Here is a 57,671-nt window from a genome sequence, read left to right as displayed (position 1 = left end):
CATCTGTTTGCCAGCCGCTGGAACGAGGCGGATGGGTTTGAGAAGGTAAACGGAGAAGGGGGCTGGAGTGGCTCCCTGGCCGTGGAGGCGGTCAGCGACTGCCTGTACGGCCCCTATAACCAGAGGGAGCGGGTGCTCTGGCCGGACAGCCAGGGAGGACTGGGGCACAATGTGTACGTCTTCCGGCTGCGGGAGGACGATCCGGCAGGGAAATACGCAGCGATTGTCAGCGACACCCGGCCGGGAGATATTTTTACCACGGACAGCCTGGACGGGGGAAGATGGGTGTACCGGGGGCCGGTGAAGCTGGACCGGGGATATTTCTTCCGGGCCAACATCTGCATCATCCTGCGGCCGGACGGGGCCTACGAGCTGCTGAACAGAGATGGACTCATCGCCCTGTGCCGGGGCAGTATCCTGGACACCTTCCAGCTGGAGCAGGAAAATCTCTGGCCTCAGGTGGAGGGCCTGCCCACGGTGAACATGGAGGATCCGGTGCTCTGGTACAGCGGCGGCCTGTATCACTGTGTGGTGAACCAGTGGAGCACCAGAAAGGCCTTTTACATCATTTCCGAGAATGGACTGGACAGCTGGAAGCTGGCGGACGGGATTGCCTACTCGCCCACTGTGGATTTCCTGAGATATGAAAATTCTGATGTGGTCAACAGGTGGGATAAGATCGAGCGGCCCGGTGTATACATGGAGTACGGGATCGTGAAGGCCATGACCTTCGCTGTCCTGGATCTGCCCAAGGAGGAGGACAAGGGAAACGACGGCCACGCCAGCAAAGTGATCGTGGTTCCCTTTGACGGCGAGGCCCTCAACCGGTTCGCGAGAGAACAGTATTATGGGAAGCAGACAGAGCTCTGAAAAATTTCTCCTGAAAATTTCTAAATCTTTTCATTGACGAATGGGTTTCAGTTTGCTATAATATGAGTGTTCCGCAAAAACGGGACACTGTGGCGCAGTAGCCAAGTGGTAAGGCACAGGTCTGCAACACCTCGATTCACCGGTTCAAATCCGGTCTGCGCCTCTTATAGAGAAGTGAGAGAAATATCAGCCAAGAGCTGGTATTTTTCTTTTTCATATACAAATATTTACTTAAAGGCTCATGCTGCGAAACAAAGAAGAGCTTCTGTGGTACTTCCTTGGCCGGGCCGCGGAGTATCTCTACAGCAGGACGGGAAAAGGCAGAAGGCTTATATTTAAATTATATTTAAATATGTAAGGAACTGGATTAAGGAAAAGCACAGACAAAGCATGCTCCAAAAAACACAGACAAAGCATGCCCCAAAAAACAGGCTTGACTTCCAACGCTATACTATGGTATATTATTGTGGCGATGGAAGCAGGTCTTTTTTTTATGCCTAAATTTAAGGCGCCCGGTTCAAGACCGCCGGGGCAACACGTCAACATTAAGAAAATGAAGCGAGGTGGAAGTTGTGCGTACAAGAATTACATTAGAGTGTACAGAGTGCAAGCATCGTAACTACAACATGACGAAGGATAAGAAAACTCATCCGGAGCGCATGGAAACAAAGAAATACTGCAGATTCTGTAAATCACACACATTGCACAAAGAAACAAAATAGTCGCTGGCAAAAGGAGTGAATGTCGTGAGTAAGGAAAAAACTCAGAAGAAAAGCTGGTTCAAGGGTCTTAGCTCAGAATTCAAAAAGATCATCTGGCCAGACAAGGTGACACTTGCTAAACAGACAGCAGCGGTTGTTTCCGTATCCGTCGTGCTGGGGATCATCATCGCGATCATCGATTTCCTTGCGCAGAACGGAGTAGATTTTTTAGTAGGACTGTAAGACTGTAAGCAAGAAAGGTGATTATATGTCAGAGGCAAAATGGTACGTTGTTCATACCTATTCCGGGTATGAGAACAAAGTGAAGGCCAACATTGACAAGACAGTGGAGAACAGACATCTGGAGGCGCAGATCCTGGAGGTGCGGGTTCCACTGGAGGATGTTGTGGAGACGAAGAACGGGGTGCAGAAGGTAACACAGAAAAAGATGTTCCCCGGCTATGTGCTCATTCACATGATCATGAATGACGACACATGGTATGTGGTCCGCAACACAAGAGGTGTGACAGGGTTTGTGGGACCTGGCTCCAAGCCGGTACCCCTGACAGACGAGGAGATGGCGCCCCTTGGCATCCGGCGCGAGAATTACGTGGTGGATTACGAGGTGGGCGACAGCGTCAAGGTCATCGCCGGTGCATGGGCGGATACAGTGGGTGTTGTGCAGTCCATCAATGCCGCTAAGCAGAGCCTGACCATCAATGTTGAGCTGTTTGGCCGCGAAACGCCAGTAGAAATAAGTTTCGCTGAAGTGAAAAAATTGTAGTCAGTAGTGGGAGGGACGTCCGTCCCGACAATACCACAAGGAGGTAATGAAAATGGCAAAAAAAGTAGAAGGTTATATCAAATTACAGATTCCTGCCGGCAAGGCAACTCCGGCTCCTCCGGTCGGACCTGCACTTGGACAGCACGGAGTTAACATTGTTGAGTTCACAAAGCAGTTCAACGCAAAGACAGCTGACCAGGGAGATCTGATTATCCCTGTAGTAATCACCGTTTACAACGACAGAAGCTTCAGCTTCGTTACAAAGACACCTCCGGCAGCAGTCCTGATCAAGAAGGCCTGCAATCTGAAATCCGGTTCCGGTGTGCCGAACAAACAGAAAGTTGCAAAGATCACAAAGGCTCAGCTTCAGGAGATCGCTGAGACAAAGATGCCTGACCTGAACGCAGCAAGCCTTGAGGCAGCTATGAGCATGATCGCAGGTACATGCAGGAGCATGGGTGTTACAGTAGAAGAGTAAGAGCGATTTGAGTCAACAGGAACAGTAAGTGGGAGGGTTATCCCGACATTACCACAAGGAGGTATTTTTTAAAATGAAAAGAGGAAAGAAATATACAGAAGCTGCAAAAGCTATCGAGAGAGGAACACTCTACGACAAAGAAGAGGCAATTTCTTTAGTAAAGAAGACAGCAGTGGCAAAATTCGATGAGACTATTGAGGCTCACATCAGAACAGGCTGTGACGGACGTCACGCTGATCAGCAGATCCGCGGCGCCGTTGTACTGCCCCACGGAACTGGTAAGAAGGTGCGCATCCTCGTGTTTGCGAAAGACGCAAAGGCTGAGGAGGCAAAGGCAGCAGGCGCTGACTACGTAGGCGGCGATGAGCTGATCCCGAAGATCCAGAACGAGAACTGGTTTGAGTTCGACGTAGTAGTTGCTACACCAGACATGATGGGCGTTGTTGGACGTCTCGGACGTGTACTTGGACCCAAGGGCCTGATGCCGAACCCGAAGGCTGGAACAGTAACCATGGATGTTACAAAGGCAATCCAGGACATCAAAGCTGGTAAGATCGAATACAGACTTGACAAGACAAACATTATCCACGTGCCGATCGGTAAGGCTTCCTTTACCGAGGAGCAGCTTGCAGACAACTTCCAGACGCTTATTGATGCGATCAACAAGGCCAGACCGGCAGCTGTAAAGGGTCAGTTCTTAAAGAGCGTGACACTTACATCTACAATGGGACCTGGCGTGAAGCTTAATCCGGTTAAGCTGGCTTAATCAGAGAGCAGAGATTGACGCATATACACACCCCGGAGACATTGTTTTGAGAACAGTGCCCGGGGTGTTTTTCTGTTGCACTGCCAGAGAGTGTGGTGGCAGGAGCTGTGGCGGTCTGCGCGGCAGTCAGAAGCAGGCGCAGAAAAACCGAGTAATACCCGGTGTAGAGCTATAAAAAACCGGAAAAAGTTGAAAAATACATTGACAAGTATAAACAAGTGTGCTAAATTACAGTAGTAACTGCCGAAGACAGCAGGTGCTGAAAAGCGTAAGTATGAAAACGCCTGCCGAGGAAGAATAGATTTAGTACGTTGTGTATGAATTTCTACCCCTCTGTGTCTTTGGGCGCAGAGGGGATTTTTATTCAGCCATCAATCTGTCGGCGGTGCAAGAACCAAAATCTAACAAGGAGGTGCACCATTCGTGGCAAAAGTTGAGTTAAAACAGCCTATCGTTCAGGCGATTGTTGATGACATCACAGGCGCTGAGTCAGTCGTGCTGGTTGACTACCGCGGATTAACTGTTGCTCAGGACACAGAGCTCCGTAAGCAGTTAAGAGAAGCTGGTATCATCTACAAAGTCTGCAAGAACACAATGATGAAGAGAGCTTTTGAGGGAACAGAGTTCGCTGCTCTGGAAGAGCATCTGGAAGGCCCCAGCGCTATCGCCATCTCTAAGGATGACGCTACAGCTCCGGCAAGGATCCTGTGCAAATTCGCTAAGGATGCAAAGGCTCTTGAGTTAAAGGGCGGTGTTGTCGAAGGAACAGTTTACGACGTTGCTGGACTGACTGAACTGGCTAAGATCCCGTCAAGAGAAGAGCTTCTCTCCAGACTGCTTGGAAGCATGCAGTCACCGATCACAAACTTTGCTCGCGTTATCAAGCAGATCGCAGAGCAGGGTGGAGAGGCCGCTCCTGCAGAGGAGAGCGCAGAGGCTCCGGCTGAGGAAGCTCCCGCAGCAGAGGCAGCAGAGACACCGGCTGAGTAATCAGCGGTTTGAGTCTGACAGGAAAAGCAGACGACTGGCAGCTGCCTGACAGCAGCCAGCAGAGACACCAAACAGGGTTTGGAAGATTAAAAAATCAAAAAGAAATTAATGGAGGACAATGAAATGGCTAAGTTAACAACAGCTGAAATGATCGATGCGATCAAAGAGTTATCAGTATTAGAATTAAACGAGTTAGTTAAAGCATGCGAAGAAGAGTTCGGCGTATCTGCAGCAGCAGGCGTTGTAGTTGCGGCAGCAGCCGGAGACGGAGCTGCAGCAGCAGAGGAGAAGGACGAGTTTGATGTAGAGCTTGTAGCAGCAGGCGCTTCCAAGGTTAAGGTTATCAAGGTTGTTCGTGAGATCACAGGTCTTGGCCTGAAAGAGGCTAAAGAGCTTGTTGACGGCGCACCGAAGGTTGTTAAAGAGGGCGCTTCCAAGGCTGAGGCTGAGGAGATCAAGGCTAAACTCGAGGCTGAGGGCGCAGAGGTTAACCTTAAATAATTCAAGTGTTCAGAGCAAAGCATATAAATTTGAACATGACAAATTGTTTATAAAAAACAGAGAGGACCGCTTGAGGGTTTTACAACAGAAGACCCGCAAGCGGCCTTTTTTCGCGCTTTTGTTGGAAGCGGAAATGCGGCGGGATCGGGAATTGTGTCTGTTGGGACACAATTCCCCGGGGATACATGCACAACGATACACCGGTTGACTTAATTTCAGACGTAATACTTTTCAAAAGTATTACGTCTGAAATTAAAAAAGTCCTTGACACCCCTCCAGGGCTTGTTGTATTATATAGGGTGCATCATTATGAAAAACTGTGTCATTATCGATGGCACAATGTGCGAGAGTGTAATAAAAACAGGGGGTTTGCTCGGTTAAACCTCACAAAAAATAAACGAGGAGTGAAACGTCATATGGAGAAAAACAGAATTCGTCCTATTAAAAGTGGAAAAAATTCCCGCATGAGCTATTCCAGGCAAAAAGAAGTGCTTCAGATGCCCAACCTGATCGAAGTCCAGAAAGACTCCTATCAGTGGTTCCTTGACGAGGGATTAAAAGAAGTATTTGATGACATTTCTCCGATCACAGACTACAGCGGCAAGCTCAGCCTGGAGTTTGTGGATTTCACCTTGTGCGAGAAAGACGTAAAGTACTCGATCGAGGAGTGTAAGGAGCGCGATGCCACCTATGCGGCCCCGCTGAAGGTGCGCGTAAGGCTTCACAACAAGGAGACAGACGAGATCAATGAGCATGAGATCTTCATGGGAGACCTGCCGCTGATGACAGCGACGGGAACTTTTGTGATCAATGGTGCAGAGCGAGTTATCGTAAGCCAGCTCGTGCGTTCGCCCGGTATCTACTACGGCATCGCGCATGACAAGCTGGGTAAAAGACTGTTTTCCTCCACTGTCATTCCAAACCGGGGAGCATGGCTGGAATATGAGACAGATTCAAATGACGTTTTCTATGTGCGTGTAGACAGAACAAGGAAGGTGCCGATCACTGTGCTGATCCGCGCCCTCGGCATTGGGACCAATCCCGAGATCATTGACCTGTTCGGCGAGGAGCCCAAGATCCTGGCCAGCTTTGAGAAGGATGCTGCTACAAACTACCAGGAAGGTCTTCTCGAGCTGTACAAGAAGATCCGTCCCGGCGAGCCGCTCGCGGTGGACAGCGCGGAGAGCCTGATCACAAGCATGTTCTTTGATCCGAGACGCTACGACCTTGCCAAAGTCGGACGCTATAAATTCAACAAGAAGCTGATGCTGAGAAACCGCATCGCAGGTCACGTGCTGGCCGAGGACGCGGTGAGCCCCATCACCGGAGAGGTGATTGCCGAGGCGGGCACCAAGCTGACAAGAGAGATGGCGGACGACATCCAGAACGCGGCCATTCCCTACGTGTGGATCGACAGGCCGGAGGAGGAGAGAAAGGTAAAAGTCCTCTCCAACATGATGGTGGACCTGCAGTCCATCGTGGACATTGATCCCAAGGAAGTGGGCGTGACAGAGCTGGTATACTATCCTGTGCTGTCCGGGCTTCTGGAGGAGACGGCAGGGGATATCGACGAGCTCAAGAGCGCCATCAAGCGGGATATCCACGACCTGATCCCGAAGCATATTACAAAGGAAGATATTCTTGCTTCCATTAACTATAATATCCATCTGGAGTACGGCCTTGGAAATGACGATGACATCGACCACCTGGGCAACCGTCGTATCCGCGCCGTGGGCGAGCTGCTCCAGAACCAGTACAGGATCGGTCTGTCCCGTCTGGAGAGAGTGGTTCGAGAGAGGATGACCACACAGGATCTGGAGGGCATTTCACCCCAGTCCCTGATCAATATCAAGCCTGTGACCGCTGCTGTGAAGGAGTTCTTCGGATCCTCCCAGCTGTCCCAGTTCATGGATCAGAACAACCCTCTGGGCGAGCTGACTCACAAGAGACGTCTGTCCGCCCTCGGACCTGGCGGTCTGTCCAGAGACCGTGCCGGATTTGAGGTCCGCGACGTACATTATTCCCACTACGGAAGAATGTGCCCCATCGAGACGCCTGAGGGACCCAACATCGGTCTGATCAACTCCCTCGCATGCTACGCGAGGATCAACCAGTACGGATTTGTTGAGGCTCCGTACAGAAAAATAGATAAATCTGACCCGAAAAATCCGAGAGTCACAGACGAAGTTGTCTACATGACAGCAGATGAAGAGGACAACTATCATGTGGCGCAGGCGAACACGCCTCTGGATGAGGAAGGTCATTTCGTACACAAAAATGTGTCCGGTCGTTACCGGGAGGAGACACAGGAGTATGAGCGCTCCATGTTCGACTACATGGACGTGTCCCCGAAGATGGTGTTCTCCGTGGCGACAGCCCTGATCCCCTTCCTGCAGAACGACGACGCCAACCGTGCGCTGATGGGATCCAACATGCAGCGCCAGGCAGTGCCGCTTCTCATGACCGAGGCCCCTGTGGTTGGTACAGGTATGGAGGAGAAGGCAGCTGTTGACTCCGGCGTGTGCGTGCTGGCAGAGGAGGGCGGCGTTGTAGAGCGCTCCACCTCTAATGAGATCACCATCCGTCAGGATGACGGCATGCTTAAGAAATACAAGCTGACCAAGTTCCAGCGAAGCAACCAGAGCAACTGCTACAACCAGAGACCTATCGTCTTCAAGGGCGACCGGGTGGAGAAGGGTGAAGTCATCGCGGACGGACCTTCCACATCCAACGGCGAGATGGCCCTTGGAAAGAACCCCCTCATCGGCTTCATGACATGGGAGGGCTACAACTACGAGGACGCGGTTCTCTTAAGCGAGAGGCTGGTACAGGACGACGTTTACACATCCATTCATATAGAAGAGTACGAGGCGGAGGCCCGCGACACCAAGCTGGGACCTGAGGAGATCACAAGGGACATCCCCGGCGTGGGTGATGACGCCCTGAAGAACCTGGATGAGAGAGGAATCATCCGCATCGGCGCTGAGGTCCGCGCAGGCGATATCCTTGTCGGAAAAGTAACTCCCAAGGGAGAGACAGAGCTGACAGCGGAGGAGAGACTTCTGCGCGCCATCTTTGGCGAGAAGGCCAGAGAGGTGAGAGACACCTCCCTGAAGGTACCCCACGGCGAGTACGGTATCGTGGTGGATGCCAAAGTGTTTACAAGGGAGAACGGCGACGAGCTGTCACCCGGCGTGAACCAGGCGGTCCGCATCTACATTGCCCAGAAGAGAAAGATCTCCGTGGGTGACAAGATGGCCGGACGTCACGGAAACAAGGGTGTCGTTTCCCGTGTGCTTCCCGTGGAGGATATGCCCTTCCTGCCAAACGGACGTCCTCTGGACATCGTGCTGAACCCGCTGGGCGTGCCTTCCCGTATGAACATCGGACAGGTGCTGGAGATCCATCTGTCGCTGGCTGCCAAGGCCCTGGGCTTCAACATTGCCACACCGGTATTTGACGGAGCTGACGAGAACGATATCATGGACACTCTGGATCTGGCCAACGACTACGTGAACTTGAGCTGGGAAGAGTTTGAGGCAAAACACAAAGAGGAGCTGCTCCCGGAGGTACTCCAGTATCTCTCTGACAACAGAGACCACAGAGAGCTGTGGAAGGGGGTTCCCATCTCCAGAGACGGTAAGGTGCGTCTGCGGGACGGCCGTACCGGCGAGTTCTTCGACAGCCCGGTTACCATCGGGCACATGCACTATCTGAAGCTGCACCACCTGGTAGACGACAAGATCCATGCCCGCTCTACCGGCCCCTACTCACTGGTAACACAGCAGCCTCTGGGAGGAAAAGCCCAGTTCGGCGGACAGCGTTTCGGAGAGATGGAGGTTTGGGCTCTGGAGGCCTACGGTGCATCCTACACACTGCAGGAGATCCTGACAGTGAAATCCGACGATGTGGTGGGGCGTGTGAAGACATACGAGGCCATCATCAAAGGGGAGAACATTCCGGAGCCAGGTATTCCCGAGGCCTTCAAGGTACTGCTCAAGGAGCTGCAGTCACTGGCGCTGGATGTCCGCGTGCTGCAGGGCGGCGAAGAGGTGGAGATCCTGGAGACCGTGGATATGGGAGAGACAGATTTCCGCTCACTGATGAACGAGGACAGAAAATACCACAGTGACGACGAGAACCTGGGAGACCACGGCTACACTGCGCAGGAATTCCAGGGCGAGGAGCTTGTGGACGTGGAAGAGCCTGACAGCGATGCCGAGGACGACGATCTGGGTATCGAGTTTAACGAAATATCAGACGATGAATTTTAGGAAGGGGTGCCAGTATGCCGGAAACAAAAAAGGAACAAACCTATCAGACAATGACCTTTGACGCCATCAAGATCGGGTTGGCGTCACCGGAGAAGATCCTTGAGTGGTCCAGAGGCGAGGTCACAAAGCCGGAGACCATCAACTACAGGACGCTGAAGCCGGAAAAGGACGGCCTGTTCTGTGAGCGCATCTTCGGACCCAGCAAGGACTGGGAGTGTCATTGTGGTAAATATAAAAAGATCCGTTACAAAGGCGTTGTCTGCGACCGCTGCGGCGTCGAAGTGACGAAATCCAGCGTGCGCCGCGAGCGTATGGGCCATATCGCCCTGGCCGCTCCGGTGTCACATATCTGGTACTTTAAGGGGATCCCGAGCCGCATGGGACTGATCCTGGATCTGTCCCCCAGGACTCTGGAGAAGGTGCTCTACTTTGCCTCCTACATCGTGCTGGACAAGGGCGAGACAGACCTGATGTACAAACAGGTGCTGTCTGAGCAGGAGTACCAGGAAGCGAGAGAGAAATGGGGCAGCGCCTTCCGTGTGGGAATGGGTGCTGAGGCCATCAAGGAGCTTCTGGAGACCATCGACCTGGACAAAGAGTACGAGGAGCTGACAGCCGGCCTGGAAGGGGCCAGCGGCCAGAAGAGGGCAAGGATCGTGAAGCGCCTGGAGGTAGTGGAAGCCTTCCGGGAGTCCGGAAACAAGCCGGAGTGGATGATCCTGACAGCCATCCCGGTGATCCCGCCGGATCTCCGTCCTATGGTACAGCTGGACGGCGGACGTTTCGCCACCAGCGACTTAAATGACCTTTACAGAAGGATCATCAACAGAAACAACCGTCTGAAACGCCTGCTCGAGCTGGGCGCGCCGGACATTATCGTTAGAAACGAGAAGAGAATGCTCCAGGAGGCGGTGGACGCCCTTATCGACAACGGAAGAAGGGGCCGTCCGGTCACAGGACCCGGAAACCGCGCCCTGAAGTCACTCTCTGATATGATGAAAGGAAAATCCGGACGTTTCCGTCAGAACCTTCTTGGAAAGCGTGTAGACTACTCCGGACGTTCCGTTATCGTCGTGGGACCTGAGCTGAAGATCTACCAGTGCGGCCTCCCCAAGGAGATGGCCATCGAGCTGTTCAAGCCCTTCGTTATGAAAGAGCTGGTACAGAACGGCACAGCCCACAACATCAAGAACGCAAAGAAGATGGTGGAAAGGCTCCAGCCCGAGGTATGGGATGTGCTGGAGGATGTCATCAAGGAGCACCCGGTCATGCTGAACCGTGCTCCTACGCTGCACAGGCTTGGTATCCAGGCATTTGAACCTATCCTGGTAGAGGGTAAAGCCATCAAGCTTCATCCCCTTGTATGTACCGCCTACAACGCGGACTTCGACGGAGACCAGATGGCTGTCCATCTGCCCCTGTCCGTTGAGGCCCAGGCAGAGTGCCGTTTCCTTCTGCTCTCACCGAACAACCTTCTGAAGCCTTCAGACGGCGGACCGGTGGCCGTTCCCTCACAGGATATGGTCCTCGGTATCTACTATCTGACACAGGAGAGACCGGGAGCGCTGGGAGAGGGCAAGTTCTTCAAGAGCGTAAACGAGGCTATCCTGGCCTACGAGAACCAGGCGCTGACACTCCACTCCAAGATCAGGGTGCGTGTGTCCAGGACTATGCCTGACGGAACCGTGAAGACAGGTACCATCGCCTCCACTCTTGGAAGGATGCTCTTCAACGAGATCATCCCCCAGGACCTTGGCTTTGTAGACCGCGAGGTGGAGGGAAATGAGCTCCTTCCGGAGATCGACTTCCATGTGGGCAAGAAGCAGCTCAAGCAGATCCTGGAGAAGGTCATCAACACCCACGGCGCCACAGCCACCGCAGAGGTGCTGGACAATGTAAAGGCCATCGGCTACAAATACTCCACAAGAGCGGCCATGACCGTGTCTATTTCCGACATGACCGTGCCGCCGCAGAAGCCGGAGATGATCGAGCAGGCGCAGGAGACTGTGGACCGGATCACAAAGAACTTTAAGCGTGGTCTGATCACAGAGGAGGAGCGATACAAAGAAGTCGTAGAGACATGGAAGGCAACTGACGACGCCCTGACAGAGGCGCTGCTTTCCGGTCTGGATAAATACAACAACATCTTCATGATGGCTGACTCAGGAGCCCGTGGTTCTGACAAGCAGATCAAACAGCTTGCCGGCATGCGTGGACTGATGGCAGATACGACAGGACGTACCATCGAGCTGCCTATCAAGTCCAACTTCCGTGAGGGTCTGGACGTACTGGAGTACTTCATGTCAGCCCACGGAGCGCGTAAGGGTCTGTCCGATACAGCTCTTCGAACAGCCGACTCCGGTTACCTGACAAGACGTCTGGTAGACGTCTCTCAGGAGCTCATCATCCGTGAGGTGGACTGCCGCCAGGAGGGCGAGGAGATCCCAGGCATGTATGTCCATGCATTTATGGAGGGCAACGAGGAGATCGAGAGCCTGCAGGAGCGTATCACAGGGCGCTACCTGTGCGAGAGCATCAAAGATAAAGACGGCAATGTGCTCGTGAAGGCCAACCATATGGTGACGCCGAAGAGGGCAGAGCTGATCATGAAGAAGGGCGTGGACGAGAACGGTGAGACTCCCAAGAAGATCAAGATCCGCACCATCCTGACCTGCCGCTGCCACAACGGCGTGTGCGCGAAGTGCTACGGCGCCAACATGGCAACAGGCGAGCCTGTGCAGGTAGGTGAGGCAGTCGGCATCATCGCGGCTCAGTCCATCGGCGAGCCGGGTACACAGCTGACCATGCGTACCTTCCACACCGGCGGTGTGGCCGGAGACGACATCACACAGGGTCTTCCCCGTGTAGAGGAGCTTTTCGAGGCCAGAAAGCCGAAGGGTCTTGCCATCATCACAGAGTTTGCAGGAAAAGCAACGATCAACGATACAAAGAAAAAGCGCGAGGTCATCGTTACCAACGACGAGACAGGCGAGTCCAAGGCCTACCTTATCCCCTACGGATCACGCATCAAGATCCAGGACGGACAGGTGCTGGAGGCCGGCGACGAGCTCACTGAAGGTAGCGTGAACCCCCACGATATCCTGAAGATCAAGGGACTTCGGGCTGTGCAGGATTACATGATCCAGGAGGTACAGCGCGTATACCGCCTCCAGGGTGTTGATATCAACGACAAGCACATCGAGGTCATCGTGCGTCAGATGCTGAAGAAGATCCGCGTGGAAGAGAGCGGGGACACAGGCTATCTGCCGGGCACTATGGTGGATGCGCTGGAGTTCGAGGACAAGAACAAAGAGCTCATGGCAGAGGGCAAGGAGCCGGCCACAGGCGAGCAGATCATGCTGGGTATCACCAAGGCCTCCCTCGCAACCAACTCTTTCCTGTCAGCAGCCTCCTTCCAGGAGACAACCAAGGTGCTGACAGAGGCGGCTATCAAGGGCAAGGTTGACCCGCTGGTAGGTCTGAAGGAGAACGTCATCATCGGTAAGCACATTCCGGCCGGTACAGGTATGAGAAAGTACCGGGATGTCAAGCTCAGCACAGATCTGGCCGTGGAGGAAGAGGACGATGAGATCCTGGCGGATGACATGGTATCCGCCGATGAGCTGCCGGATGCTCAGCTGACAGAGAAGACAGACAACTCCGCGCCGGAGGAGCAGGAGACAGCGGAGGGAGAAGCAGAGACAGAGGCTGCGGCTGACGAATCAGACATCATCCTTCAGTAGAATGCTTAAACAAAATAAAAAAGCAGACAATCATAAATGCAATGGGGCGGAAGATGCGCAGGCATCTTCCGCTCTTTGCCATTTCTCCGCGGATATGTTAAGATAGAACCCAGGGAAAATTTATATAGAAAATCTATAAAGAAAAATCTATACAAGGAGGAAGCGACAATGAATAGAGAGCAGGCACACGATATTCTGATGAAATACATGAAGGGAGAAAACTACATCACCCACTCCTACGCGGTGGAGGCCATCATGAAGGGCCTGGCCAAGCGTCTGGCGCCGGAGCAGGTGGAGTACTGGGGGATCGTGGGACTTCTCCACGACCTGGACGAGGAGCAGTGCGACTGGGAGCACGACATGAGCGTCCACGGTCCCACATCTGTCGAGATACTGAAAAAGGAGGGCATCGACGACCCGGTGCTCTTTGACGCCATCAAGGCACACAATCCGAAATGCGGCATGAAGGCAAAGACCAACCTCCAGTACGCTGTCCTGGCGGCAGACCCCATGAGCGGATTTATCAAGGCTGTAGCCCAGATCTATCCTGACAAAAAGATTGCCAGTGTAAAGCACAAGTCCGTACTGAAGCGCTTTAACGAGGCACGCTTTGCCAAGGGAGCCAACAGGGACTACATGGAGATGATCGAATTTACCGGTCTTTCTCTGGACGATCTGATCGACATTGCCCTGGAGGAGATGGGCGCCATCGCGGATGTGCTGGGGTTGTAATGTAGCATATGATTTTCCGAAAGATGTGACATACGGTGATATCATGTCCGGAAAAGTATGACGTCCGGAAAATGATGCATACTATCAGAAGAAATAACACAAAGGAGATTTGAGTAATGAGATACAACCGCGGATACCACGAGCCCTACAGGAGGGACAGGCTAGTTAACAAAAAAGAGAAAAAGAGAGTGCATTCTGTGGGCATTGCCATTGCCGGAATTCAGTTGATAATCTCGGTCCTTTTCCTTGCCCTTCTCTGGAGGGGCGGGCTGATCCCGGCTGCCTATATAGTGGCCCTGGGACTAGTCCTCCTGGTGTTGGAGGCCGTGACAATGGGCCTTCAGTTTGTAAAAGGCAGGATCCATCTGGCAGGAATCGTCTTGTCCCTGCTGATCAGCGCCGTCCTGGTGTTCGGCGCGGTCTACCTGTACAAGGCAGACCGCCTGCTGGCGGACGTGGGGGGAGCGGACTACAAGACGGACAATATGGTGGTCGTGGTCAAAAAGGATGACCCGGCCCAGCTCCTGGCGGACGCGAGAAATTACCGCTTTGGGACCCAGAGCGCGCTGGATCAGGAAAATACGTCCACAATGGTGGAGGATGTGAAGGACAATATCGGAAGAGAGCCTAATGTGACGGAGTATGGCTCAGTTTTGGAGATGGCCCAGGCCCTTCTGGACGGAAATGTCAACGCGCTGATCTACAACCAGGCCTTTGACGCGGTAATCGGGGAGAGCATCGAGGACTACTCAGACCAGGTGAGGGTGCTCTACCAGTACGGCATCAACACCCCCATTGAAAATGAGGAGGCGGATGTGAGGGAGCCCTTTAACATTTACATCAGCGGCATTGATGTGTCCGGCGACATCTCCACAAACAGTCGGAGCGATGTGAACATCATCATGACTGTCAACCCGGAGACAAAGAAGATCCTTCTCACCACAACTCCCAGGGACTACTACCTCCAGCTGCCGGGCGTCTCGGGGGAGGCCCGGGACAAGCTGACCCACGCGGGCATTTATGGGGTGGACGTCTCCATGGCTACCCTGGAGAGCCTCTACGGGATAGACATCACCTACTATGCCAGGGTGAATTTTACCTCCCTCATCACCATCGTGGACGCCCTGGGAGGCATAGACGTGCAGTCAGAGTACGCCTTTGAGGCGAGGGGGTACCAGTTTGTCCAGGGGAGTAACCACCTGAACGGAGAGCAGGCCCTTGCCTTCTCCAGAGAGCGCTACAGCTTTGAGGACGGGGACAACCAGAGGGGCAGGAACCAGGAGGCAGTGCTGACAGCCATTCTCCAGAAGGCCATGTCGCCGGCTATCTTGCGGAATGCGGATCAGATCCTGGCGGGTGTGAGCCAGTCCGTGCAGACCAACATGACCCGGGAGGAGATGGCGGAGTTTATTCGTATGCAGATCGCAGACCCCTCCGGCTGGAGCATTGAGTCCGCTGCGGTCACAGGTACCGGGGACACACAGAGCTGTTTCTCATCGGGCAGTCAGCTCCTCTATGTCATGCAGCCGGATATGGCCTCAGTCAGCGCTATCGCGGAAAAAATGCAGCAGGTGCTGGCAGGACAGTAGGATCGGAGAACATATGAAGAAAAATATATGGACGCTGGCAGTGCTCCTGTGGATGTGCCTTACCTTTTGGTTCTCTGCAAAGACAGCCGATGAGTCTGCACACATGAGTCGGTCCGTGGGATATCTGGCGGGCGAGCTGTTTGTAGAGGACTTCCGGGAGTGGACGCCGCAGCAGCAGGACGCCTTTGCGGAGCGGATAGACCATTTTGTGCGAAAGAGCGCCCACGCCACGGAGTACGCAGTGCTGGGAATCCTCTTTGGAGGCATGTACGCCTCCTGGGGACTGTGGGGAAGAAAACATTTTCTCCTGGCAGCAGGCAGCGGAATTCTCTACGCGGCCACGGACGAGTTCCATCAGCTCTTTGTCCCGGGACGCAGCGGCCAGCTGTCGGATGTGCTGCTGGACAGCTGCGGAGTTCTGGCGGGGGCAGTTCTTTACATAGGTGCTGTGTGGCTTGTCAGGAGATGGAAAATCAGAAGGAAAAAAGAAAATATAATTTAACGGAAGGGCAGACTACCCTTCGGATGCCGTGTCTATGGACGCGGCATTTTTTTGCCCGCAATTCTCACGAAAAATCTTACATTTTGTTTCTATGTTTTTTACAAAAATACTGTTGACATCATAGTGTATTCGTATATAATATATTGTTAGTTCCCGAATTGTTAGTAACCGAACAACATAATATTTAATTAGGAAAGGATGGAGTCATGGGGGAAGATGCAGGAAAGTGGATCAACCGTGTTTCCCATCAACTGAAGAGACAGATGTCCTGCGAGGATCAGCAGCCCGGCCAGGACGATCTCACCAACATGCAGAAACACATTCTGCATTTTATTTTGCTTGAAACCATGCACAGGGATCTTTTCCAGAGAGATCTGGAAAAGGAGTTCAAGGTCCGCAGGTCCACGGCTACGGGAACCCTTCAGCTTCTGGAAAAAAAGGGCTATCTCTACCGGGAGCCGGTGAAGAAGGATGCCAGACTGAAGAGGATCGTGCCCACGGAGAAGGCCCTGAAGCTGCGGGGAAAGCTGCTGGCAAATATCCGCAGGAGAGAGGCGCAGATCAGAAAAGGCATTTCGGAGGAAGACATGAAGGTGTTTGTGCGCGTGCTGAAGCAGATATCCTCCAATCTGACCTGCGGAGAAAAGCAGAAGGAAACGGAACTAAGTATGGAAAGAAAGGGAGAGTCAGATGAATAGGAAACTACTGAAATCTGTGCGGGAGTACAAGAAGCAGGCGTTCCTGGCACCTGTTCTGGTGACGCTGGAGGTGCTGCTGGAAGTGCTGATCCCGCTTCTGATGGCAAACATCATTGACATCGGAATTATGGAAGGAGACATGGATTACATTATAAAGATGGGCATCGTCCTTGTCATCATGGCTATGCTGTCGCTGGCCTTTGGCGCCAAGGCGGGGCAGGTGGCTGCCGTCGCGGCTGCCGGATATGCCAAGAACCTGCGGCATGACATCTTTTATAAGATCCAGGAATTTTCATTTGGAAATATTGATCATTTTTCAACGTCCAGCCTTGTGACCAGGCTGACGACAGATATCACCAACGTGCAGATGGCATTCATGTTCACTATCCGTATGCTGGCAAGAGCGCCTATCATGGTGGTTCTGTCCTGGATCATGACCGCCACCATCAGCCTGAAGATCGCGTTCCTCATGCTGGTCACAATCCCTATCCTGGGCGGCGTTCTGATGCTGATCGCCAAAAAGGCACATCCGCATTTCATCCAGGTGTTCGACGAGTACGATGTGCTGAACAATACTGTGCAGGAGAACGTGAACGCGGCCAGGGTGGTGAAGGCCTACGTCCGTGAGGACCACGAGAATGGCAAATTCCACAAGATATCACAGAAGGTATTTGAGCTGTTTACCAAGGCGGAGATGCTGGTGGCCTGGAACTCACCGGTCATGAACTTTGTCATGTACACGGTGGTTCTCCTCATCGTCCTCATCGGCGGAAAAGATATTGTCCTCGGGACTATGATGACTGGCGAGCTGACAAGTATCATGGTATACGCCATGCAGATCCTCATGTCCCTCATGATGGTATCCTTTGTCTTTGTCATGATCATGATCGCTGAGGCGTCCTCTGACCGTATCAAGGAGGTGCTGGAGGAAGTGCCGGAGATGGTGGACGGGGAGGATGCCCTGACAGAGGTGGCAAACGGAGATATCGACTTTGAACACGTGGATTTCAGCTACGCAGGCGAGGACGGCAACCTGTCTCTGAAGGATGTGAACCTTCATATTAAGAGCGGACAGATCGTGGGCATCATCGGCGGGACCGGAAGCGCCAAGTCCACGCTGGTGCAGCTCATCCCCCGTCTCTACGACGTAACCCGGGGCTGTGTGAAGGTGGGCGGCCAGGATGTGCGCAAGTATAATCTGGAGAAGCTCCGTGACCAGGTGTCCATGGTGCTCCAGAAAAATGTCCTCTTTACAGGAAGCATTTACGAAAATATCCGCTGGGGCGATGAGAAGGCCTCCAATGAAGAGGTGAGAAGAGTGTGCCGTCTGGCCCAGGCGGACGGATTTATCAGCGAGTTCCCGGCAGGCTACAACACCATGATCGTGGAGGGCGGAAACAACGTGTCCGGCGGACAGAAGCAGAGACTGTGTATCGCCAGAGCCCTCCTCAAGAAGCCCAAGATCCTGATCCTGGACGATTCCACAAGCGCTGTGGACACAAGGACAGACGCCCTGATCCGCAAGGCCTTCCGGGAGGAGATCCCGGACACGACGAAGATCATTATCGCCCAGAGGATTTCCTCCGTGGAGGATGCGGATGTGATCATCGTTATGGACAACGGTCAGATCAACGGCATCGGAACATCCGAGGAGCTTCTGAAGACAAACGAAATTTACCGCGAGGTATACGAATCACAGGTGAAAGGAGGAACGGAAAATGAGTAACAGCGCAAACACCAACGCGGGCAGCGGCGCCGGAAACGGAAGAGGCGGTAAGCCCACAGTTACAAAGAATACACTGAAGACAGCAAAGAGACTCCTGGGCTATGTGACGAGCACCTACAAGGTTCAGTTTGTGCTGGTGCTGTTCTGCATTTTGATCAGCTCCATTGCCAGCATCTCAGTCTCCTTGTCTCTGCGCTATCTGCTGGATGACTTTATCATCCCGCTGATCGGCCACAAGGATCCGGATTTCTCTGAGCTCTATATGGCCCTCACTGTGCTGGCCTGCATTTTTGCACTGGGCGTGGTGGCTACCTTCCTCTACACGAGGACGATGGTGGTCATTGGACAGGGCGTGCTCAAGAGAGTCAGGGATGAGATGTTTGAGCATATGCAGACTCTGCCGATCCGCTATTTTGACCAGAATACAAACGGCTCGATCATGAGCCTTTACACGAACGACACGGACACTCTGAGGCAGATGATCAACCAGTCTATCCCTCAGGTGCTCATGTCAGCGCTGATGCTCATTGTCACCTTTATCGCCATGCTGGTGCTGAGCCCCATTCTGACGCTGCTGGCCATTGTGGTCATCCTTCTGATGATCGCCGTGTCCCGCTTCATCGGCGGCAACAGCGGCAAATATTTTGTCCGGCAGCAGCTGGACCTGGCAAACATCACCGGCTTTGTGGAGGAGCGGATGAACGGCCAGAGAGTGGTCAAGGTGTTCAACCACGAAAGGAAATCCGAGGAGGAGTTTGACGCACTGAACGAGAAGCTCTTCGAGAGCGCGTCAAACGCCCACACCTTTGCCAGTATCATGGGCCCCATCATCGGAAACATCGGCAATCTCCAGTTCGTGCTGACGGCAGTTCTGGGCGGCTTCCTCTCCGTCATGGGCATCGGCAACATCACCCTGGGCGTCATGGCTTCTTACCTGCAGTTCACAAAGAGCTTTACCCAGCCCTTCATGCAGGTGGCCCAGCAGTTCAACTCCATCATCATGGCTCTGGCAGGAGCGGAGCGTATCTTCAACATGATGGATGAGGCACCGGAGGTGGACGAAGGCTACGTGACCCTGGTCAATGCCAGAAAGAAGGCGGACGGCACTATTGAGGAGTGCAGGGAGCGCACCGGCATGTGGGCGTGGAAGCATCCCCACCAGGCGGACGGCACTGTCACCTACACGGAGCTGAAGGGAGACGTGCGGTTCTTTGATATGTCCTTTGGCTACGAGCCGGACCATATGGTGCTCCATGACCTGACCCTCTACGCGAAGCCGGGACAGAAGCTGGCCTTTGTGGGATCCACAGGAGCCGGAAAGACCACCATCACCAACCTGATCAACCGGTTCTACGACGTGCAGGACGGCAAGATCCGTTACGACGGCATCAACATCAACAAGATCAAAAAGGCGGACCTGCGCCACTCCCTCGGCATTGTGCTCCAGGATACCCACCTGTTCACAGGCACCATCATGGACAACATCCGTTATGGAAAGCTGGACGCCACAGATGAGGAAGTATATAACGCGGCGAAGCTGGCCCATGCGGACGGATTTATCCGCATGCTGCCTCACGGCTATGACACCATGCTCACCAGCGACGGGGAGGAGCTTTCCCAGGGACAGCGGCAGCTCCTTGCCATTGCCCGGGCAGCCGTGGCTGACCCGCCGGTGCTGATCCTGGATGAGGCGACCTCCAGCATCGACACAAGAACTGAGAGTATCGTGCAGAAGGGTATGGATAACTTGATGAAGGGGCGCACCGTGTTTGTCATTGCCCACAGGCTCTCCACCATCCGCAACAGCGATGCTATCATGGTGCTGGAGCACGGCCGCATCATCGAGCGGGGTACCCACGAGGACCTGCTGGCCCAGAAGGGTACTTACTATCAGCTGTATACAGGGAAGCTGGAGCTGTCGTAGGGAAAGAGAAATTTTATAAAAAGAAAAAGCTTATGGAAACTGCCAGAAATATGTGCTACTATATATGCAAAGTATTATATTTCTGGCAGTTTTTTTCTTTTGCGGCGTCTGCCGTGTCTGTAAGTCTGATAAGAAGATCTAAAAGAAACTACCATGCTGTTCAGCGACAAGAAGGAGCTGCTGGGACTCTATAATGCGGTAAGCGGGAAACAGTATAAGGATCCCGGGGCGCTGAACGTCAACACGCTGGAGAACGCGATCTATATGGCCATCAAGAATGACCTGTCCTTTGTGATCGACTCCCGGCTCTCCCTGTACGAGCACCAGTCCACCTACAGCCCCAAGCTTCCGCTGCGGATGCTTCTGTATCTGGCAGATCTGTATGCGGATCTGACGAAAAACGAAAATCTGTACGGAAGAAAAAAGATGATGCTGAACATCAACGCAGGCCATAATCCGGAGCTTATGAGGGCGTGCAAGACCCTGGCAGATTATGCCCAGTATACGGCCCGCATAAGAAGGTATGCCGCGGAGATGCCCATAGAAGAGGCGGTAGGGCGAACGATCACGGAATGTATCCGGGAGGGGATCCTTGAGGATTTTTTGAGGAAATATCGAGCGGAGGCAAAGAGGATGAGTGTATATGAGTATGATCAGGCAAGACATATAAGGCAGGAGAGAGAAGAGGCCTGGGAAGAGGGAAGACAAGAAGGTAGAGAGGAGGGAATACAGAAGGAAAGGCAGGAAGAAAAGCGGGCTATAGCTCTCAATCTTGTGAAAATGGGCATGACAGCGGAACAGATTGCTCAGGCAGTGGAAGAAGAGCCTGCTGTGGTCGAGGAGTGGCTGAGGGTATGACGGTAAGCTCAGAAAAGCTGCCGGGAGCAGTCTGGCGGCGAGCAGCAGTCCTGGAAAGGGGTGAATGGTATGAAAATCGCACAGATACAGTCACACGTGTACAGTGACAAAATGAAGAACCTGGAACAGCTGGACAGACAGATGGAGGAGCTGGCCTGGCGGAAGCCGGACCTGGTCATGCTGGGGGAAATGTTTTGCTGTCCCTATGAGACAAAGCTGTTCCCCGTCTACGCGGAGCCGGAGGGCGGCCCTGTCTGGAGGGAGCTGAGCCGACTGGCCAAGGGATACGGCGTCTGCCTGGCGGCCGGGTCTGTGCCGGAGCGGGACGGAGAAGGCAGAGTCTACAACACAGCCTATGTGTTTGACCGGGCGGGCAGACAGATCGGAAAGCACCGGAAGGTCCACATGTTTGACATCCAGGTGGAGGGAGGACAGCATTTTAAAGAGTCGGAGACGCTGACGCCGGGGGATAAGTGCACGGTATTTGACACAGAGTTCGGGAAGGTGGGGCTGTGCATCTGCTTTGACTTCCGGTTTCCGGAGCTTGCAAGGAAAATGGTCCTCGATGGAGCAAGGCTGATCCTTGTGCCGGCGGCCTTCAATATGACCACAGGTCTGGCGCACTGGGAGCTGATGTTCCGGAGCCGGGCGGTGGACAACCAGTGCTTTGTGGCCGGAACCTCCTGTGCCCGGGACCGGGAGGCGGGCTACGTGGCCTGGGGGCATACACTCCTCGTCTCCCCCTGGGGCGATGTGATAGAGGAGATGGATGAGCGGGAGGGTGTGATGGTCCATGACATTGACCTCTCCTATGCGGACAAGGTGCGCGCAGAGCTGCCCCTTCTGTCCGCCAGGCGGGAGGAAGTATACCGCTGAACAGGGTAGATGACATCAAACAGGAGTCAGTGAACGGGAGCAGTGAGCAGATAGTAACGGACAGATGACGAGGGAGCCTGAGAGAGGGCTCCCTTTTTCTCCGTGTAGAAATAAATTTCATTATTTGATTAAAAATGAAAATTAACTTACATTTTACGGTGCCGTGATCTTATATTTAACCTACTCTTGATATGATACACAGCGTAGAAGATGAGAAACAGTGATCATCAAAAAGAACGTTATCAGGAGGTAAGAAAAAATGGCAAAGCGAGAGAATGCGACGCAGTCACAGAAGCTTATGGTGTTTGTGCTCACAATGTCCCTTTACGGACTGGCAACTTTATTTACAGAACTCATCCCATCTATCCAGGTGGGCATCGTGGAATTTTCAGTGGAGTATTTCCTGTTCATCCCCCTGGTGCTGGCCATGCTGTTTGATCCTATGTCAGCAGCCCTTGGCGCAGCTACCGGCGAGCTTGTCTTCAGCGAGATCATGCTGGGACAGTTCGGAGGACTGGGAGAGCTGGAGAAATTCATCACAGTGACCATCGGCGTGTACATTGCGGGGAGAATGGTGAGAGACCCCAGAAACCGGAAAATGGTGGGCATCGCGGCCATCAGCGGCGTCATCATCCAGCAGGTGCTGGGCATGATCGTGGACATCCTGAAGGTACAGTTTGCGGTGCAGGATTTTGAGGCGGTTCCGGGACTTCCTCAGAGCGTGTTCGCCACAGAGGGATTTGCCTGTCTCAACGACGTGGTCTTCTCAGGCATCCTGTTCTGCATGCTCCCGACGCTGTTCCTTGTGCCCAGGCTTTACGGGAAGATCGAGCCTCTGATCGGCATGAGGCCCAGGACAAAGGAGACGGCCCTGGGCGCAGTAAACGCGAAGGTAGTCCTCGGTTCGCTGGTGGCATTTGCCGTGGCTGTCTGTGCGGAGATGCTGGCAGAGAGCGGCATGTCCCTCATCGACTGGGAGGCGGACTGGGCCGGAAGCGGCACAGCGCTGGCAGCAGGCATGATCGTGGCGGCAGTGATAGCAATCGTTGTTCTGGCTGTCATGAAGAAAAGGGCAGAGTCCTCCAAAGCCACGCAGGGAGTGTAGGGGCATGAATGTCATTGAGATCAAAGACCTGAAATTTTCTTATCCAGGGGCCAAGGCCCCTGTTTTAAAAGGCGTGGACCTGGAGATAGAGAAGGGAGATTTTGTGGCCATCATCGGAAATAACGGCTGCGGGAAGTCTACTCTCTGCAAGGTCATGAACGGCCTGATCCCCCACTTTATCACAGGAGATTTCGAGGGAAGCGTGCAGGCGGCCGGCGTGGAGACGAGGGAGTCAGACATCGGGACCCTGGCCCGGAAGGTGGGCTATGTGTACCAGGATTTTGAAAACCAGATCGTCCGTCCCACCGTGTTGGACGACGCCTCCTACGCCTGCATGAACTATGCGATGAAGGACTACAGGGAGAGAGGAATGGAGGCCCTGGAAAAATGCGGTCTCTCCGGAAAGGAACAGGACTATATCTGGCAGCTCTCCGGCGGTCAGACCCATCTTCTGGCTCTGGCGGGTGCCCTGTCCCTGAGCCCTGAGGTGCTGATCCTGGATGAGCCCATCGCCCAGCTAGACCCGCACCATGCGGATACCATCTATGAGATATTAAAAGAGCTGAATGAGCAGCACGGCAAGACCATTATTGTGATCGAGCATCACACAGAATATATCGGGAACTACTGCAGGCACGCAGTGCTCATGAAGGATGGGAAAATTAAGTGGAAACTGCCCGTCGGGGAGGCCCTCCAGAGAGTGGAGGAGCTGGAGGAGAGCGATATTTTTCCGCCCCAGGTGACCCGGGCTGCCTACAGGCTGAGAACAGAGGGCCGGCTGGCAGAGGGAGGAAAGCTGCCTTCCACTGTGGAAGAGGGCAGGAAGACATTTGCCGATTTCATTTATACCGGCAGAAAAGAGAACTGTGGGGAGCCTTCCCCCGCCGGAGAGAAGGAGGAGACTGTTTCCTGCGAAAACGTGTCTGTCTCCTACCGCTCCGTGAAGGGGGAGCCGAAGCAGATCTTCAGCGGCCTTGACCTGAAGCTGTACAAGGGCGAGAAGATCGCCCTCATCGGCTCCAACGGCGCGGGAAAATCCACTCTGATGAAGCTGATGGTGGGACTCTTAAAGCCCTCGGATGGAAAGGTCATGCTGAAGGGACAGAGCGTGGGAGACACCAGGCCGGAGAAGCTCTCCCGGTATGTCTCCTTAGTCTACCAGAACCCGGAGGACATGTTTATCAAGGACTCCATAGAGGCGGACATAGCCTACGCCATGAAGGTGAGAAATGAGGAGGGCTGGCAGGAGCGGACCGAAGAACTCCTTCGGCGGTTCCGCCTGACAGAGCTGAAGGACAGGGACGGGCGTCTCCTCTCAGGGGGCCAGATGCGCCGGGCCAGCCTTGCCATCGGCGTGGCGCTGCAGCCGGAGATCCTGCTCCTGGACGAGCCCACGGCCAATCTGGACATTGCGACGAGAAAAGAGATCATGAGGACACTCAGAGACATGAAGGAGATCACGGACACGGTCATGATCGCCACCCACGATATGCAGCTTGTCTGCGAGTGGGCCGAGCGGATCATCGTCCTTAGCGGCGGCAGAGTCCTTGCGGACGGCGCCAGGGACGAGGTCTTCGGGAACCGGGACGTGGTGGAACGGGTGGGCATCCGCCCGCCGGAGATCTTCCAGATGGGGAAGGCGCTGGACGAGAGGGCTTTCTGCTACACCATTGATGAGTTTGTGCAGGGATTTGAAAGGGTGAAGTAAAATGCAAAGTATAAAGAAGAAACTGTCGGAAAACATACTGGACAAGCTGTCCATGGATTTTCTCAGGAACCAGGTGCTGAAAAATGCCTACGGCAATGATGATACATTTATCGCAAAGAGAGACCCCAGGATCCTCCTTGTGTGGTATGTGTTCTTTGCCCTGGCGCCCTGGTTTGTGGACGACCTGCCCTTTCTGCTGGGCTGCTTCGTCCTTGTGGCAGTTACCACAGTCATGGCAAAGGTGGCGCCCCTGGTGCTGGTCCTGTTCTGTCTGGGAGTATTTTCCCAGACCGGCTACCTTTTTGTGGTGTCCCTCCTCTTTGGGGGAAACGCACAGACCGTGGTGCCCCTTCTGGTGCTGACGCTGAAGGTGGCCAGCGTGTCCCTGGCGTCCATCACCGTGTTCTCAGGGCTGGATCCGGACCGGCTCTCCAACGGCCTGATGTGGTTCGGGTGCCCGGAGAAATTGTCCTTTTCCATCTCCTACGCATACCGGATGCTGCCCATGCTGATGGAGGAATTCCAGAATGTGCTCCTGTCCTACCGCCTGCGGGGAAACGCGCCGGAGCATGACACCCTTGCGGGAAAGGTGCGGTATCTGATCTACCAGATACAAGTGATCATCCACTCCTTTTACCCCCTCATGCTGAACACGGCAAAGCGCTCCCGGACTACGGTGGAGGCGCTGGAGATCAAGGGCTACCGGTATGCGGCGGTGAATAAAGAGGTGAAGAAAATGAAGCTGGCCACCCTGAAGGTCACCTACGATGACCTGCTATTCCTGGCAGTGTCATTTCTCTGGATGGCTGTCGTCATCTTTGCGGGCACCCTCGTATAGGCCTGTATGGACCTGCATGAATGAAAGCGGAAGAAAGAAGGAAGAAAGATGTATATAGATTTTCACACCCACGGGAAACTGGCAAAAAAGCTGCCGTTTTCCACTGTTTACACAGACTGGCTCTTTGGGGAGGCCCGCAGGGCAGGGCTTGACGCCCTCTGCCTCACCGAACATTTTAACACGCTGCAGTTTGACGAGCTCTACGGCTACCTGATGTCTGTCTGTGACCGGCAGGGAGATACCCTGGTGACCGGGGACGGGCTGCGCATCTTCGCTGGCATGGAGACGGACATTGCGGAGGGCGGACATGTACTGTCCATCGGAAAGCCGGAGGATATCCTGGAGCTGAACCGGCGGCTGGAGCCCTACAAGGAGAAGGGGCGCTTCCTTCCCTTTGCAAAGCTGCGGGATCTCTTTGACGAGTACCCGGTGATCGTGGGGGCAGGGCACCCCTTCCGGGAGGGAGGGCATATACCGGAGCTCCCTGCTGAGCAGCTTCGCCGCTTTGACTTCCTGGACCTCAACGGGAAGGACATTGCCCAGGACGAGGAAGGCACCAGGAGGAAGACAGGAGCCCTGGCGGGGGAGCTGGGCATCCCCATGGTGGGCGGCAGCGACACCCACCAGGCAGTGCAGTACGGCTGTATCCGAACAGGATTTGAAAAAGAAGTCCGGACGGTGTATGATCTCTATGAGGAGATGAAGGCGGGCAGGTACGAGATCAGCGTCTCGGACTACGCGGCCTTCCAGGTGAGGACGGCAGGGCTGCTGAAGAAGGCCCTGAAGGAGATACACGCCATCGGCGGCAACTATGTGTCCGTGCTGGTGGATGAGCCCTGCGCGGTGTAAGACCGGCAGGCTGTATGAGGCAGAAAACGGAGGGAAGACAGATGGAATTCCACAGAGAGGCCCTGGAGATCGTGCTGGCAGCGGGAAGAGAGCTGACCGGCCGCAGGGGCGCGGACCATATAAAAGAAAAAGGGCACACCGACTATGTGACGGAGGTGGATGTGCGGGTGCAGCAGTTCGTTTTCCGGGAGCTCTCAAAGATAGACCCGGGCGCCCAGTTCCTGGGGGAGGAGAAGGATAACAGCGGTGTGGACATGAATGGCCGGGTGTGGATCCTGGACCCGGTGGACGGCACCACTAATTTCATCCACGATTTCCAGCACAGTGTCGTCTCCCTGGCCTGCTCGGAGCGGGGAAGGATCACCTCCGGCATTGTCTATGACCCCTACAGAAGGGAATGCTTTGAGGCACAGGAGGGGCGGGGTGCCTTTCTCAATAAGAGGCCTGTCTCTGTGAGCAAAGCGGCGGAGCTCTCCCAGTGCCTGATCGCCATGGGAACCTCCCCGGGGCACAGGGAGAGGGCGGACGAGAGCTTTCGGAAAATGCGTGCTGTGTATGACCGGTGCCAGGATATCCGGCGGGTGGGCTCCGCGGCGCTGGAGCTGTGCTACGTGGCCTGCGGCAGGCTGGACGGGTTCTTTGAGGAGAGGCTGAAGCTCTGGGACTACGGGGCGGCCGGCCTGATCCTCCGGGAGGCAGGCGGCTGGATACAGGCGGATGAGCGGCAGGTGGCAGCAGGCACGCCCGGCATCCGGGAGGAGCTCCTGGGGCTTGTCTGGGATGAGACGGATAAAAAGCTGTACAGTAGTGACAGGGAAGGGATGTAATATGGGATCTTCAGCGCAGGAAGCGGAAGGAAAATATACGAAATCAGACCGGAGGATCATGGATTTTGTGGAGGACTACACAGATGAGTTCCTCTTTATGAGCATCGGGCAGCTGGCGGGCCGGCTGGGCATGTCCGAGGCCACGGTGTCCAGGTGCGCCAGACATCTGGGATACCGGGATTTCAAGGAGATGAAAAATGACCTGATCCAGAAAAAAGCCGGCAAGGGCGCAGCCGGAAAGCTGGCAGGCACTCTGATGAAGGATCAGGGATTTGACGTGGAGAACTGGTTTGACTTTCAGCGGGAGTGTCTCGAGAGGACGAGAGAGAACCTGGACATGGGGCAGTTCCAGGAGGCGGTGCAGTGCATTGGCAGCGCCCGGAATATCTATATCCATGCAAAGAACGCCTCCCTGGCGGCGGCCAGGCTCCTCTTTTTCCGGCTGCGGCGCCTGGGCTTCCAGGCATCCCTCATCCCCTCCGGCGGTTCCGAGGTGCTGGAGGGCATCGCCCATGCGGGGGAGGGGGACCTGGCTATCCTCTTCAGCTTTTCCAAGGTGTCGGAGGAAGGGCGGATGATCCTGGACTATGCCCGGGAGGCGGGCTGCTCCACCCTGGCCTTTACGAGCCGTCTCTACGCTCCCCAGGAGCAGAGAGCGGATGTGAACCTGTATGTATACCGGGGGGAGAAGGAGGAGTTCCACACCATGTCCTCCGCGGTGGCGGTCATAGACGCCCTTGTGCTGGCCCTTTCGGACAGCATGCAGCCCAAGGCCGCGGAGAAGCTGATGCGGCTGCAGAAGCTGAAGAAAAAGTACGGCAGGAGGCTGTACGGAAAAGAAGACGGAAAATCCGGGCAGGAGTAGTCCTGCCCCTTTTCTTTTTGCGCACAGATATGCTATACTTTATACTTAGCTGCTGTGCCGTATCTGCCTGCCAGGCCTGCGGCGGACAGCGGCGAAACAGACGAGGTGAGATAGACATGCAGATCGTAGATAAATACATTGATCACGTAAGGGGGGAGGCCATCCGGCGCCCGGAGAAGAGCTGGGACAAGATCCTCCTCGGCTTTAAGGCCAACAAGTGGAGGATGAAGCTCCTCCCCAACAAAAATATATCCGAGGGTTACCACCGGCTGGAGTCCATGATGATGAGCCTGGTGGCGGACTCGCTGTGCAGGGAGGGAAGCTACGTGTGGGGCAATATCTTCGCCCCCTGCGAGCTGATGCAGTGCTTCGGCCTGAACACCCTGTCCATCGAGTGTCTCTCCTGCTATATGAGCGGATATCATCTGGAGGACTATTTTATCGACTACGCCCAGAACATGGGCATCGCCCCCACGCTGTGCTCCTACCACAAGACCTTTGCGGGGGGCGTGGAGAGCGGCGTGGTGCAAAGGCCCGAGTACGCGGTGACCACCTCCCTCTCCTGCGACGGCAACCTGAATACCTTCCGCTATCTGGAGAAGAAGGCAAAGGTGCCTTTTACCTTCCTGGACGTACCCTACGCCGCTGACGAGGAGTCTGTACAATACCTGGCGGACCAGCTGCGGGAATTTGCCCGGGAGCTGGAGTCCCGGACAGGCCGCAGGTTTGACGAGGAGGAACTGAAAGACATCCTGCGCACGGAGAACGAGACGAGGAAAGAACTGAAGCGTTTCTTTGGCTATCAGAAGATCTACTATTATCCGGGAGAGCTGATCAGCCATCTTTACATGATGATGGGCATGCATCTGCTCATCGGCACGAAGGAGTTCCTGGAGCTGCTGCGATTCATGAACGAGGAGATACAAAAAGGGCCGGTGTTCCAGGGGAAAAAGATCCTGTGGATCCACCTCCTGCCCTTTTACCAGGAGAGCCTGAAGGAGTATTTCAACAGCAGTCAGGAGTATCAGATCATTGCCAGCGACATCATCCTGGACTACATGGATGAGCTGGATGCGGAACACCCCTTTGAGGCCCTCGCGGGTAAGATCATCAGGAACCTGTACAACGGCTCCTACGCCCACAAGGCGGAGATGATCGGCCAGCTGGCGGACGAACTCCATCCTGACGCGGTCATCCACTTCTGTCACTGGGGCTGCAAGCAGGCATCGGGCGGGAGCATCCTTCTGAAGGAGAAGATGCAGGAGAAGGGGATCCCCATGCTGATCCTTGACGGGGACGGCATAGACAAGCGGAACAGTCACGACGGCCAGATCAAGACAAGGCTGGAGGCGTTTCTGGAGATGATCGGGACAGGAGGAAGAGAGGCATGTTAGGATATATCTGTAAATACGCGCCTATAGAGGTGTTCCGGTCTATGGGCGTGGAGATGAAGCGGATTGAGCCGGAGGTGACGAATTTCACCCAGGCGGACATGAAGATGCACCCCAATATATGCAGCTTCGCCAAGGGCGTGCTGGAGGATGTGCTGGCGGGGGACTACGAGGGCGTCATCCTGACCACCTGCTGCGACAGCATCCGCAGGCTCTACGATGTGCTGACAGAGGAGCTGCCGGACAAATTTATCTACATCCTGGACACCCCCAGGATCACAAAGGACGCCGGGGTCACGCTCTATGAGAAGCGGATATGGAAGATGATCCGGGCGTACGAGGCATTTTCGGGGAAACATTTTGAGGAGGAGAAGCTGGCGGAGCTTTTAAAGACCAGACAGAAAGAGCAGGCCATCTCTCTGAAAGAGCATGCGCTCAATATCGGTATCGTGGGGGCCAGGGCCAATGAAAATATCGCCCGTATCCTGGAGGAGAAGGGGGCGAACGTGGCCTTTGATATCACCTGCACAGGACTTCGGAGAAAATACCTCCTGGAGCCGGACCAGGTGCTGACAGGCTACACGAGAGGGCTTTTAAGCCAGTTCCCCTGCATGCGCATGGAGGCGGCAGCGGGAAGGGATGAGCTGATCGAGAAATATGCCCGGAGCGTGGACGGCATCATCTACCATACAGTCCAGTTCTGTGACAATTACTCCTACGAGTACGCCTGGCTGAAAAAGGTGCTGGACGCGCCCATGCTCCAGCTTGAGACAGACTATACAAAACAGAGCTACGGCCAGGTGCTGACAAGGATCGAGGCTTTTCTGGAGTCGCTGGATTCCGGAAAGGAAAAGAGGCGTCCGGCCCCCAAAGGAGAGAAGAAAGACATGTATGTAATGGGAATAGACAGCGGTTCCACGTCCACCAACGCGGTGATCATGGACGGGGAGAGAAACATTGTGGCGTCATCGGTGGTGCGCACAGGCGCCAAGTCAGGCGAGAGCGCCCAGAGGATTTTGGGCGAGATACTGGAGAAGGCAGGGCTTAAAAGGGAGGACATCTCCTGGATCGTGTCCACGGGATACGGCCGGGTCAGCATTGATTTCGCTGATGAGAATGTGACAGAGATCAGCTGTCACGGCCGGGGCGCCCACTATTTCAACCCCAGCGTGCGCACTATCCTGGACATCGGCGGCCAGGACAGCAAGGCCATTCATTTGAACGAGGCCGGGGAGGTGACGGACTTTGTCATGAACGACAAGTGCGCTGCCGGCACCGGGCGTTTCCTGGAGATGATCGCCCGCACCCTGGAGATCGATGTGGACGAGCTGGGACCTGAGGCCCTCCGGTCCACGGAGGACATCGAGATCACCAGCATGTGCTCTGTGTTTGCCGAGTCAGAGGTCATCTCCCTCATCGCCAACAACAAGGAGAAGGCGGACATCGCGAACGGCGTCTGCCGCGCCATCGCCGGCAAGGCCTACTCCCTCCTGAAGCGGGTGGGCATGGAGGAGACCTTCATGATGACCGGCGGCGTGGCCAAGAACCCGGGCGTGGTCCGGGCGGTGGAGGAGAAGATCCAGTCCAGGCTTTACATCTGCCCGGAGCCGGAGATCGTGGGCGCTGCCGGGGCGGCCCTCTACGCCCTGGACAAAATGCAGGCGTAAGCGGGAGGTTCCCCTTTTCCTCTGAGGGATAGAATGGTATAATAACCACATCTTGGAACAATGAGGAGGAAAAGGAATGGAAGGAAGAAAGATCATACAGGTGGAGGACAAAGTCCCCCTTAAATTACTGGTACCCTTAAGCATCCAGCACATGTTCGCCATGTTCGGCGCCTCTGTGCTGGTGCCCTTCATGTTTGGCATCAGCCCGGCCATTGTGCTGTTCATGAACGGAGTGGGTACCCTTTTATTTATTGCCATCACAAAGGGAAAGGCGCCGGCCTATCTGGGCTCCAGCTTTGCCTTTCTGGCTCCCGGCGGCATTATCATCGACCAGATGGGATATGAGTATGCTCTGGGCGGCTTTGTGGTGGTTGGATTTTGCGGATGCATCCTGGCTTTTATCATCTACAGGTTCGGGTGCGACTGGATCGACATCGTGCTGCCCCCGGCGGCCATGGGGCCTGTGGTGGCTCTCATCGGACTGGAGCTTTCCAGCTCCGCGGCCAGCAACGCGGGGCTTCTGGATGAGACCATGGACCCCAGGAATGTCATTGTCTTTGCGGTCACCCTGGGCGTGGCTGTCTTTGGCAATATCCTGTTCAGAAAGTTCCTGGCGGTCATCCCCATCCTGATCGCGGTGATCGCCGGGTACGTGGCGGCCATCCTGTGCGGCATCGTGGATTTCGCCCCGGTGGCAGAGGCGTCTGTCTTTGCCCTGCCCCATTTCATGCTGCCTAAATTCAGCGTGGAGGCCATTGTCACCATCCTGCCGGTGCTCCTTGTCATCACCTCGGAGCACATCGGACACCAGGTGGTCACCAGCAAGATCGTGGGAAGGGACCTGCTCCGCGATCCGGGACTCCACCGCTCCCTTCTGGGGGACAACCTGTCCACCATGATCTCCGGTCTTATCGGGTCCGTGCCCACCACCACCTACGGGGAGAACATCGGCGTCATGGCAGTGACCAAAGTGTACAGCGTGCGGGTCATCGCGGGAGCCGCCGTGCTGTCTATCATCTGCTCCTTTGTGGGCAAGCTGTCCATGCTGATCCAGACCATACCGGGGCCTGTTATAGGGGGGATTTCCTTCCTTCTGTACGGCATGATCGGGGCATCCGGCATCCGCATCCTGGTGGACTCCAGAGTGGATTATGGACGCTCCAGGAACCTGACCCTGACCAGCGTGGTCTTTGTCACAGGCTTTTCCGGCATTGCGGTAAATATCGGCAATATTCAGCTCACCGGCATGGTGCTGGCCTGCATCACCGGCATGGCTTTAAGCCTTGTGTTCTACATCCTGGACCGGCTGAAGCTGACCAATGACCAGGAGTAGACAGGAAAACAGTGTAATGACAGATAAAGGAGGTTTCTGCGATATGGCAAAACAGACAAAAATGGTGATCGACAAGGATTTTAGGATCGGAGAAGTGGACAAGCGGATCTACGGCTCCTTTGTGGAACATTTGGGCAGAGCGGTCTACGACGGTCTGTATCAGCCAGGCAGTCCGCTGTCTGATGACGACGGTTTCCGCAGGGATGTCATTGACCTGGTGCGGGAACTGGATGTCCCCATTATCCGCTATCCGGGAGGAAATTTTGTCTCCAGTTTTGTCTGGGAGGACAGTGTGGGGCCTGTGGAACAAAGGCCCAGCCGTCTGGAACTGGCATGGCGCAGCCTGGAGCCCAATGAAGTGGGCATTAACGAGTTCGCGAAATGGGCGAAGAAGGTGAATTCTGATGTCATGATGGCAGTCAACCTGGGAACCAGGGGAATTGCCGACGCCTGCAATCTTCTGGAGTACTGCAACCATCCGGGCGGGACAAAGTACAGTGATCTGCGCATTGCCCACGGAGTGAAGGAACCCCACAATATCAAGGTGTGGTGCCTTGGCAATGAGATGGACGGGGACTGGCAGGTGGGTCATAAGACTATGGGCGAGTACGCCCGCCTGGCGGAGGAGACAGCCAAGGCTATGAAGCTGATCGATCCCGGTATTGAGCTCGTCTCCTGCGGAAGCTCTTCCCGGGAGATGGACACATTTCCTGAGTGGGAGGCCGTTACTCTGGAGCGAACATACGATTATGTGGACTACGTGTCTCTCCACCAGTATTATGGAAATGAAGCCGGCGACACGGCAGACTTTCTGGCAAAATCTGATGATATGGACGAGTTTATCCGTACAGTCATTGCTACATGCGATTATGTGAAGGCAAAGAAGAGGGGAAGGAAAAATATCAACCTGAGTTTTGACGAATGGAATGTATGGTTCCACTCAAAGGAAGAGCAGATGGACATCACAGAGAACAGGCCATGGCAGACAGCGCCCTCCCTGCTGGAGGATATCTACACATTTGAGGACGCCCTTCTTGTGGGGCTGATGCTGATCACTCTGCTGAAACATGCGGACAGGGTAAAGATGGCCTGCCTGGCGCAGCTTGTCAATGTGATCGCTCCGATCATGACAGAGAAGGGCGGAGGACCGGCGTGGAAGCAGACCATCTTTTACCCCTTTATGCACGCTTCCCGATATGGCCGCGGCATTGTGCTGCAGCCTGTCATCAGCACCGGAGTGCACGACACGGCACAGCATGAAAATGTGACGGATGTGGAGAGCGTTGCCGTCTACAATGAGGAAAAGGATGAGGTGACCATTTTTGCGGTAAACCGCAACATAGAGGAAGATGTGGAGCTGGTCGCAGACGTGCGGGGGCTGGAGGGCTATCACCTGACAGAGCACATTGTACTTGAGAACAGTGATATGAAACTGTGCAACGGGCCGGGGAGCGAGAGGGTATGTCCCCGGAAAGTACAGCGGTCTTCTCTGGACGGGGGCATCATGACCAGTGTGCTGCACAGAGCATCCTGGAATGTGATACGGCTGGGAGGAAAGAACACGATATGATAAAAATATTTCTGGTTGAAGATGAAGTGATCATCCGTGATGGTATCAAGAACAGTATAGACTGGAAAAAAGAAGGCTATGAATTTGTGGGAGAGGCCGGGGACGGGGAGCTTGCCTACCCTCTTATCCTTAAGGAAAAGCCGGATATCCTGCTGACAGACATCAAGATGCCCTTTATGGATGGGCTGGAACTCAGCGCAGCGGTAAAAAAAGAACTCCCGGATATCAAGATCATTGTCCTCAGCGGATACAACGATTTTGAGTTTGCTAAGAAGGGGATTGAGATCGGCATCACCAACTATCTGCTGAAGCCGATTTCCTCGGGGGAGCTCCTGAAGGCAGTGGGAGAAGTGGCGGTAAAGATAGAAAAGGAGAGAGAAGAAAGAGAACTCCTGAATAAATACGAAGAAGATCTCCAGGGAAATATCGTATATGAGAAACAGAAATTCCTTACAAAGATACTGACGGAGAACATGTCCATGACCAATATACTGGATGAGGGAAGGAAGCTGGGAATGGACCTGAGCGCCGGTATGTATGATTTTATACTTTTCAAGCTGGTCAATTACGGTGTCCCGGAATTGCAGGAACAGCTCGTGTCCGCCTACATGGAAGTCAGATCCTGCATGGAGAAGCTGAAAGGAGTATACTGTTTTCAGAGAGATGTAAAGGGGCTGGCCTTTCTTCTTATGGCCGAGGATGAGCAGGCATTGGGAGAATTGGTGGAAAAGTGCAAGACGGAGCTGGATAATGCTCTGGAGAGCTTCCCTGAAGTAGAGTACTTCGGAGGGATTGGCACCGGCGTGTCCAGACTCAGAGAACTGAGGGCTTCCTTCCGTGAGGCGGAGAGAGCCTTTGCCGGGAGATTTGTGTCTGAGACGAATCAGATCATTACATGGGAGGAGCTTCACGGGAGGAACAGCGACGAACCGGAAGTGAAAGGGCTGGGCTCCATGCAGGAGAACAGAAAGCTGATCGGCAAGTTCCTCCGCAATGGGACCCTGGAGGAGGCGGAGAGTTTTGTGCGGACATACTTTGAGGAGATCCTGGGGGAGAATGTCCGGTCCATGATGATGAGACAGTATGTCATGATGGATATTTATATCAGCGTTGCCTCCTTCGGACAGGAGATCGGGATCAAAGAGGAAGACCTTGAGAGCGAGTGCGGAGACGTCAGGGAGGCTTCCGGCCATATACATTCTGTCGAAGAGATGCTCTCTTACATCGACAAGCTGATCAGCGGCATACTGAAGCTCAGGGACGAGACATCGGGAAACAGGTACAAAGATATTATCGAAGCCGCGGAGAGCTACATGCGCAGCCATTACATGTCAGATGAGATCTCCCTAGGCAGCGTGGCGTCAAGTGTGGGCATGAGTTCCAGTTACTTCAGTTCCATATTCAGTCAGGAGACAGGAAGAACATTTGTGGAGTATCTGACAGATATACGGATGGATAAGGCGAAAGAGCTGCTCATGTGTTCCAATAAAAAGACGTCGGAGATAGGTTTTGACGTGGGTTACAAGGACTCCCACTATTTCAGTTTTATTTTCAAAAAGACACAGGGATGCTCGCCAAAAGAATACCGGGCAAGAAAAGGAGAACTGTAGGATGGCCGAAGGTAAGAAAAAAAAGGTAGGAGGCTTCTCTCTGCGTTCCAGGATCTTTCTGATCGCTCTGTCCTGTTTTCTGCCGCTGACTGCGCTCATCGGATTTCTTCTGTACACTCAGTATGCTACCGTACGGGCATTTGACCAGGTGGCGACCAGCGTGAATTATGCCAGCAGATATGTGACAGAGTTCAAGGAGCGGATGGATTACAGTATCTATTATGCGATCATCTGGGATAAACCCATCAGTGAGCTGAGAGAGGGCATCTATTCTGTGGGGGGAGTGGAACTTGTCTATCCCTATGATTATATAGAGGAGATGCGGGCAGCGTGCGCAGAGATGTCGGATATTGCCACGGTGAACAGTAATCAGTATCTTCCCAGGAGGATAGACAACACGCTGAATTCTCTGGAAAAGATCATAGAGGAAATTGAGGATAATATGAGAGCGGGCGGCCATTATGATGAAAATGAGGAGCTGCTGGACGACGTCAGGAACCTGACCGATCTGATCCAGGAGAACATCCAGAATTATATCAATGACGAGAATGCCAGCTTTACTGCTATAAAAGAAGAGATGATGAGAAATACCAATCAGACGCTTCGGAGCAGTATCCTGATCGTGGCAGTGGTAGCTGTCCTCACCACGGTTATCTCCAACGTTACACAGAGGGGGGTCGTGCAGCCGGTAAGAAAGCTGTGCGAGGCATCAAAACTTGTGGCTAAGGGTGATTTTACGGTCAGAAGCGATGTGGAAAGCAGGGACGAGATAGCGATGCTGGCGGACAATTTCAACGATATGACCGTGGAGATCGGGCGCCTGGTGGAGCGGATCAAGGAGGAGCAGGAAAACATAAGGATCATGGAGTCCAAGCTGCTTCAGGCCCAGATCAATCCCCATTTCCTTTATAACACGCTGGACACCATCGTGTGGCTGGCAGAGGCCGGAAGAGACGAGGAGGTGGTCAAGATGACCAGCTACCTTTCTGAGTTTTTCCGGACTACGCTGAGCAAGGGGAAGGACTATATCACACTGGAAGAGGAGAAGAGGCACGTGGAGAGCTATCTGCAGATCCAGCAGTTCCGGTACCAGGATATCATGGGTTACCGGATAGAGATGGATGAGGAGATACTGGATTATATTGTGCCTAAGCTGACGCTGCAGCCTCTTGTGGAGAATGCCCTCTATCACGGCATCAAGAAGAAGAGGGGCGGCGGAACGATCCTGATCAGAGGGAAGATGGAAGGAAACAAGATCCTTTTGAAGGTCATAGACAATGGAAAGGGAATGACGGAACGGGAGCTGGCGCAGCTGCGCAGATATATCGCCGGCTGCGAGGATGGCGGAAAACAAAGTTTCGGTCTGGGAAATGTGAATCAGAGGATCCACCGGTACTACGGGGAAGAGTACGGTATTTTCTTTGAGAGTGAAGAAAATAAGGGCACAGAGGCGGTGGTGATCATACCGGCAAAAAAATCTGAACAAAAATCGTAAAAAAACATACAATTGTTCATACAAAGTTCATAATTTCATAAGAAAAAATACAAAGTAAGGAGGATATTCTGTATTCTTCTTTCTTTTTTACTGATATGATATACATACAAATTAAGGGGACGGACAAAACCCCGCGAGAAAAAAGGAGGAACAAAAGTATGAAAAAGCGTGTAGTGAGCATTCTTCTGTGCGTTGCCATGACAGCGGCTATGGTTGCAGGATGCGGAAGCAGCAGTGACGGAGGGTCATCCTCAGACAGTGGCGAGGACAGCGGCAGCGGTGATGTGATCACAGTCGGCTTCTCCCAGGTAGGTGCTGAGTCTGACTGGCGTACTGCCAACACAGAGTCCATGCAGGAGACATTTACAGAGGAGAACGGTTATGAGCTGATCTTCGACGATGCACAGCAGAAGCAGGAGAACCAGATCACAGCCATCCGTAACTTCATCCAGCAGGAAGTTGACTACATACTTCTGGCACCTGTTACAGAGTCCGGATGGGACACAGTTCTCCAGGAAGCATACGATGCAGATATCCCGGTCATTATCGTTGACCGTATGGTAGATGTATCCAATGACGATCTGTACACAACATGGATCGGAACAGACTCCCTGCTGGAGGGACGCAAGGCAGCTGAGTGGCTGAACGCTTACGCTACAGCAAAGGGATGGGATGCAAGCGAACTGAACATTGCTCACATCCAGGGAACAATGGGATCCACAGCTCAGATCGGACGTACACAGGGCCTTGAGGAAGGCGTTGAGAAGTATGGATGGAACCTTGTAGCTCAGCAGTGCGGCGAGTTCACACAGGCCAAGGGACAGGAAGTTATGGAGTCCATGCTGAAACAGTACGACAACATCAACGTAGTATACTGCGAGAATGACAACGAGGCATTCGGCGCAATCGACGCTATCGAGGCAGCAGGCAAGACAGTCGGAACTGATATCGCAAACGGTGAGATCCTTGTACTCTCCTTCGATACAACAAATGCAGGCCTTACCGATACTCTGGAAGGCAAGATCGTCTGCGACGTTGAGTGCAATCCGCTTCACGGACCTCGCGCAGAGGAGCTGATCAAAGCTCTTGAGGCAGGAGAGGAAGTTGAGAAGCTGAACTATGTTGATGAGGAAATCTTCGCATACGACGACACAGTAGCAAGCGTTACAGCTACAAACAGCCTGGACGAGGAAGGCGACTATGCAGTTACAGTGATCACACAGGAAATCATCGACGGACGTGCATACTAAAAAAGAAAGGCAGCGGGTATAGCGCTGTATTCTAAAAAGAAGGGGCGTAGTGGAATAAACGGGGTACTCCGGGTATGCTGCTACGCTTTCTTCATGAAAAAATGGAAACAGATCGAGTAAGGTGGAATAAGAGAAAGCAGGTGAGAGCTATATGGAAGAAAATGTTGTATTAAGTATGAGGGATATATCCAAGACATTTCCTGGCGTAAAAGCACTGCAGCATGTTGATTTCACACTGCGCAAAGGTGAGATCCATGCCCTTATGGGTGAAAATGGAGCGGGCAAATCCACACTCATAAAAGTCCTGACGGGCGTATATGAGCTCCAGACAGGTGAGATCACTATGGACGGACAGAAAATCGTTAATAAGTCCCCTCAGGATGCGCAGAAAAACGGGATCAGCACTGTGTACCAGGAAGTCAATCTTTGCCCGAATCTGACGGTGGCAGAGAACCTTTTCATCGGCAGGGAACCGAGAAAGGCAGGCTTTATCGACTGGAAGACTATGAACAGGAAGTCCGCAGAGCTGCTCCGGGATCTGAAGATCGATGCCAACGCGACAGACAAGCTGGAAGATGTATCTCTGGCCAGACAGCAGATGATCGCCATTGCCCGTGCAGTGGATATGCAGTGTAAGGTCCTGATCCTCGACGAGCCAACATCTTCTCTGGACGATGATGAGGTGGCAAAGCTGTTTACACTCATGAACCGGCTGAAGGACCAGGGGGTGGGAATCATTTTTGTTACCCATTTCCTGGAGCAGGTGTACGAGGTGTGCGACCGTATCACTGTGCTGCGGAACGGTGAACTGGTGGGAGAGTATAAAGTGAAAGAACTTCCGAGAGTTCAGCTCGTGGCAAAGATGATGGGCAAGGATTTTGATGATCTTGCGGATATCAAGAGCGCACATGAGGGACTCAAGGAGTTTGTGCCCGTAGTGGAGGCGAAAGGACTGGGACATCAGGGAACGATCAAGCCGTTTGACTTTACAGTCAACAAAGGCGAGGTTGTAGGCCTTTCCGGTCTGCTGGGATCCGGGCGTTCCGAGCTGGTGCGCACGATCTACGGCGCTGACAAGGCGGACAGCGGTACACTGAAAGTTAAGGGAAAAGAGGTTAAGATAAAAGCCCCTATAGATGCCATGAAGCTTGGCATGGCCTATTTGCCGGAGGACAGAAAGAAGGACGGTATCATCGCGGACCTGTCCGTGAGGGAGAACATCATCATCGCCCTTCAGGCCAAGAGAGGCATGTTCCGCCCCATGAGCCGAAAAGAGATGGAGGAGGCAGCTGACAAATATATCGATATGCTCCAGATCAAGACGGCAAGCCGCGAGACTCCTATCAAGAGCCTTTCAGGCGGTAACCAGCAGAAGGTGATCATCGGGCGCTGGCTTCTGACGGATCCGGACTATCTGATCCTGGATGAGCCTACGAGAGGTATTGATATCGGTACAAAGACAGAGATCCAGAAACTGGTGCTTGATCTTGCCGATCAGGGCATGGCAGTGACATTTATCTCTTCCGAGGTAGAGGAGATGCTCCGCACATGTTCGCGTATGGCGATCCTGCGCGACGGGAAAAAGGTGGGAGAGCTCTCCGGTGACGAGCTGTCACAGGAAGGCATTATGAAAGCGATTGCAGGAGGTGGAGAAGATGAGTAATCAGAAATCCGGACTGAAAAAACTGACATCCATGCGGCTGTTCATGCCGATCGTTTGCCTGCTGGTCATCATCATCGTGGCGACGATCACCATACCCGGCTTTTTGAGCATAACTTTCCAGAACGGAGTGCCCTACGGGTATCCGGTGGACGTGATCAACAGGGCATCTGAGCTGGTGATCCTGGCTGTGGGCATGACCCTTGTCACAGCTGCTTCCGGTGGACAGGACATCAGTGTGGGAGCCGTTATGGCGGTGGCCGCGGCTGTGTGCTGCCAGATCCTCTCCGGAGGGGAGGTCTCCGTTAATTCACTTGCCGCCCCCATCATCCTGGCATTCCTTGCGGCTATCGCAGCATCTGCTCTGTGCGGCGCCTTTAACGGTTTCCTGGTAGCGAAGCTGAACATTCAGCCCATGGTCGCCACCCTGATCCTGTACACAGCAGGACGCGGTATTGCGCAGCTTATCACAAACGGACAGATCACATACATCCGCGTGGACTCTTACCAGATCTTTGGAAGTTATATCGGGAAATTTCCCATTCCCACGCCGGTGATCATAGCGGTGGTCGTAGTCATCATCACTTATCTGATCCTGAAGAAGACGGCTCTGGGACTTTATATCGAGAGCGTCGGAATCAATGGAACGGCATCCAGACTGGTGGGACTTAACTCCACTATGATCAAATTTCTGACATATGTCATTTGCGGCATCCTGGCAGGTGTTGCCGGTTTTGTGGCCTCCAGCCGTATCTATTCGGCGGATGCAAACAATATCGGACTGAACCTGGAGATGGACGCCATCCTGGCAGTTGCCCTCGGCGGCAATGTCCTTGGCGGCGGTAAGTTCAGCCTGATGGGATCTGTGATCGGGGCCTATACGATCCAGGCGCTGACAACCGTACTTTACGGAATGAACGTGTCTTCCGACCAGCTTCCGGTGTACAAAGCTATCGTCGTTGTCATCATTGTCGTTCTTCAGAGCCCTGTATTCCAGAAGCTCCTTGCCACCAGAAAAGCAAAAAGACAGGCGGCAGCGCCTGCTGCGGAAGGAGGTAACCAGTAATGGGAAAGAAGAAAATCAATGCTATGCCTAAAAAGAAGATCAGTGCAACTGGCTTCCTTCTTATCATCACGATAGCGCTTTTTGTTGTCATGTATGCGGCCGGTATGGTGGTGTTCTCGGATAAAGGTTTTGCGAAACCGCAGATGTTTTTTAATCTTTTCGTGTCCAATGCGGGCCTTCTTGTCATCGCCCTCGGACAGACCATTGTCATGATCACAGGAGGAATCGACATTTCCGTGGGATCTGTGACAGCTCTTGTCTGCATGGTTTCCGCGTATGAGATGGAAAATATGGGCATGAGTGCCTATGTGGCAGTGGTTTCGGCGCTTGCTATTGGACTTGCCTACGGCGTGATCCAGGGATTTCTTGTGTCCTATCTGGAGATCCAGCCATTTATCGTCACTCTGGCCGGTATGTTCTTTGGGCGCGGCATGACTGCTGTGATCAGCACGGAAATGATCTCCATCAAGAACGAGCTGTTCCTGGCCTGGGCAAACTTTAAGATCAACCTTCCTATTGGATCCCACAGTAAACGGGGAAAATTTATTCCGGCCTATATCTATCCGACGGTCGTGATCGCAATCCTCGTACTGATCATCATCATCCTTGTGATGAAGTATTCCAAGTTTGGACGCTCCGTATACGCCATTGGAGGAAATTCCCAGAGCGCTCTGATGATGGGACTGAATGTAAAGAAGACGAAGTTCAAAGCCTATATCCTGGACGGTTTTCTGGCAGGTCTTGGCGGCTTTCTGTTCTGCCTGAACAGCTGTGCCGGCTTCGTGGAGCAGGCGAAAGGTCTTGAGATGGATGCCATTTCCTCGGCCGTTATCGGAGGTACACTGCTCAGCGGAGGTGTGGGCGTGCCCTTCGGAACACTGTTCGGAGTGCTGATCAAGGGTACGATCCAGTCCCTGATCACGACACAGGGAACACTGTCAAGCTGGTGGGTCCGCATCGTGCTCTCTGCACTGCTGTGCTTCTTCATCATCCTGCAGGCGGTCCTTGGAAATATCAAAAAGAAAAAATAGGCAGGATATCATATGGATTTTAAATGTTGCGGCTATGGGATAACCTGTAGCTGCAATATTTTTACAGACAACGAAAATTTCCTGTAAAGAAAACAAAAATAAGTTGCAGATACAGCCGGAGAAATATGCGGCATAGTTATAAACATAAATACAGCAAAAAGGAGGATTTGTTATGGAACAGAAACAGTATAAATTTTGGTTTTGTACGGGATCCCAGGATTTATACGGAGATGAATGCCTGGCTCATGTAGCTGAGCATTCCCGGAAAATGGTGGAGGTGCTGAACGCATCGGGCAATCTCCCTTACGAACTTGTGTGGAAACCGACACTCATCACCAATGAGCTGATCCGGAAGACGTTCAACGAAGCCAACATGGACGACACCTGTGCGGGAGTGATCACCTGGATGCACACCTTCTCTCCTGCAAAATCCTGGATACTGGGACTCCAGGAATTCAGGAAACCGCTGCTCCACTTCCACACTCAGTTTAACCGGGAAATCCCCTATGACACTATTGACATGGATTTTATGAATGAAAACCAGGCAGCCCACGGAGACAGGGAATACGGACATATTTTCACCCGGCTTGGGATGGAGCGCAAAGTGGTCATGGGATACTGGGAAGATGAGGCGGTCCAGAAAAGGATCGGCTCCTGGATGCAGACCGCTGTCGGCGTGATCGAGAGCAGCCACGTGCGTGTCATGCGCATTGCGGATAATATGCGCAACGTAGCTGTGACAGAAGGAGATAAGGTGGAAGCCCAGATCCGGTTTGGCTGGGAAGTGGATACCTATCCCGTCAATGAGATCGCAGAGGCTGTTGAGGAAGTGCCAAAAGGGGATATTGACACATTAGTGGAAGAATATTACGATAAATATGATATACTCCTGGAGGGAAGGGATGAGAAAGAATTCCGTGAGCATGTAGCAGTGCAGGCGGGCATTGAGATCGGATTTGAGCGATTTCTCCAGGAAAAAAATTACCAGGCTATCGTGACACATTTTGGAGATCTGGGATCCCTGAAGCAGCTTCCGGGACTGGCCATCCAGCGCCTGATGGAGAAAGGTTACGGTTTTGGCGCTGAGGGCGACTGGAAGACAGCGGCTATGGTCCGCGTTATGAAGATCATGACCCAGGGGATGACGGATCCCAAAGGCACTTCCTTTATGGAGGACTACACTTACAACCTTGTCCCCGGGAAAGAGGGGATCCTGGAAGCGCATATGCTGGAAGTGTGTCCTACGATCGCGGACGGCTCCATAGCTATCAAGTGTCAGCCCCTCTCTATGGGAGACAGGGAGGATCCTGCCCGACTTGTATTTACGTCCAAGACAGGACCTGCCATCGCTACATCGCTGATTGATCTGGGGGATCGTTTCCGTCTGATCATCAATGACGTAAACTGCAAAAAGACGGAGAAGCCCATGCCTAAACTCCCGGTGGCGACGGCGTTCTGGACACCGGAGCCGAACCTGCAGACCGGAGCTGAGGCCTGGATCCTTGCAGGAGGAGCCCACCACACGGCCTTCTCCTACGATCTGACTGCGGAGCAGATGGGCGACTGGGCAGCCTGCATGGGAATAGAAGCGGTGTATATTGACAAGGATACAACGATCCGTCAGTTCCAGAATGAGTTGAAATGGAATGCGCTGGTATACAGAAAGTAAAAACGAGGAAGGTGGAGAAAAAGATGTTGGAAGAGCTGAAAAAAGAAGTGTATGAGGCAAATATGCTGCTCCCGAAGTACAATTTGGTGACATTTACATGGGGAAATGTGAGCGGCATTGACCGTGAAAAAGGTCTCTTTGTTATCAAGCCGAGCGGCGTGGACTACGACAAGCTGACACCGAATGATATGGTAGTCGTGGATCTGGAGGGAAATAAGGTAGAGGGAAGATACAATCCCTCTTCTGACACGCCTACCCATGTAGTTCTGTACAACCGTTTTAAGGACATCGGAGGGATTGTACACACCCACTCACCATGGGCCACAAGCTGGGCCCAGGCAGGGCGCGATATTCCCTGTTATGGTACCACCCATGCGGATTACATCTACGGGGAAGTTCCCTGCGTGCGCAATCTGACGAAGGAGGAGATTGAGGAGGCCTATGAGAAAAATACAGGCGTTCTCATCGCAGACGAATTTGAGATCCGGCAGAAGGATTACAATGCTGTTCCTGCGGTACTCTGCAAGAATCACGGACCGTTTACATGGGGGAAGGATGCTCATGAGGCGGTACACAATGCGGTGGTGCTGGAAGAGGTGGCCAAGATGGCGGCCCGGTGCGAGATGATCAATCCTGGAAATGAGCCGGCTCCGCAGGCGCTGCAGGACAAACACTACTATCGGAAACACGGGGCAAACGCGTACTACGGCCAGAAGGCTGAAGATTAAGTGTACCCTGATGAGGAAAGTATCCTGTATGTCATCACCGGCAATATAGAGGAGGCGGTCCTCAGAAGGAAGAACGGACATAGCAGCAAAAGGAGGAGAAGATGAACGCAAACACAGAAAAGGTAAAACAGATGATAGAGGAAGGGCAGGCTGTTGTCGGCATTGAGCTTGGATCTACCAGGATCAAGACAGTCATGATCGATAAAGATCATATCCCTGTCGCTTCCGGAAGCTATGCATGGGAGAACAGGCTGGACGGCCATATCTGGACTTATACCCTGGATGATATCTGGCAGGGACTCCAGGGGAGCTATCAGGATATGGTGAAGAATGTAAAGGAGACCTACGGGACAGAGGTCAAAAAGATCGCGGCTATTGGTTTCAGCGCCATGATGCACGGATACATGGCTTTTGACAAGGAGGACAGACTCCTTGTTCCCTTCCGGACATGGAGAAATACGATCACAGGCCAGGCGGCGGAAGAACTGACAGAGCTGTTTCAGTATAATATCCCGGAAAGGTGGAGTATCGCCCACTTATATCAGGCAATCCTGAACAAAGAGGAGCACGTAAAAGACGTGGCTTACTTTACGACTCTGGCCGGCTATATACACTGGCGCATGACAGGCAGGAAGGTGCTGGGCATAGGCGACGCTTCGGGCATGTTCCCCATCGATATCCGGACGAAAGACTTTGATGAGCGGATGATCGGCCAGTTTGACCAGCTTGTGGCAGAGAGAGGCTATCCATGGAAACTGCGCCAGATCATGCCGGAAGTGCTGCTGGCAGGAGAAGATGCAGGGACGATGACGGAGGAGGGGGCCGCCCTTCTGGATCCATCAGGAGTGCTGCAGGCGGGAGCTGTCGTATGCCCGCCCGAGGGCGACGCGGGAACCGGAATGGCTGCAACTAACAGTGTGGCAGTGCGCACGGGAAATGTGTCAGCCGGAACTTCTGTATTCGCCATGATCGTTCTGGAAAAAGAGCTCTCCAAAGTACACAGGGAAATCGATATGGTGACAACACCTACCGGAAGTCTTGTGGCTATGGCCCACGCCAACAACTGCACTTCGGATCTGAATGCATGGGTGTCCCTCTTTAGAGAATACGGGGAGGCCATGGGAGTAAAGGCTGATATGGATGAGATATTCTCCGCACTGTATAACAAGGCTCTCGAGGGTGATGCGGACTGCGGAGGACTTCTGTCCTACGGATTTTATTCAGGAGAGAGTATTGTCCCCGTAGATGAGGGAAGACCCCTGTTTGTGCGCACGCCGGACAGCTGTTTCAACCTGGCGAACTTTATGCGAACTCATCTCTATGCGGCCCTCGGAACGCTGAAGATCGGCATGGATATCCTGGTGAAAGAGGAGAAGATCCAGATTGACAAGATACTTGGACACGGAGGTCTGTTCAAGACTCCCGGAGTGGGACAGCGGATCATGGCCGCAGCTATGCAGGCACCTGTCTCTGTCATGGAGACTGCCGGCGAGGGCGGCGCATGGGGGATCGCGCTTCTGGCTTCTTATGCTCTGCGCAAAGAGGAAGGAGAGGCGTTGGAGTCCTATCTGGACAGCAGAGTGTTCGGCGGAGAGGAAGGCGTAAAGATGGATCCTGACGCCGGTGATGTGGCTGGCTTCGAGGCCTTTATCGAAAGATTTAAGGCAGGGCTTTCCGTTGAGCAGGAGGCTGTCAGGAAACTGGTATAAGTGAAAGGATAATGGACGGATTATAGAAAGACCGGGCAGACAAAAGTTCTGCCCGGTCTTTTATGAGAGTTAAATGCTGGTGGAGGAGATTATATCGTCAAGCACATCGGAAACGGAATCTGTGACATAGGTGGAGTAGAAGGAGATGCCGGGAGCTGCGCTTGACATGGCATAACTGATCCCTGCAAGCTGCAGCATTTCTACATCATTGTACTGGTCGCCAAAGGCAACACATTCTTCCGGAAGGATGTGCAGATAATCCAGAAGGGTGTGAAGGGCAGTCCCTTTGTTGGCGTCAGGGGCAATGAAGTCTACCCATATGTTGCCTGAGGTGACGACTTTGATCTCGCTGGAAAACAATTTCTGAAAATAGGCCAGACAGTCTTTTGTGCCGTTGAAATTGCAGACTGCTATCTTCAGGTAAGGTTCCTGAATCTCGTCAATACTGTCCACAAATTTCATGTCATTTTTCATGACATGCAGCATATGGTATCTGAACTCTTCGTTTACAGAGTCGCTGTAGCACACTTTTTCCCCCGAAATGATACATTCGCATCCGCTGCATTGGTGGATGGCATCAACGATGCGGTTGCCCAAATCCCGTGGGATCAGCCCTCTGGAAAGCACTTTCCCGTCATGCACGCAGAGAGAGCCGTTTTCGGCTATATAGGAAATATCGTCCTGCACGGGGGCAAACAGTCTCCGCAGATTTGGATACTGGCGTCCACTGGCCGCTGCAAAGTGGATACCATTTTCCTTCAGTGTGCGGATCTGGTCAAATATAATGGGGTCCAGTTCCTGGGCTCCGTTCTGGAGCAGCGTCCCATCCAGGTCGCTGGCGATCAATTTTATCATATACGGTACTCCTCATAAAAAATAGAAATAGTATGTAGTCCTTAAGGATCCTACCCATTATAGTACGAAACAGGAAAATGTGCAAAACAAAACTGCTGGGAGGCGAATATTCCTAATAGACATTGCCTTTCAAAAATGAAAAGATTATAATATATCCAGAAATGAATTTTGAGTAAAGAAGGAGACCAGATGTATGAGAATAGGAATAGGAAACGACCACTCAGCGGTGGAGATGAAAAAGGAAGTCATGAAATTTCTGCAGGATCTGGGCTATGAAGTGATCAATTATGGAACAGATTCCACAGAGAGCTGTGACTATCCGGTGTATGGGGAGAAAGTCGGGCGCGCTGTTGTTGCGAAGGAAGTGGATCTGGGTATATTGATCTGCGGTACCGGCGTAGGCATTTCCCTGGCGGCCAATAAAGTGAAAGGCGTTCGGGCGGTAGTCTGCAGTGAGCCGTATTCAGCCCGTTTGTCCAGACAGCACAACAACACGAACATCCTTGCGTTCGGTGCAAGAGTAGTGGGAATTGAGCTGGCAAAGATGATCATAGAGGAGTGGCTGAACGCGGAATTTGAAGGCGGAAGGCACCAGAGAAGGGTCGATATGATCATGGACATAGAAAAGAGAGACGAATAAAGTAAAAAAGTAAAAACGAAACAAAACGAAAGTGGACAAAAGTATAACGAAATGATAAAATGAAGAAAACGAAACAGAAATAACTATAAGGAGGAAGAAAAAATGAAAATTGCAATTGGATGTGATCCCAATGCCCAGGAAGCAAAAGAAGAGATCATCAAGTACATTGAGGCAAAAGGATACGGGGAAGTAACAGATTTTGGAAGCGATGATCCTATCTACGCCAACGTTGCCATTAAGGTCGGCGAGGCTGTGGCTTCCAAGGAGTATGACAGGGGTATCCTGATCTGCGGCACAGGTATCGGCGTATCTATTGCAGCCAACAAAGTAAAGGGCGCCTATGCAGCTCTTGTATCCGATGTATACTCCGCGCAGAGAGCGCGCCTGAGCAATGACGCCAACATCGCATGTATGGGTGCGTTTACAACGGGAAACAAGGTGCGTGAGCTGTTAGTGGACGCCTTCCTCGGAAACGAATTCGTTCCAGGATGCTCTTCTCAGCCGAAAGTAGACGCATTTGTAAAATACGACCAGGAGAGATAATCTTCCGGGTCAGTTCTAAGTTATCAAAAAAGCGATGCAGGTCACGCCGGTCTCATCGCTTTTTTCTATGCAGGGCTGTACAAATGTTCTTTTCGCTCGTTCTTTTCACTCTAAAACCGGGCTAAAACCCGGCCAGGTGCAGGATTATGCCGGCGATCACCGCGCAGGCGTACAGAAGGCCGGTGAATTTGACGCACTCCAGCTTGTCCGGATTGACCTTGAAAAGGACGATCAGCCCGACGCCCGCGTTGGTGCACAGGCCGGCGATGACGGAGGCGAAGGAGAGGGCTTTGCCGAGATAGAGCTCAGTCAACAGCACGGAGGCGGCGCAGTTGGGGATGAACCCGAGAAGAGCCGCCAGAAAGGGCTGGAAGATGCTTCCATTTAATAGGAAGGTGGACACTGACTCAAGGCCGGCTCCCTCGATCACGGCGTTCAGGACAAAGGTGCAGATAAAAATATAGCCGAACAGACGGACCGTGTGGTTCAGGGCCGGGCGCAGGATGCCGTGGTGGTCGTGGCAGCCGCAGTGGTGGCACAGATCCTCGATTTCCTTTTTAGTGGAGATAAATTTGGCGAAGAACAGGTCCGCCAGGTATCCGGCTGCGATGGCAATGATGATTTTAACTGCCAGGAGAGCGGCAATAGCACCCCCGTTTCCCGGGTGGCCGATGAGGATCAGCACAGCCTCGTCGGAGGTGGCCAGAAAGACGGACAGCAGCGTGCCCATGGAGATGACGCCTCCGGAGTAGAGGTTGGCGGCCATGACCGAGAAGCCGCACTGGGGGATACAGCCAAAGAGGGCGCCCACTACAGGGCCTGCCTTCTCGATCTTTGTCAGCGTCCGGCGGATCCAGGCGCTGGAATAGTGCTCCAGACCCTCCAGGAGCAGGAAGGCGGCAAACAGGAAGGGCAGCATGCGGACGCTGTCCTCGGCTGTGTGTAAGAAAATGTGTTCCAGTAATTCCATGATCAGATCTTCCTTTTTATATAAAAATGAAAACGATTATCAGGGTATCTTGAAAATAGTACCAATTTCCGGGCGGAATGTCAAGTAAAAGGAGCCCTGCGTCAGCAGAGCTCCAACTGAAATATTCTGATGATTTTCAGGCCAGACTGCGCGGCGGAGATTAGCCCTCCACAACAAACATGTCTTTGCCCACTCCGCAGATGGGGCATACCCAATCCTCCGGGAGATCTTCAAATGCTGTACCCGGTGCGATGCCGTTGTCAGGATCGCCGATTTCCGGATCATACACATAGCCGCAAGGTTCGCATACATATTTCTGCATAATTTTTTCCTCCTGATATAGTTGATTGTAATGTGTTTTACAATTACAAGGCTATTATAAAATGGATGGACAGTTTCTGCAAGGCATAGAAGAAAGATTATTCTGCCTCCTTGAAATTTGTGCCGGGCTGTGACAAAATAGTTTTGGATGTGCGCAGATATGATGCGCAAATGTCCGGAAAAATAAATAAGAAAGAACAGGAGTGGATAAAATGACAAAAATAGATATTATCTCCGGCTTTCTGGGAGCCGGGAAGACCACACTTATCCAGAAGCTTCTCCGGGAGGCCTTCAAGGGAGAGCAGGTGGTCCTGATTGAAAACGAGTTCGGCGAGATCGGCATTGACGGAGGCTTCCTCAAGGAGGCGGGCATCGAGATACGGGAGATGAATTCCGGCTGCATCTGCTGCTCTCTCGTGGGTGACTTCGGCGCTTCCTTAAAGGAAGTCATCGAGACCTACCATCCGGACAGAATTCTCATCGAGCCCTCCGGCGTGGGCAAGCTCTCTGATGTAAAAAAGGCGGTGGAGAGTGTGAAGACAGATGCGGATGTGGCGCTGAACAGCGCGACCACAGTGGTGGATGTGAAGAAGTGCAAGATGTATCTAAAAAATTTCGGAGAATTTTACAAGAACCAGGTGGAGTCGGCGGGAGCCATTATCCTGAGCCGTACCGACATTGCGGACGATGACAAGGTGGAGCAGGCAGTGGCACAGATCCGCGCCCTCAACCCGGACGCCCCCATTATCACCACCCCGGAGGACCAGATCGACGGGGCCAAGCTCTTTGAGATCATGGAGCAGCACGCTCCCTCTCTGGAGGAGGAGCTGATGGAGGAGACGAGATGCGACGTGTGCGGCGGCCATCACGGGCTCGGCGAAGAGCATCACCATGACCATGATCACGACCACCATCACGACCATGAGGAGCATGATCACGGCCACCATCACGAGCATGACCACGATGGGTGCGGCCACGACCACCATCACGGGCATGACCACGATCATCACGGCCACCACCATCACCATGCGGATGAGGTGTTTGGAAGCTGGGGCCTGGAGACGGTGAAAAAGTACAGCGCCCAGGATCTGAAGGTGCGCCTGGATGCCCTCGGCGACGCGGACACCTACGGCATGGTGCTCCGGGCCAAGGGAATGGTGGAAGGCGACAAGGGAACGTGGATCTACTTTGACATGGTGCCCGGGGAAGTGGAGCTCCGGGAGGGACAGCCGGACTACACAGGACGCATCTGCGTGATCGGATCCAAGCTGAAAGAGGACGCCCTGAAGGAACTTTTTGCGGGCGCGGCAGAATAGAAAGGGCAGGTGACGAAAGCTTATGCAGATGGTAGACAATGCCAGAGTGGTGGTGTACCTAATGGCGGGCTTCCTGGAGAGCGGGAAGACCAGCTTCCTGCGGTACACCTTGAGCCAGGAATATTTTGAGATCGACGGGAATACCCTGCTGATCCTCTGCGAGGAGGGGGAGGAGGAGTACGGCGAGGCGCTTCTGAAGCGGACTAACACCACCCTCCTTACTGTGGATGACCCGGAGGAGATGACCCTGGAGTGGCTCCAGGAGGCGGACCGGAAGTATCATCCGGAGCGGGTCATCATCGAGTGCAACGGCATGTACCCGGTGAGCAGGATCGAGGCCATGGACGTGCCCTCCGGGTGGGGGCTTGTGCAGAAGCTGGTGACAGTGGATGCCACCACCTTTGGGACCTACATCGCCAACATGAAGCCCCTCTTTATGGATATGGTGAGAAATGCGGAGCTTGTCATGTTCAACCGCTGCACAAAGGATATGCCTCTCGCCTCCTACCGGCGGAATGTGAAGGTGGTCAACCAGAGCGCCCAGATCATTTTCGAGGGGGAGGACGGGGAGATCGACAACATCTTTGAGGACGCCATGCCCTATGACCTGGACGCTCCGGTGGTGCAGATCGATGACATGGACTACGGTATCTGGTACGTGGACATGATGGATCATCCCGAGAGATACTTAAAGAAGACAGTGGAGTACAAGGCGAAGGTACTCAAGCCGAGAGGATTTCCGGCCAAGGAGTTCGTGGCGGGCCGGATGGCGATGACCTGCTGCGCCGACGACACCACCTTCCTGGGATATATATGCCGCAGTCCTTACGCCCCCAAGCTGACGCCCGGACAGTGGGTGAAGGTGCGGGGGACGGTAGGCTATGAGTATACCCGCGCCTACGGGCGGAAGGGCCCGGTGATCAGGGCGGAATATGTGGAGGAGGCACAGGCTCCCCAGGACGAGATGGTCTATTTTAACTAGACGGATATGAGGAGGAGTATATGAGTAATGTACTGATCGGTATTCTGATACCGTTTTTTGGCACCACACTGGGCGCGGCCTGCGTTTTTCTGATGCGGAGAGAGAGTATGCCGCCCCTTGTCCAGAAGGTGCTTTTGGGGTTCGCCTCCGGCGTCATGGTGGCGGCCTCCGTGTGGTCCCTTCTCATCCCGGCCATGGACATGTCCGCGGATATGGGAAAGCTGGCATTTATCCCCGCGGCGGCGGGAGTGGCAGTGGGTATGCTCTTTCTGCTTCTGCTGGATAAGAGGGTGCCCCACCAGCACATGGACCACAGGGAGCCGGAGGGGCCAAAAAGCAGCTGGCGCCGCTCTACCATGCTGGTCATGGCAGTGACCCTCCACAATATACCGGAGGGAATGGCAGTGGGCGTAGTGTTTGCCGGGCTTCTGGCGGACAACGCCCAGATCTCCCTCATGGGGGCCTTTGCCCTTTCCATCGGTATTGCCATCCAGAATTTCCCGGAGGGCGCCATCATTTCCATGCCCCTTAGAAGTGAGGGCGGGGCTACCAGGGGCAGGGCCTTCCTGTATGGAACCCTGTCCGGCATCGTGGAGCCGGCCGCGGCTCTTGTCACTATCCTGCTCTCGGAGCTTCTCACCCCGGTGCTTCCCTTTCTCCTGGCCTTTGCGGCGGGAGCTATGCTGTACGTGGTGGTGGAGGAGCTCATACCGGAGGCCAACGAGGGAGAGCACAGCAATATTGGCACGATGGGCTTCGCGGTGGGATTTATCCTCATGATGATCCTGGACGTGGCCCTGGGCTGATGTGGTAACGAATGAAAAGACAAGCAGCAAAGGAGGAACAAGGACATGAAAGAGACACTGAAGGATTTAAAGGAGAGAAGGAGCGTCCGGGCCTATAAGGCGGAGCAGATCAGGGACGAGGAGCTTGAGCGGATCCTGGAGGCCGGCCTCTGGGCGCCCAGCGGTATGGGGCAGCAGCCGGTTGTCTTTGTGGCCGTGCAGGATCCGGAGACGAGAGAACAGCTCCGGAAAATGAACGCTTCCATTATGGGGGATCCGGATACAGATCCCTTCTACGGAGCGCCCACCATCGTGGTGGTGCTGGCGGACACAGGGCGCCCCACCTATGTGGAGGACGGAAGCCTGGCCATGGGCAACCTGATGAATGCGGCCCAGGCGGTGGGACTTGGCTCCTGCTGGATCCACAGGGCGAAGGAAGAGTTTGAGAGCGAGGAGGGGAAAAGGCTCCTGGAAAAATGGGGGCTTGGAGAAAACTATGCCGGCGTCGGACACTGCGCGCTGGGCTATGCGGCCGGGGAGAAGCCGGCAGCCAAAGAGCGCAGGCCGGGCCGCATCATCCGGGTCTGAGCTGCCTGAGAAAAACAGCACCGGGGCGGGGGCATCCAGCAGGAGGAGGGCTCCCGCCCCGGTGCTTTTCTGCGCGGCCGGGCAGGCTGGCAGAGCCGGAGCAGGGGACGCAGGCTTAAGAGAATTTTTAGAGAACCTTTATAGAAATCTTAAGGGGAGAGGTATATAATAGGATAGATATAGAGGAGACGTAAATATACATGAAGAAAAGACAAAAAAATGTGAAGAAAAAAGTAGAGGAACACAGTGAGAGGAGAAACCGGCGGATCCGCACGACCCGGTATGACCCGGACCCGGCGGAGGGGCTTAGCTCCCAGCAGGTGCAGGAGCACCGGATGCACGGGTGGACCAACATCTCGGTGGATCCGCCTGCCAAGACGACAAAGGAGATCATACATGAAAATGTATTTACCTACTTCAACCTGATCTTTGTCGTGCTGGGCGTGCTGCTCTGCCTGGTGGGCTCCTTCCGGAACCTGACCTTCCTCCCGGTGGTCATTGTCAACACCCTGATCGGCATTGTCCAGGAGGTGCGGTCCAAGAATGTGCTGGAGAAGATGAGCATGCTGAACGCGCCCCACGCCAGGGTAGTCCGGGACGGAAAGGTGAGAAAGGTGAATTCCGAGGAGCTGGTGCTGGATGACATCGTCATCTTCAGCGCCGGCAATCAGATCTGCGCGGACGCGGTGGTATCCGCAGGGGAGATACAGGTCAACGAGTCCCTGCTGACAGGCGAGTCCGACGAGATCACCAAGCGAAAGGGGGATAAGCTCATGTCCGGCAGCTTTGTGGTGTCCGGGGAGTGCCGGGCCCGGCTGGACAAGGTGGGGGAGGACTCCTACATCTCCCGTCTGACCATGGAGGCCAAGGCCATGGACGACCAGGAGCAGTCGGAGATGATCCGCTCTCTGGACAAGCTGGTCAAGTGGGTGGGCATTATCATCATCCCCATCGGCCTGATCCTCTTTTCCCAGAGCTTTTTCTTCAACCATGAGGGCTTTTCCCAGAGCGTCACCTCCATGGTGGCGGCGGTCATTGGTATGATCCCTGAGGGACTGTATCTGCTGGCCAGCGTGGCCCTGGCGGTGAGCGCCATGCGCCTGGCCAGCCAGAAGGTGCTGCTCCACGACATGAAGAGCATCGAGACATTGGCCAGAGTCAACGTGCTCTGTGTGGATAAGACGGGAACCATCACGGAAAACACCATGACGGTAAACCGGGTGGAGCCCACGCTGGACTACCGGGAGAAGGAGGAGGAGTATCCGCCTCTGGAGAAAATGCTGGGGGATTTCGCGGCGGCCATGAGCGAGGACAACATCACCATGGCGGCTCTGAAGGAGTATTTCCAGGAAAATACGGGGAAAAAGCCGGTGAGCCTGACCTCATTTTCCTCCGCGGTGAAATACAGCAGCGTCACCTACAAGGACGGCGCCTATGTGCTGGGAGCGCCGGAGATGGTCCTGCGGGACGATTATGTCCTCTATGAGGCGGAAATCGAGCAGTTTACAAAGAAAGGCTACCGTGTTCTCGTGTTCGGAAAATATGCGGGACAGATAGACGGAAAGCCCCTTACGGAGAAGGTCACGCCCCTGGGCTATGTGATGCTCTCCAATCCCATCCGGCAGAATGCGCCGGAGACCTTCGCCTACTTTGCGGAGCAGGGCGTGGACATCAAGGTCATCTCCGGTGACAACCCGGTGACAGTGTCCGAGGTGGCCTCCCGGGCCGGCATTGCGGGGGCGGAGAACTATGTGGACGCGGGCACGCTGAAGACGGACCAGGACGTGGCGGCGGCCATGAAGAAGTACACGGTCTTCGGCCGTGTGACTCCAAATCAGAAGCGGCAGTTTGTGAATGTGCTGAAGGACCAGGGAAACACAGTGGCTATGACAGGGGACGGCGTCAACGATATCCTGGCTCTGAAGGACGCGGACTGCAGCATCGCCATGGCGTCGGGCAGCGAGGCCGCCTCCCAGGCGGCCCAGGTGGTGCTGCTGGAGTCGGATTTCTCCTGTATGCCCTCTGTGGTAATGGAGGGACGCCGGGTGGTCAACAACATCCAGAGGTCGGCAAGCCTGTTCCTTGTGAAGAATATCTTTTCCCTCCTTTTGTCCGTGTTCTCGGCGGTGTTCATGATCACCTACCCGCTGGAGCCGGCCCAGGTCTCGCTGATCAGCATGTTTACCATCGGCGTGCCCGCCTTTTTCCTGGCGCTCGAGCCCAACAAGAACCGGATACAGGGACATTTCCTCCCCAACGTCTTCCTGAAGGCGCTGCCAGGCGGACTGACCGATGTGCTGATCGTGGGAGCGCTGGTAATCTTCGGGCAGACCTTTGAGGTGGGACAGTCGGATATCGCCACGGCGGCCACCATCCTTCTGGCCATTGTGGGCTTCATGGTTCTCTGGAAGATCAGCCAGCCTATGAACCCCATCCGGATCGCTGTGCTGTCAGGCTGCGGTATTGCCCTTGTGCTCTCCAGCATCTACCTGGGGGACCTGTTTGCCATCACGGCCATGTCCACCAAGTGCATCATGCTCTTTATCGTGTTCTCCATCGCCGCGGAGCCGGTGTTCCGCTACCTCAGCTTTGTGGTGGAGGCTCTGGGGAAATTTGGAAAGCGGCTGATCCTGTGGCATGAGAAGAATAAGGGGAAGACGGCGTAGGGATACAAAAAAGAGTTCCAATGAGGAACTCTTTTTTTGTGAGGACAGGAGCGGTCCTATCTCATAAATTTATTGATCACATGCAGAACCCCGTTCTCATCGTTGGACTTGGTGATGTAGTCCGCGCTGTCCCGCACAGGGGGCTGAGCGTTTGCCATGGCCACTCCCAGCCCGGCGGTCTCGATCATGGTGATGTCGTTGTACCCGTCCCCGCAGCAGATCATCTGCCGGGTGGAGAGCCCGATGCTGCCCAGCAGCTTCACGAGGGCGTGGGCCTTGTCCACGCCCCTTGGCATGATCTCCAGGAAGAAAGGGTCTGAGCAGTAGATGTTCAGATAAGAGCGGAAATGGGTAGTCATGACATCCTTCATACGGCTGATCACCTCCGGCTCGCCGGTGGCCAGGAGCTTATTGATCTGCCGGGGAATATCTGCTGTAAAGTCGCTGCTTTCCAGAATCGGCATGTGATTGATCCGGGACTCCAGCAGCGTGTACCGGTTGGGCTGTATCCCTGAGACAATGTGGTCCTCCGTGTAGGTCAGGATATCCGCACCCTCCCCGGCAAAGGACGAGGCCAGCCGGAAGGCGGGGGCGGGGGCGTCCTGGGGGAGATAGCGGCTGTACATGATCTGTCCGCTGCGGCAGTCTGTAATGCGCGCCCCGTTAAAGGAGAGAATGTAGCTCCCGTAGTCGGACAGATGGAGCTGCTTGGCCAGGGGCAGCACACCCTTTGTGGGGCGGCCGCTTGCCAGGACCACCTTTTTCCCCATCTCCTGTATATCGATCAGTGCTTCCCGGGTCTCCGGCGTGATCTCTTTTTTTGAGTTTGTCAGTGTGCCGTCCAGATCAAGGACAAGAACCTGATAATCCATGGTCTGCTCTGTTCTCCTTTGTGAAATCCCCTACAGCTCTCTCAGCGCCTGTACGATCCCGCTGAAGCCGAGGCTGTTGGATGCTTTTACAAGAACATTGTCCCCCTTCTGTATCAGATCTCCCAGATGAGGGATCAGTTCCTCTCTTGTGGCGAACCAGTGTGTCTCTATGTGTGAGCCGGCATCTTCAATGCCCCGGATGATCTCTCTGGCCAGCTCGTCCACGGCGATCACCACATCGGTCTCTGAGGCGGCCAGATAGGCGCCCACCTCGTAGTGGAGCTCCTTTTCGTTGCTGCCCAGCTCGCCCATCTTTCCCAGGATAGCCACCCTGCGCCCGATGCCCAGATCCAGCACATCGATGGCGGCCTTCATGGAAACCGGATTGGCGTTATAGCAGTCGTCCAGGATGATGATCCTGTCGGTCTGTATGATATTGTTCCTGCCAGCCATGAAGGGCAGATTTTCAATGCCGTCTTTGATCTGTCTGCTGTCAAGGCCCAGCACATACCCTACAGCCGCTCCGGCCAGGGCGTTGGACACCATGTGGGAGCCGGGGGTGGGCACCAGACAGGAGAACTCTCCGGCCGGGGTGTGGATGACGCAGGAGGATCCCTTCAGCCCCTGGGACTGCACATCTGAGGCGTATACGTCGCAGTCCGGCGATGTTCCGTAGAAGAGGGGAGTCACACCTTTTACGGGCCCGATAGTGGACAGAAGAGGATCGTCCCCGTTGAGGACGATGGAACC

General features: G+C 53.9%; 49 protein-coding genes, 1 tRNA gene and 1 other annotated feature (2 of these 51 cut by a window edge). Of the genes, 45 read left to right on the top strand and 5 right to left on the bottom strand.

What is annotated here, in order from left to right; genetic code table 11:
• From H7U36_RS11065 to H7U36_RS10880, 38 genes are all read left to right on the top strand, one after another.
• A protein-coding gene (locus tag H7U36_RS11065) for a glycoside hydrolase family protein (RefSeq protein WP_138303027.1) crosses the window boundary here: on the top strand, positions 1–870 show its 3' portion. Its footprint begins 213 nt before the window's first position; 870 of the gene's 1,083 nt are visible here — the last part of the coding sequence; its start codon lies off the left edge, out of view; its stop codon occupies positions 868–870.
• A 91-nt stretch (positions 871–961) separates the two neighbouring features.
• A tRNA-Cys gene (locus H7U36_RS11060) sits at positions 962–1,033 on the top strand.
• A gap of 409 nt (positions 1,034–1,442) precedes the next feature.
• On the top strand, positions 1,443–1,592 hold the full coding sequence (gene rpmG / locus H7U36_RS11055) for a 50S ribosomal protein L33 (RefSeq protein ID WP_074017771.1): 150 nt from the start codon (positions 1,443–1,445) through the stop codon (positions 1,590–1,592).
• Between the two features lie 24 nt (positions 1,593–1,616).
• Positions 1,617–1,814, top strand: a complete 198-nt coding sequence (gene secE, locus H7U36_RS11050) for a preprotein translocase subunit SecE (RefSeq protein ID WP_033127140.1) — start codon at positions 1,617–1,619, stop codon at positions 1,812–1,814.
• A 25-nt stretch (positions 1,815–1,839) separates the two neighbouring features.
• Positions 1,840–2,355, top strand: a complete 516-nt coding sequence (gene nusG / locus H7U36_RS11045; protein WP_033127139.1) for a transcription termination/antitermination protein NusG — start codon at positions 1,840–1,842, stop codon at positions 2,353–2,355.
• A gap of 52 nt (positions 2,356–2,407) precedes the next feature.
• Positions 2,408–2,833, top strand: coding sequence for a 50S ribosomal protein L11 (gene rplK, locus H7U36_RS11040; protein WP_033127138.1), 426 nt, complete (start codon positions 2,408–2,410; stop codon positions 2,831–2,833).
• A 73-nt stretch (positions 2,834–2,906) separates the two neighbouring features.
• Positions 2,907–3,599, top strand: coding sequence for a 50S ribosomal protein L1 (gene rplA, locus H7U36_RS11035; protein WP_033127137.1), 693 nt, complete (start codon positions 2,907–2,909; stop codon positions 3,597–3,599).
• 225 nt (positions 3,600–3,824) lie between these two features.
• Positions 3,825–3,970, top strand: a sequence feature (ribosomal protein L10 leader region).
• 52 nt (positions 3,971–4,022) lie between these two features.
• Positions 4,023–4,589: a 50S ribosomal protein L10 gene (gene rplJ, locus H7U36_RS11030; RefSeq protein WP_033127136.1), complete on the top strand. Its 567-nt coding sequence runs from the start codon at positions 4,023–4,025 to the stop codon at positions 4,587–4,589.
• Between the two features lie 123 nt (positions 4,590–4,712).
• Positions 4,713–5,090 (top strand): 50S ribosomal protein L7/L12, encoded by a 378-nt coding sequence (gene rplL / locus H7U36_RS11025; RefSeq protein WP_033127135.1) that lies wholly within the window; start codon positions 4,713–4,715, stop codon positions 5,088–5,090.
• Positions 5,091–5,506: 416 nt separating this feature from the next.
• On the top strand, positions 5,507–9,364 hold the full coding sequence (gene rpoB / locus H7U36_RS11020; protein ID WP_033127134.1) for a DNA-directed RNA polymerase subunit beta: 3,858 nt from the start codon (positions 5,507–5,509) through the stop codon (positions 9,362–9,364).
• Positions 9,365–9,378: 14 nt separating this feature from the next.
• On the top strand, positions 9,379–13,107 hold the full coding sequence (rpoC, locus tag H7U36_RS11015) for a DNA-directed RNA polymerase subunit beta' (protein ID WP_205156153.1): 3,729 nt from the start codon (positions 9,379–9,381) through the stop codon (positions 13,105–13,107).
• A gap of 168 nt (positions 13,108–13,275) precedes the next feature.
• Positions 13,276–13,839 carry an HD domain-containing protein gene (locus H7U36_RS11010; protein WP_205156152.1) on the top strand — a complete coding sequence of 188 codons (564 nt, stop codon included), beginning with the start codon at positions 13,276–13,278 and terminating at the stop codon, positions 13,837–13,839.
• A 116-nt stretch (positions 13,840–13,955) separates the two neighbouring features.
• A complete protein-coding gene (locus H7U36_RS11005; RefSeq protein WP_205148592.1) occupies positions 13,956–15,428 on the top strand; it encodes an LCP family protein in 1,473 nt (490 codons plus the stop codon).
• A gap of 13 nt (positions 15,429–15,441) precedes the next feature.
• A complete protein-coding gene (locus H7U36_RS11000; RefSeq protein ID WP_033127131.1) occupies positions 15,442–15,930 on the top strand; it encodes a VanZ family protein in 489 nt (162 codons plus the stop codon).
• 206 nt (positions 15,931–16,136) lie between these two features.
• Positions 16,137–16,628 (top strand): MarR family winged helix-turn-helix transcriptional regulator, encoded by a 492-nt coding sequence (locus H7U36_RS10995; RefSeq protein WP_033127130.1) that lies wholly within the window; start codon positions 16,137–16,139, stop codon positions 16,626–16,628.
• Positions 16,621–18,354, top strand: a complete 1,734-nt coding sequence (locus H7U36_RS10990; protein ID WP_033127129.1) for an ABC transporter ATP-binding protein — start codon at positions 16,621–16,623, stop codon at positions 18,352–18,354. The genes H7U36_RS10995 and H7U36_RS10990 overlap by 8 nt, the downstream gene beginning before the upstream one ends.
• Positions 18,347–20,278 (top strand): ABC transporter ATP-binding protein, encoded by a 1,932-nt coding sequence (locus tag H7U36_RS10985; RefSeq protein ID WP_052084210.1) that lies wholly within the window; start codon positions 18,347–18,349, stop codon positions 20,276–20,278. The genes H7U36_RS10990 and H7U36_RS10985 overlap by 8 nt, the downstream gene beginning before the upstream one ends.
• 153 nt (positions 20,279–20,431) lie before the next feature.
• Positions 20,432–21,136 carry a hypothetical protein gene (locus tag H7U36_RS10980; protein WP_138302942.1) on the top strand — a complete coding sequence of 235 codons (705 nt, stop codon included), beginning with the start codon at positions 20,432–20,434 and terminating at the stop codon, positions 21,134–21,136.
• A 69-nt stretch (positions 21,137–21,205) separates the two neighbouring features.
• Positions 21,206–22,012, top strand: coding sequence for a carbon-nitrogen hydrolase family protein (locus tag H7U36_RS10975; RefSeq protein WP_207742244.1), 807 nt, complete (start codon positions 21,206–21,208; stop codon positions 22,010–22,012).
• Between the two features lie 259 nt (positions 22,013–22,271).
• Positions 22,272–23,117, top strand: a complete 846-nt coding sequence (locus H7U36_RS10970) for a DUF8171 family membrane protein (RefSeq protein ID WP_205156151.1) — start codon at positions 22,272–22,274, stop codon at positions 23,115–23,117.
• A 4-nt stretch (positions 23,118–23,121) separates the two neighbouring features.
• A complete protein-coding gene (locus H7U36_RS10965; RefSeq protein ID WP_205156150.1) occupies positions 23,122–24,825 on the top strand; it encodes an ABC transporter ATP-binding protein in 1,704 nt (567 codons plus the stop codon).
• A 1-nt stretch (position 24,826) separates the two neighbouring features.
• Positions 24,827–25,663 carry an energy-coupling factor transporter transmembrane component T family protein gene (locus tag H7U36_RS10960; RefSeq protein ID WP_087175326.1) on the top strand — a complete coding sequence of 279 codons (837 nt, stop codon included), beginning with the start codon at positions 24,827–24,829 and terminating at the stop codon, positions 25,661–25,663.
• Positions 25,664–25,711: 48 nt separating this feature from the next.
• The gene (locus tag H7U36_RS10955; RefSeq protein WP_138302937.1) at positions 25,712–26,512 is read left to right on the top strand and encodes a PHP-associated domain-containing protein; all 801 of its coding nucleotides are present in this window, start codon (positions 25,712–25,714) and stop codon (positions 26,510–26,512) included.
• A 41-nt stretch (positions 26,513–26,553) separates the two neighbouring features.
• On the top strand, positions 26,554–27,339 hold the full coding sequence (locus H7U36_RS10950; protein WP_205156149.1) for an inositol monophosphatase family protein: 786 nt from the start codon (positions 26,554–26,556) through the stop codon (positions 27,337–27,339).
• Position 27,340: 1 nt separating this feature from the next.
• Entirely contained in the window at positions 27,341–28,204 is an 864-nt protein-coding gene (locus H7U36_RS10945) for a MurR/RpiR family transcriptional regulator (RefSeq protein WP_205156148.1), read from the top strand.
• A gap of 116 nt (positions 28,205–28,320) precedes the next feature.
• A complete protein-coding gene (locus H7U36_RS10940) occupies positions 28,321–29,598 on the top strand; it encodes a 2-hydroxyacyl-CoA dehydratase family protein (protein WP_205156147.1) in 1,278 nt (425 codons plus the stop codon).
• On the top strand, positions 29,592–31,262 hold the full coding sequence (locus H7U36_RS10935; protein WP_205156146.1) for an acyl-CoA dehydratase activase: 1,671 nt from the start codon (positions 29,592–29,594) through the stop codon (positions 31,260–31,262). Before H7U36_RS10940 ends, H7U36_RS10935 begins: the two co-directional genes overlap by 7 nt.
• Before the next feature lie 76 nt (positions 31,263–31,338).
• Entirely contained in the window at positions 31,339–32,595 is a 1,257-nt protein-coding gene (uraA, locus tag H7U36_RS10930; protein ID WP_205156145.1) for a uracil permease, read from the top strand.
• Positions 32,596–32,638: 43 nt separating this feature from the next.
• Complete coding sequence (gene arfA, locus H7U36_RS10925; protein WP_138302931.1) at positions 32,639–34,165, top strand: arabinosylfuranosidase ArfA; 1,527 nt, start codon at positions 32,639–32,641, stop codon at positions 34,163–34,165.
• Positions 34,162–35,775 (top strand): response regulator, encoded by a 1,614-nt coding sequence (locus tag H7U36_RS10920; protein WP_138302930.1) that lies wholly within the window; start codon positions 34,162–34,164, stop codon positions 35,773–35,775. The genes arfA and H7U36_RS10920 overlap by 4 nt, the downstream gene beginning before the upstream one ends.
• A 1-nt stretch (position 35,776) precedes the next feature.
• Positions 35,777–37,270: a sensor histidine kinase gene (locus H7U36_RS10915; RefSeq protein WP_205156144.1), complete on the top strand. Its 1,494-nt coding sequence runs from the start codon at positions 35,777–35,779 to the stop codon at positions 37,268–37,270.
• Positions 37,271–37,428: 158 nt separating this feature from the next.
• A complete protein-coding gene (locus H7U36_RS10910) occupies positions 37,429–38,520 on the top strand; it encodes an ABC transporter substrate-binding protein (protein ID WP_033125991.1) in 1,092 nt (363 codons plus the stop codon).
• Between the two features lie 151 nt (positions 38,521–38,671).
• Positions 38,672–40,183 carry a sugar ABC transporter ATP-binding protein gene (locus tag H7U36_RS10905; RefSeq protein WP_033125992.1) on the top strand — a complete coding sequence of 504 codons (1,512 nt, stop codon included), beginning with the start codon at positions 38,672–38,674 and terminating at the stop codon, positions 40,181–40,183.
• Positions 40,176–41,246 (top strand): ABC transporter permease, encoded by a 1,071-nt coding sequence (locus H7U36_RS10900; RefSeq protein WP_033125993.1) that lies wholly within the window; start codon positions 40,176–40,178, stop codon positions 41,244–41,246. The genes H7U36_RS10905 and H7U36_RS10900 overlap by 8 nt, the downstream gene beginning before the upstream one ends.
• Positions 41,246–42,277, top strand: coding sequence for an ABC transporter permease subunit (locus H7U36_RS10895; protein WP_242842836.1), 1,032 nt, complete (start codon positions 41,246–41,248; stop codon positions 42,275–42,277). The genes H7U36_RS10900 and H7U36_RS10895 overlap by 1 nt, the downstream gene beginning before the upstream one ends.
• Positions 42,278–42,449: 172 nt before the next feature.
• On the top strand, positions 42,450–43,946 hold the full coding sequence (araA, locus tag H7U36_RS10890) for an L-arabinose isomerase (protein ID WP_205156143.1): 1,497 nt from the start codon (positions 42,450–42,452) through the stop codon (positions 43,944–43,946).
• A 23-nt stretch (positions 43,947–43,969) separates the two neighbouring features.
• Positions 43,970–44,674 (top strand): L-ribulose-5-phosphate 4-epimerase, encoded by a 705-nt coding sequence (locus H7U36_RS10885; protein ID WP_138302928.1) that lies wholly within the window; start codon positions 43,970–43,972, stop codon positions 44,672–44,674.
• A 101-nt stretch (positions 44,675–44,775) separates the two neighbouring features.
• Complete coding sequence (locus tag H7U36_RS10880; protein ID WP_138302927.1) at positions 44,776–46,383, top strand: xylulokinase; 1,608 nt, start codon at positions 44,776–44,778, stop codon at positions 46,381–46,383.
• Positions 46,384–46,452: 69 nt separating this feature from the next.
• Here H7U36_RS10880 and H7U36_RS10875 read toward each other — a convergent pair whose 3' ends face one another.
• Complete coding sequence (locus H7U36_RS10875) at positions 46,453–47,238, bottom strand: Cof-type HAD-IIB family hydrolase (RefSeq protein ID WP_033125996.1); 786 nt, start codon at positions 47,236–47,238, stop codon at positions 46,453–46,455.
• Between the two features lie 193 nt (positions 47,239–47,431).
• On the opposite strand from H7U36_RS10875, the gene rpiB reads away from it, so the two are divergent.
• Together rpiB and H7U36_RS10865 are read left to right on the top strand one after the other, a co-directional pair.
• Positions 47,432–47,878, top strand: coding sequence for a ribose 5-phosphate isomerase B (gene rpiB / locus H7U36_RS10870; protein ID WP_138302926.1), 447 nt, complete (start codon positions 47,432–47,434; stop codon positions 47,876–47,878).
• Between the two features lie 102 nt (positions 47,879–47,980).
• Positions 47,981–48,421, top strand: a complete 441-nt coding sequence (locus H7U36_RS10865) for an RpiB/LacA/LacB family sugar-phosphate isomerase (protein WP_033126004.1) — start codon at positions 47,981–47,983, stop codon at positions 48,419–48,421.
• A gap of 121 nt (positions 48,422–48,542) precedes the next feature.
• Here H7U36_RS10865 and H7U36_RS10860 read toward each other — a convergent pair whose 3' ends face one another.
• Both H7U36_RS10860 and rd read right to left on the bottom strand, forming a co-directional pair.
• Positions 48,543–49,391: a putative manganese transporter gene (locus H7U36_RS10860; protein ID WP_033126005.1), complete on the bottom strand. Its 849-nt coding sequence runs from the start codon at positions 49,389–49,391 to the stop codon at positions 48,543–48,545.
• A 160-nt stretch (positions 49,392–49,551) separates the two neighbouring features.
• Positions 49,552–49,713 (bottom strand): rubredoxin, encoded by a 162-nt coding sequence (rd, locus tag H7U36_RS10855; protein ID WP_033126006.1) that lies wholly within the window; start codon positions 49,711–49,713, stop codon positions 49,552–49,554.
• A 211-nt stretch (positions 49,714–49,924) separates the two neighbouring features.
• Here rd and H7U36_RS10850 point away from each other — a divergent pair, with 211 nt between their 5' ends.
• From H7U36_RS10850 to H7U36_RS10830, 5 genes are all read left to right on the top strand, one after another.
• The gene (locus tag H7U36_RS10850) at positions 49,925–51,028 is read left to right on the top strand and encodes a GTP-binding protein (protein WP_138302925.1); all 1,104 of its coding nucleotides are present in this window, start codon (positions 49,925–49,927) and stop codon (positions 51,026–51,028) included.
• 22 nt (positions 51,029–51,050) lie between these two features.
• Positions 51,051–52,010, top strand: a complete 960-nt coding sequence (locus H7U36_RS10845) for a TIGR03943 family putative permease subunit (RefSeq protein ID WP_242842837.1) — start codon at positions 51,051–51,053, stop codon at positions 52,008–52,010.
• Between the two features lie 20 nt (positions 52,011–52,030).
• On the top strand, positions 52,031–52,816 hold the full coding sequence (locus H7U36_RS10840; RefSeq protein WP_033126008.1) for a ZIP family metal transporter: 786 nt from the start codon (positions 52,031–52,033) through the stop codon (positions 52,814–52,816).
• 45 nt (positions 52,817–52,861) lie between these two features.
• Entirely contained in the window at positions 52,862–53,383 is a 522-nt protein-coding gene (locus H7U36_RS10835; protein ID WP_205156142.1) for a nitroreductase family protein, read from the top strand.
• Between the two features lie 200 nt (positions 53,384–53,583).
• Positions 53,584–56,049, top strand: a complete 2,466-nt coding sequence (locus H7U36_RS10830) for a cation-translocating P-type ATPase (RefSeq protein ID WP_033126010.1) — start codon at positions 53,584–53,586, stop codon at positions 56,047–56,049.
• A 56-nt stretch (positions 56,050–56,105) separates the two neighbouring features.
• Here the strand turns inward: H7U36_RS10830 and H7U36_RS10825 are convergent, their stop codons facing one another.
• Both H7U36_RS10825 and H7U36_RS10820 read right to left on the bottom strand, forming a co-directional pair.
• A complete protein-coding gene (locus tag H7U36_RS10825; protein ID WP_205156141.1) occupies positions 56,106–56,921 on the bottom strand; it encodes a Cof-type HAD-IIB family hydrolase in 816 nt (271 codons plus the stop codon).
• Positions 56,922–56,951: 30 nt separating this feature from the next.
• Positions 56,952–57,671, bottom strand: the 3' portion of a protein-coding gene (locus H7U36_RS10820) for a UDP-N-acetylmuramoyl-tripeptide--D-alanyl-D-alanine ligase (RefSeq protein WP_033126012.1). 651 nt of this gene lie beyond the right edge of the window; only the last 720 of its 1,371 coding nucleotides appear in the window; its start codon lies off the right edge, out of view — the gene reads right to left on this strand; the stop codon is at positions 56,952–56,954.

Source organism: Faecalicatena fissicatena, assembly GCF_016900595.1.
In the GTDB taxonomy this organism is placed as follows: domain Bacteria; phylum Bacillota; class Clostridia; order Lachnospirales; family Lachnospiraceae; genus Claveliimonas; species Claveliimonas intestinigallinarum.
The sequence above is the reverse complement of the archived record's forward strand: the minus strand, read 5'-3'. Positions and strand labels throughout refer to the sequence as shown.

What these genes read in the sequence shown, in the direction of transcription:
- nusG (WP_033127139.1), top strand. Translation starts at nt 1,840, where the DNA reads ATGTCAGAGGCAAAATGGTACGTTGTTCATACCTATTCCGGGTATGAG.
- rplK (WP_033127138.1), top strand. Translation starts at nt 2,408, where the DNA reads ATGGCAAAAAAAGTAGAAGGTTATATCAAATTACAGATTCCTGCCGGC.
- rplA (WP_033127137.1), top strand. Translation starts at nt 2,907, where the DNA reads ATGAAAAGAGGAAAGAAATATACAGAAGCTGCAAAAGCTATCGAGAGA.
- rplL (WP_033127135.1), top strand. Translation starts at nt 4,713, where the DNA reads ATGGCTAAGTTAACAACAGCTGAAATGATCGATGCGATCAAAGAGTTA.
- rpoB (WP_033127134.1), top strand. Translation starts at nt 5,507, where the DNA reads ATGGAGAAAAACAGAATTCGTCCTATTAAAAGTGGAAAAAATTCCCGC.
- rpoC (WP_205156153.1), top strand. Translation starts at nt 9,379, where the DNA reads ATGCCGGAAACAAAAAAGGAACAAACCTATCAGACAATGACCTTTGAC.
- H7U36_RS11010 (WP_205156152.1), top strand. Translation starts at nt 13,276, where the DNA reads ATGAATAGAGAGCAGGCACACGATATTCTGATGAAATACATGAAGGGA.
- H7U36_RS11005 (WP_205148592.1), top strand. Translation starts at nt 13,956, where the DNA reads ATGAGATACAACCGCGGATACCACGAGCCCTACAGGAGGGACAGGCTA.
- H7U36_RS11000 (WP_033127131.1), top strand. Translation starts at nt 15,442, where the DNA reads ATGAAGAAAAATATATGGACGCTGGCAGTGCTCCTGTGGATGTGCCTT.
- H7U36_RS10995 (WP_033127130.1), top strand. Translation starts at nt 16,137, where the DNA reads ATGGGGGAAGATGCAGGAAAGTGGATCAACCGTGTTTCCCATCAACTG.
- H7U36_RS10990 (WP_033127129.1), top strand. Translation starts at nt 16,621, where the DNA reads ATGAATAGGAAACTACTGAAATCTGTGCGGGAGTACAAGAAGCAGGCG.
- H7U36_RS10985 (WP_052084210.1), top strand. Translation starts at nt 18,347, where the DNA reads ATGAGTAACAGCGCAAACACCAACGCGGGCAGCGGCGCCGGAAACGGA.
- H7U36_RS10980 (WP_138302942.1), top strand. Translation starts at nt 20,432, where the DNA reads ATGCTGTTCAGCGACAAGAAGGAGCTGCTGGGACTCTATAATGCGGTA.
- H7U36_RS10975 (WP_207742244.1), top strand. Translation starts at nt 21,206, where the DNA reads ATGAAAATCGCACAGATACAGTCACACGTGTACAGTGACAAAATGAAG.
- H7U36_RS10970 (WP_205156151.1), top strand. Translation starts at nt 22,272, where the DNA reads ATGGCAAAGCGAGAGAATGCGACGCAGTCACAGAAGCTTATGGTGTTT.
- H7U36_RS10965 (WP_205156150.1), top strand. Translation starts at nt 23,122, where the DNA reads ATGAATGTCATTGAGATCAAAGACCTGAAATTTTCTTATCCAGGGGCC.
- H7U36_RS10960 (WP_087175326.1), top strand. Translation starts at nt 24,827, where the DNA reads ATGCAAAGTATAAAGAAGAAACTGTCGGAAAACATACTGGACAAGCTG.
- H7U36_RS10955 (WP_138302937.1), top strand. Translation starts at nt 25,712, where the DNA reads ATGTATATAGATTTTCACACCCACGGGAAACTGGCAAAAAAGCTGCCG.
- H7U36_RS10950 (WP_205156149.1), top strand. Translation starts at nt 26,554, where the DNA reads ATGGAATTCCACAGAGAGGCCCTGGAGATCGTGCTGGCAGCGGGAAGA.
- H7U36_RS10945 (WP_205156148.1), top strand. Translation starts at nt 27,341, where the DNA reads ATGGGATCTTCAGCGCAGGAAGCGGAAGGAAAATATACGAAATCAGAC.
- H7U36_RS10940 (WP_205156147.1), top strand. Translation starts at nt 28,321, where the DNA reads ATGCAGATCGTAGATAAATACATTGATCACGTAAGGGGGGAGGCCATC.
- H7U36_RS10935 (WP_205156146.1), top strand. Translation starts at nt 29,592, where the DNA reads ATGTTAGGATATATCTGTAAATACGCGCCTATAGAGGTGTTCCGGTCT.
- uraA (WP_205156145.1), top strand. Translation starts at nt 31,339, where the DNA reads ATGGAAGGAAGAAAGATCATACAGGTGGAGGACAAAGTCCCCCTTAAA.
- arfA (WP_138302931.1), top strand. Translation starts at nt 32,639, where the DNA reads ATGGCAAAACAGACAAAAATGGTGATCGACAAGGATTTTAGGATCGGA.
- H7U36_RS10920 (WP_138302930.1), top strand. Translation starts at nt 34,162, where the DNA reads ATGATAAAAATATTTCTGGTTGAAGATGAAGTGATCATCCGTGATGGT.
- H7U36_RS10915 (WP_205156144.1), top strand. Translation starts at nt 35,777, where the DNA reads ATGGCCGAAGGTAAGAAAAAAAAGGTAGGAGGCTTCTCTCTGCGTTCC.
- H7U36_RS10910 (WP_033125991.1), top strand. Translation starts at nt 37,429, where the DNA reads ATGAAAAAGCGTGTAGTGAGCATTCTTCTGTGCGTTGCCATGACAGCG.
- H7U36_RS10905 (WP_033125992.1), top strand. Translation starts at nt 38,672, where the DNA reads ATGGAAGAAAATGTTGTATTAAGTATGAGGGATATATCCAAGACATTT.
- H7U36_RS10900 (WP_033125993.1), top strand. Translation starts at nt 40,176, where the DNA reads ATGAGTAATCAGAAATCCGGACTGAAAAAACTGACATCCATGCGGCTG.
- H7U36_RS10895 (WP_242842836.1), top strand. Translation starts at nt 41,246, where the DNA reads ATGGGAAAGAAGAAAATCAATGCTATGCCTAAAAAGAAGATCAGTGCA.
- araA (WP_205156143.1), top strand. Translation starts at nt 42,450, where the DNA reads ATGGAACAGAAACAGTATAAATTTTGGTTTTGTACGGGATCCCAGGAT.
- H7U36_RS10885 (WP_138302928.1), top strand. Translation starts at nt 43,970, where the DNA reads ATGTTGGAAGAGCTGAAAAAAGAAGTGTATGAGGCAAATATGCTGCTC.
- H7U36_RS10880 (WP_138302927.1), top strand. Translation starts at nt 44,776, where the DNA reads ATGAACGCAAACACAGAAAAGGTAAAACAGATGATAGAGGAAGGGCAG.
- H7U36_RS10875 (WP_033125996.1), bottom strand. Translation starts at nt 47,238, where the DNA reads ATGATAAAATTGATCGCCAGCGACCTGGATGGGACGCTGCTCCAGAAC.
- rpiB (WP_138302926.1), top strand. Translation starts at nt 47,432, where the DNA reads ATGAGAATAGGAATAGGAAACGACCACTCAGCGGTGGAGATGAAAAAG.
- H7U36_RS10865 (WP_033126004.1), top strand. Translation starts at nt 47,981, where the DNA reads ATGAAAATTGCAATTGGATGTGATCCCAATGCCCAGGAAGCAAAAGAA.
- H7U36_RS10860 (WP_033126005.1), bottom strand. Translation starts at nt 49,391, where the DNA reads ATGGAATTACTGGAACACATTTTCTTACACACAGCCGAGGACAGCGTC.
- rd (WP_033126006.1), bottom strand. Translation starts at nt 49,713, where the DNA reads ATGCAGAAATATGTATGCGAACCTTGCGGCTATGTGTATGATCCGGAA.
- H7U36_RS10850 (WP_138302925.1), top strand. Translation starts at nt 49,925, where the DNA reads ATGACAAAAATAGATATTATCTCCGGCTTTCTGGGAGCCGGGAAGACC.
- H7U36_RS10845 (WP_242842837.1), top strand. Translation starts at nt 51,051, where the DNA reads ATGCAGATGGTAGACAATGCCAGAGTGGTGGTGTACCTAATGGCGGGC.
- H7U36_RS10840 (WP_033126008.1), top strand. Translation starts at nt 52,031, where the DNA reads ATGAGTAATGTACTGATCGGTATTCTGATACCGTTTTTTGGCACCACA.
- H7U36_RS10835 (WP_205156142.1), top strand. Translation starts at nt 52,862, where the DNA reads ATGAAAGAGACACTGAAGGATTTAAAGGAGAGAAGGAGCGTCCGGGCC.
- H7U36_RS10830 (WP_033126010.1), top strand. Translation starts at nt 53,584, where the DNA reads ATGAAGAAAAGACAAAAAAATGTGAAGAAAAAAGTAGAGGAACACAGT.
- H7U36_RS10825 (WP_205156141.1), bottom strand. Translation starts at nt 56,921, where the DNA reads ATGGATTATCAGGTTCTTGTCCTTGATCTGGACGGCACACTGACAAAC.